This window comes from Streptococcus sp. 1559 (assembly GCF_013276735.1).
GTDB classification, from domain to species: domain Bacteria; phylum Bacillota; class Bacilli; order Lactobacillales; family Streptococcaceae; genus Streptococcus; species Streptococcus pseudopneumoniae.
Window position 1 is genome coordinate 111,302 of sequence record NZ_VMLO01000003.1, and the last position, 57,671, is coordinate 168,972.

Sequence of the window (57,671 nt, forward strand, 5' to 3'; positions counted from 1 at the left end):
CGCTCGCAAGTGCTTCAACTCTTGATAAAGAAGTTTCAAAAGGAACTAAAACTGAACAAGCTGTTGCTGTCGGTAAACTCGTTGCAGAACGTGCAAACGCTAAAGGTATTTCAGAAGTGGTGTTCGACCGCGGTGGATATCTATATCACGGACGTGTGAAAGCTTTGGCTGATGCAGCTCGTGAAAACGGATTGAAATTCTAATAGGAGGACACTAGAAAATGGCATTTAAAGACAATGCAGTTGAATTAGAAGAACGCGTAGTTGCTGTCAATCGTGTTACAAAAGTTGTTAAAGGTGGACGTCGTCTTCGTTTCGCAGCTCTTGTTGTTGTTGGTGACCACAACGGTCGCGTAGGATTTGGTACTGGTAAAGCTCAAGAAGTTCCAGAAGCAATCCGTAAAGCAGTAGATGATGCTAAGAAAAACTTGATCGAAGTTCCTATGGTTGGAACAACAATCCCACACGAAGTTCTTTCAGAATTCGGTGGAGCTAAAGTATTGTTGAAACCTGCTGTAGAAGGTTCTGGAGTTGCCGCTGGTGGTGCAGTTCGTGCCGTTGTGGAATTGGCAGGTGTGGCAGATATTACATCTAAATCACTTGGTTCTAACACTCCAATCAACATTGTTCGTGCAACTGTTGAAGGTTTGAAACAATTGAAACGCGCTGAAGAAGTTGCTGCCCTTCGTGGTATTTCAGTTTCTGATTTGGCATAAGAAAGGGGATAAAATGGCTCAAATTAAAATTACTTTGACTAAGTCTCCAATCGGACGCATTCCATCACAACGTAAAACTGTTGTAGCACTTGGACTTGGCAAATTGAACAGCTCTGTTATTAAAGAAGATAACGCTGCTATCCGTGGTATGATCACTGCAGTATCTCACTTGGTAACAGTTGAAGAAGTAAACTAATGAATTTTTAGGGGATGTGCACTATACCATCCCCTAAAACTAGATATAGTCATCTATGATGACGTCGTATAGGCGAGTTGATGGGGGAGACAACCTTTTCTCCCTTATCGGCGCTAGCATTTTACAAAAGAGGAGAAAATAAAAATGAAACTTCATGAATTGAAACCTGCAGAAGGTTCTCGTAAAGTACGTAACCGCGTTGGTCGTGGTACTTCATCAGGTAACGGTAAAACATCTGGTCGTGGTCAAAAAGGTCAAAAAGCTCGTAGCGGTGGCGGAGTTCGCCTTGGTTTTGAAGGTGGACAAACTCCATTGTTCCGTCGTCTTCCAAAACGTGGATTCACTAACATCAACGCTAAAGAATACGCAATTGTGAACCTTGACCAATTGAACGTCTTTGAAGATGGTGCTGAAGTAACTCCAGTTGTTCTTATCGAAGCAGGAATTGTTAAAGCTGAAAAGTCAGGTATTAAAATTCTTGGTAACGGTGAGTTGATTAAGAAATTGACTGTGAAAGCAGCTAAATTCTCTAAATCAGCTGAAGAAGCTATCACTGCTAAAGGTGGTTCAGTAGAAGTCATCTAAGAGAGGTGACCTATGTTTTTTAAATTATTAAGAGAAGCTCTTAAAGTCAAGCAGGTTCGATCAAAAATTTTATTTACAATTTTTATCGTTTTGGTCTTTCGTATCGGAACTAGCATTACAGTTCCTGGTGTGAATGCCAATAGCTTGAATGCTTTAAGTGGATTATCCTTCTTAAACATGTTGAGCTTGGTGTCGGGGAATGCCCTAAAAAACTTTTCGATTTTTGCCCTAGGAGTTAGTCCCTATATTACTGCTTCTATCGTTGTCCAACTCTTACAAATGGATATTTTACCGAAATTTGTAGAGTGGGGAAAACAAGGGGAAGTAGGTCGAAGAAAATTGAACCAAGCTACTCGTTATATTGCCCTTGGTCTAGCCTTTGTGCAATCTATCGGGATTACAGCTGGTTTTAATACCTTGGCTGGAGCTCAATTGATTAAAACTGCTTTAACTCCCCAAGTTTTTCTGACGATTGGTATCATCTTAACAGCTGGTAGTATGATTGTCACTTGGTTGGGAGAGCAAATTACAGATAAGGGATACGGAAATGGTGTTTCTATGATTATCTTTGCCGGGATTGTTGCCTCAATTCCAGAGATGATTCAGGGCATCTATGTGGACTACTTTGTGAACGTCCCAAGTAGCCGTATCACTTCATCTATCATTTTCGTAATCATTTTGATTATTACTGTATTGTTGATCATTTACTTTACAACTTATGTTCAACAAGCAGAATACAAAATTCCAATCCAATATACTAAGGTTGCACAAGGTGCTCCATCTAGCTCTTACCTTCCATTGAAGGTAAACCCTGCTGGAGTTATCCCTGTTATCTTTGCCAGTTCCATTACTGCAGCGCCTGCGGCGATTCTTCAGTTTTTGAGCGCTACAGGTCATGATTGGGCTTGGGTAAGGGTAGCACAAGAGATGTTGGCAACCACTTCTCCAACTGGTATTGCCATGTATGCTTTATTGATTATTCTCTTTACATTCTTCTATACGTTTGTACAGATTAATCCTGAGAAAGCGGCAGAGAACCTACAAAAGAGTGGTGCCTATATCCATGGAGTTCGTCCTGGTAAAGGTACAGAAGAATATATGTCTAAACTTCTTCGTCGTCTTGCAACGGTTGGTTCCCTCTTCCTTGGTGTGATTTCCATTTTGCCGATTGCAGCTAAAGATGTATTTGGTCTTTCTGATGTTGTTGCCTTTGGGGGAACAAGTCTCTTGATCATTATCTCTACAGGTATCGAAGGAATCAAGCAATTGGAAGGTTACCTATTGAAACGTAAGTATGTTGGTTTCATGGATAGAACAGAATAAAAGTATTTACTGATACTCTTCGAAAATCTCTTCAAACCACGTCAGCTTTATCNNGATTTTCATTGAGTATGAAGCAGTAAATGCTGAGGGAGTGGAGGTTTAACTCTAACATTAGTGAGAGTTTGGTCTCCCCTCTTCTATTTTGTTTTTAAATAGGGGTGAAAAGACTTTTTGCTTCTATTTAAAAATAAAATAAGGAGATCAGATCATGAATCTTTTGATTATGGGCTTACCTGGTGCAGGTAAGGGAACTCAAGCAGCAAAAATCGTAGAACAATTCCATGTTGCACATATCTCAACAGGTGATATGTTCCGCGCTGCAATAGCAAATCAAACTGAAATGGGTGTTCTTGCTAAGTCATACATTGACAAGGGTGAATTGGTTCCTGATGAAGTTACAAATGGAATCGTAAAAGAACGTCTTTCACAAGATGATATTAAAGAAACAGGATTCTTATTGGATGGTTACCCACGTACAATCGAACAAGCTCATGCCTTGGACAAAACATTGGCTGAACTTGGCATTGAACTAGAAGGTGTCATCAACATTGAAGTAAATCCAGATAGCCTCTTAGAACGTTTGAGTGGTCGTATCATCCACCGCGTAACTGGGGAAACTTTCCACAAGGTCTTTAACCCACCAGTTGACTATAAAGAAGAAGATTACTACCAACGTGAAGATGATAAGCCTGAGACAGTCAAACGTCGTTTGGATGTGAATATTGCACAAGGAGAACCAATCATTGCTCACTACCGTGCCAAAGGTTTGGTTCATGACATCGAAGGTAATCAAGATATTAACGATGTCTTCTCAGATATCGAAAAAGTATTGACAAATTTGAAATAAAGCGTTTTTCACACTTGCAAAAATCCGCTACAAATGTTATACTGAGATAGTCTGACTTATAATTGTTGTCTCTGTGTCTAGAGGCATCGAATCGAAATTTATGGAGGTGCTTTTGCGTGGCAAAAGACGATGTGATTGAAGTTGAAGGCAAAGTAGTTGATACAATGCCGAATGCAATGTTTACGGTTGAACTTGAAAATGGACATCAGATTTTAGCAACAGTTTCTGGTAAAATTCGTAAAAACTATATTCGTATTTTAGCGGGAGATCGTGTTACTGTCGAAATGAGTCCATATGACTTGACACGTGGACGTATCACTTACCGCTTTAAATAATCGAAAAACTTGGAGGGATAAGAAATGAAAGTAAGACCATCGGTCAAACCAATTTGCGAATACTGTAAAGTTATTCGTCGTAATGGTCGTGTTATGGTAATTTGCCCAGCAAATCCAAAACACAAACAACGTCAAGGATAAGATAGAAAGGAGAAAACATGGCTCGTATTGCTGGAGTTGACATTCCAAATGACAAACGTGTAGTAATCTCATTGACTTATGTTTATGGTATCGGACTTGCAACATCTAAGAAAATTTTGGCTGCTGCTGGAATCTCAGAAGATGTTCGTGTACGTGATCTTACATCAGATCAAGAAGATGCTATCCGTCGTGAAGTGGATGCAATCAAAGTTGAAGGTGACCTTCGTCGTGAAGTAAACTTGAACATCAAACGTTTGATGGAAATCGGTTCATACCGTGGTATCCGTCACCGTCGTGGACTTCCTGTCCGTGGACAAAACACTAAAAACAACGCTCGCACTCGTAAAGGTAAAGCTGTTGCGATTGCTGGTAAGAAAAAATAATATAGGAGGTAAAAGTCTTGGCTAAACCAACACGTAAACGTCGTGTGAAAAAGAATATCGAATCTGGTATTGCTCATATTCACGCTACATTTAATAACACTATTGTTATGATTACTGATGTGCATGGTAATGCAATTGCTTGGTCATCAGCTGGTGCTCTTGGTTTCAAAGGTTCTCGTAAATCTACACCATTCGCTGCCCAAATGGCTTCTGAAGCTGCTGCTAAATCTGCACAAGAACACGGTCTTAAATCAGTTGAAGTTACTGTAAAAGGTCCAGGTTCTGGTCGTGAGTCAGCTATTCGTGCGCTTGCTGCCGCTGGTCTTGAAGTAACAGCAATTCGTGATGTGACTCCAGTGCCACACAATGGTGCTCGTCCTCCAAAACGTCGCCGTGTATAATCATCGCATTACACTGCTTTTCGTTTAAGAGGGAGTAACTAAATGATCGAGTTTGAAAAACCAAATATAACAAAAATTGATGAAAATAAAGATTATGGCAAGTTTGTAATCGAACCACTTGAACGTGGCTACGGTACAACTCTTGGTAACTCTCTTCGTCGTGTACTTCTAGCTTCTCTACCAGGAGCAGCTGTGACATCTATCAATATTGATGGTGTGTTACATGAGTTTGACACAGTTCCAGGTGTTCGTGAAGACGTGATGCAAATCATTCTGAACATTAAAGGAATTGCAGTGAAATCGTACGTTGAAGACGAAAAAATCATCGAACTAGATGTTGAAGGTCCTGCTGAAGTAACAGCTGGTGACATTTTGACAGATAGCGATATTGAAATTGTAAATCCAGATCATTATCTCTTTACAATCGGTGAAGGTTCTTCCCTAAAAGCGACTATGACTGTTAACAGTGGTCGTGGATATGTACCTGCTGATGAAAATAAAAAGGATAATGCACCAGTTGGAACACTTGCTGTAGATTCTATTTATACACCAGTTACAAAAGTCAACTATCAAGTGGAACCTGCTCGTGTAGGTAGCAATGATGGATTTGACAAACTAACCCTTGAAATCTTGACAAATGGAACAATTATTCCAGAAGATGCTTTAGGGCTTTCAGCACGTATTTTGACAGAACATCTTGATTTGTTTACAAATCTTACTGAGATTGCTAAGTCAACTGAAGTGATGAAAGAAGCTGATACTGAATCTGACGATCGTATTTTGGATCGTACGATTGAGGAACTGGACTTGTCTGTGCGTTCATACAACTGTTTGAAACGTGCCGGTATCAATACTGTGCATGATTTGACAGAAAAATCTGAAGCAGAGATGATGAAAGTACGAAATCTTGGACGCAAGAGTTTGGAAGAAGTGAAACTCAAACTCATTGATTTGGGTCTTGGATTAAAAGATAAATAAAGGAGGAATACATGGCTTACCGTAAACTAGGACGCACTAGCTCACAACGTAAAGCAATGCTTCGCGATTTGACAACTGACCTTTTGATCAACGAATCAATCGTGACAACTGAAGCTCGTGCTAAAGAAATCCGTAAAACTGTTGAAAAAATGATTACTCTAGGTAAACGTGGTGATTTGCATGCACGTCGTCAAGCAGCTGCTTTCGTACGTAATGAAATCGCATCTGAAAACTATGATGAAGCAACTGATAAGTACACTTCTACTACAGCACTTCAAAAATTGTTCTCAGAAATCGCACCTCGTTATGCTGAACGTAACGGTGGATACACTCGTATCCTTAAAACTGAACCACGTCGTGGTGATGCAGCGCCAATGGCGATCATCGAATTAGTATAAAATCATCAATTTTGTTGAGTGTTATGATGATGGAGTCTTGTGCTCTTAGTCTAGCTCTGGTCTACCGCTAGGATTTCGGTCCTAGCGGGAACACTCATCATAAGTTGGGATAGTAGACGCTTGTTTACGAAATTGTTTTTTGCTTAAGAACAACTTCGTAAGCAGGCGTTTTTGAGTATTTTCGTTAGAATTATGCTATACTATTTGAAAAGAATCCTGTTTAATGTTCAGGTTTCTTATTTTAAGAAGAATTGGAGTTTGCTTATGAAAGCGATTATAACTGTTGTCGGTAAAGATAAATCTGGAATTGTTGCAGGTGTTTCTGGTAAAATTGCAGAATTGGGTTTGAATATTGATGATATCTCTCAAACTGTTTTGGATGAATATTTCACGATGATGGCTGTTGTATCTAGTGATGAAAAGCAGGATTTTACTTATCTGCGAAATGAGTTTGAAACTTTTGGGCAAATTTTGAATGTGAAAATCAATATTCAGAGTGCAGCGATTTTCGAAGCTATGTATAATATCTAGGAGGTGCATATGGATATTAGACAAGTTACTGAAACTATCTCCATGATTGAGGAGCAAAACTTCGATATCAGAACCATTACCATGGGGATTTCCCTTTTGGACTGTATCGATCCAGATATCAATCGTGCTGCAGAGAAAATTTATCGAAAGATTACGAGCAAGGCCGCTAATTTAGTGGCTGTTGGTGATGAAATTGCGGCTGAGTTGGGAATCCCTATCGTTAATAAGCGTGTATCGGTGACTCCTATTTCTCTGATTGGAGCAGCGACAGATGCGACGGACTACGTGGTTCTGGCAAAAGCGCTTGATAAGGCTGCGAAAGAGATTGGAGTGGACTTTATTGGTGGTTTCTCTGCCTTGGTACAAAAAGGTTATCAAAAGGGAGATGAGATTCTCATCAATTCTATTCCTCGTGCTTTGGCTGAAACGGACAAGGTATGCTCGTCAGTCAATATCGGCTCAACCAAGTCTGGTATCAATATGACGGCTGTCGCAGATATGGGACGTGTTATCAAGGAAACGGCAACTCTATCTGATATGGGGGCAGCTAAGTTGGTTGTATTCGCTAATGCTGTTGAGGACAATCCATTTATGGCGGGTGCCTTCCATGGTGTTGGGGAGGCAGATGTTATCATCAATGTCGGAGTTTCTGGTCCTGGTGTGGTGAAACGTGCCCTGGAAAAAGTTCGTGGAGAGAGCTTTGATGTAGTAGCAGAAACGGTCAAGAAGACTGCCTTTAAAATCACTCGGATCGGTCAATTGGTTGGTCAAATGGCCAGTGAGAGACTGGGTGTGGAGTTTGGTATTGTGGACTTGAGTTTGGCGCCAACTCCTGCGGTTGGAGATTCTGTTGCACGTGTCCTTGAAGAAATGGGGCTAGAAACAGTTGGTACGCATGGAACGACGGCTGCCTTGGCTCTCTTGAATGACCAAGTTAAAAAGGGTGGAGTGATGGCCTGCAACCAAGTCGGTGGTTTGTCTGGTGCCTTTATTCCTGTTTCCGAGGATGAGGGAATGATTGCTGCAGTGCAAAATGGCTCTCTTAATTTGGAAAAACTAGAAGCTATGACGGCTATCTGTTCTGTTGGTTTGGATATGATTGCCATCCCAGAAGATACACCTGTTGAAACCATTGCGGCTATGATTGCGGATGAGGCTGCAATTGGTGTCATTAACATGAAAACAACAGCTGTTCGTATCATTCCAAAAGGAAAAGAAGGCGATATGATTGAGTTTGGTGGCCTATTAGGAACTGCACCTGTTATGAAAGTCAATGGAGCTTCGTCTGTTGATTTCATCTCTCGTGGAGGACAAATCCCAGCACCAATTCATAGTTTTAAAAATTAAGAAAATAGGAGAAATTCATGAAAAAAGAAATGAAACATGCTTTAGTAGCTTTAGGACTGTCGACTTCACTAGTCCCAACTTTTGCTAGTCAAGTAGTTTATGCGCAAGAAAATGATATTGATTCTAGTAATGAGAGTTTTTACAAAACACGGGCAGATTTAAAGAGTGCAGTTAGAAATTATTCTGAACAAGTAAAGAAAAAAATATTAAAAGAAATTGATGATATTGATTGGTATACTGTACAATTTAAAGAGGTTGATGCTTTAAAACTCAAGAATGCCATAGTTAAAAAAATAGATGAGGTGATAGAGGAGAGAGAGGAAAATATAAATAGATTTTCAAAAAGAGATCATTACTATTCGTCTGACATAGAAGGAACTATTAATAGAATGAAAGGTGATATGCCTAACTCTTTAGAATATGTTTTTGATATTGCTAGAATAAAAAAATTTGACTTACTACTTCAGCAAGTAGAAAAAGATAGTAATTTATACTCATCTGTTGAGAAGGAAAAACTAATTAGCGATTTAAAAAGTTTTTACGGATCATTAACAGGCTGGTCGTTACCTCGGTCTCGTCATTTTGGCGATGATGAGCCATACAATGATAGTAACTTAACATTAAAAGAGTATGTTCAAAAATTATCAACTTTTTATAACAAAGTTGATAAATGGAGCCCTAGTTTAATTCCTACGGAAAAAAATATCAGAGAAATTAATGCTGTTGCTTTCATGGAGAAGACAGCCATTAGTAATGATGATACACTTTCAAAAGCAGATAAAGTTTCTATGTTTAGTAAGATTGATGATATAGTTGAAGAGGGGATACACAAAATCAGGAAAGAAGCAGGTCTTGTATATAAGGAAGAGACTGTAAGACACATGTTATCCCCTGAAGAGTTATCTGTCTTTACTAAGCGTATCGAAGATGTTTACCAAGGAAAAGCTAAGCCTAAGGTGACAAAAGAAGAGGCTATTCAAGCAGTTTCTACTGGAACTTCATCCTCAGTTTCAACTTGATCTCAAGCTATTATTACCTCTAATGGAGAGACTAAGAAAAATCATCAAGCAAGTAAGTGGTTTAAAGAGTCTGGCAAATGGTACTATAATGACCTTTCTGGCAATCTTGTAAGAAACCGTTGGGTAGGCCGTTATTATCTAAAATCAGATGCTTCAATGGCTGCAAGTGAATGGATTTATGATGAAGACTATAAGAGCTGGTTTTATGTAGATTCAACTGGTAGTTATGTGGAGAAAGCTTGGCAGGGAGAATACTACCTAAAACGTGGCGGTTACATGGCTAAGAGTGAGTGGGTATTTGATTCTCAGTATGATAGTTGGTATTATCTGAACCAAGATGGTAAGTACGCTCGTAATCAATGGATTAAAGACGGAGATAAGTGGTATTACTTGTTAGCTGATGGGAAATTGGCAAAAAATATGACCATTAACGGCTATAAAGTAAATGAAAAAGGTGAATGGGTATAATTTTTTAAGCTCTATTTAAGGTTAGCTGTGTATACTATAATCATTAAATAAAGACCTCCTAATATTATTTGAAACAGATAATACTGATTTAGTTTGAATTTGATTTTCATCTAATATCTTTATTTAATAGAACTCCTAAACTTTTTCATAATAATCTCCTGCAAAAGTCACCTGTCTGGGTGGCTTTTGTTTTATCATCCATGATATAATAGAAGCAAACGGAGGACGGAAAATGGTAAAAGTACGATTGTATTTGGTACGTCATGGCAAGACCATGTTTAACACGATTGGTCGCGCGCAAGGTTGGAGTGATACTCCCTTAACAGCTGAAGGTGAGCTAGGAATTCAAGAATTAGGAATCGGTTTGCGAGAATCTGGTCTACAGTTTGAGCGCGCTTATTCCAGTGATTCTGGTCGCACCATTCAGACTATGGGAATTATACTTGAGGAGCTTGGACTGCAAGGGAAAATCCCTTATCGCATGGACAAGCGTATCAGAGAATGGTGTTTTGGTAGCTTTGATGGAGCCTACGATGGCGATCTTTTCATGGGCATTATTCCTCGTATCTTTAATGTGGACCACGTTCACCAATTATCTTATGCGGAACTGGCTGAGGGCTTGGTAGAGGTTGATACAGCTGGTTGGGCTGAAGGATGGGAAAAACTCAGTGGTCGAATCAAGGAAGGTTTTGAAGCGATTGCCAAAGAAATGGAAGAACAAGGCGGGGGCAACGCCCTTGTCGTCAGCCATGGAATGACCATTGGAACCATTGTTTATCTGATCAATGGTATGCATCCGCATGGCCTCGATAATGGTAGCGTGACGATCCTTGAATATGAGAACGGCCAGTTTAGCGTAGAGGTTGTTGGTGACTGTAGTTACCGAGAGCTAGGATGGGAGAAGATGGAAGCGACCTCTATTTAATACTCTTCGAAAATCTCTTCAAACCGCGTCAACGTAGTCTTGTCGTAGATATGGTTACTGACTTCGTNNGATTTTCATTGAGTATAATCAGTCTAGACTTGCTTGCTATGAACTAGGGATTTGATAGGAATATCAAGATAAGAAAAAACAGCTGAGGGTAATCCTTTCGGCTGTTTTTGATGGGGGAAACTAAAGTGTAATGCTGTTGCTTTTAGAGATTTTCATAAACAAGAGCAAGGAACCTACTGTTAGAATAGTCAAGATAGTTGACAAGGCTGCGGCTACACCGTAATTCCCTCTGAGAACCTCTGTATAAATGGCTACAGTCATTGTTCTTGTTTTGACATTGTAGAGGAGGATAGAAGTAGAGAGTTCTGAAATCATTGTGACCCAAGATAAGATGGCTCCAGAAATAATACCAGATAGCATCATTGGAGTTGTAATCTTGGCAAAGGTATTGAGACGACTACTTCCTAAGCTTTCCGCGGCTTCTTCAATACTTGGTGCTATTTGTTGCAAACTAGCAACAGATGAGCGAATAGTATAAGGTAATCTTCTGACAGATAGGGACATAATCAAGATGAAAGCAGTTCCTGTAATCATAAGAAATCCACTTCCAAATAGGCCAGTATTGAAGGAAGAAATGAAGGCAATCCCTAGAACGGTTCCTGGTACAATATAAGGGACCATACTGAGGCTGTCAATTAAGTTTGTAAATAAATTCCGTTTTCTAACGGCTAGGTAGGAGATAAATGTTGCAAATAGGACAACTAGAACTAAGGCAATCAAAGGGATACGAATAGTATTGAAAATAGCAGATCCCATACGATTGAAAGCTACCTTGTAACTGTTTAGAGAATAGCCTTTGACAAATACCATACCTGATGTTTTTAGGAAAGAAGTATAAATCAAGTAGACTTGAGGTAGAACAGAGAACAAGATAATTCCGTAGACTGTTGCATAAATGGCAGCCATTTTTCCTTTTGTAGTTTTTTTAGGCTCAATTGGATGGAGCGAATTCATGCTGAAACTGTAGCGGTTTGCAATGTATTTTTGGATAAGGAAAATCGCCAAGGCAATGATAATCGCCATAATTGCTAAAGCAGATGCAAAAGCAGAATTTCCTCCAACCTCGCTAATAAATTGGGTATAAATCAGGACAGGGAAAGTCCGATATCCTTCGCCAATCAACATAGGCGTTCCAAAGTCTGAGAATGCTCTCATAAATACAAGCAGGGCAGCAGCTAGTAAGGTTGGAACGAGGAGAGGTAAAATAACCGTTACGATACGCTTAAATCCGAAGGATCCCATACTTTCAGCGGCTTCAAGTAGAGAATTATCAATACTCTTCATTGTCCCAGCAACGTATAGAAATACTAGTGGGAATAATTGTAGTGTAAAGACAAGTACAATTCCTTTGAATCCATAAATATCGATAGCTGGAAGATGAAGGGTATTTGTCAGGAATTTAGTAATGACCCCATTTCGTCCCAGCAAGAGAATCCAGGAGTAGGCTCCCACGAAAGGAGCTGACATGGAAGCAATGATAATCAATATTTGTAGAAATTTCTTCCCCTTGAAGTCATACATAGAGAAGAGATAAGCTAATAGGGTTCCTACAACTAAGGAAGTGACAGTAGCGGTAATGGAAACCTTGAAACTGTTGACAAGTGTCTCAGAGTAGTAGGCTTTACCAAAGAAAGTGACAAAATTAGCTAGTGAGAATTGCCCTTCATGTATGAGTGCTTGCTTGAGCACGGTAACGATAGGATAAACGAGAAAGACAAGATAGGTAAGAAAGATGAAGAAAGAGGAGGCTGTCCAAATATTTAGTTTTTTACGTTCCATGGTTGACTCCTTTTATCAGGTTTTGGGAACCATCTGCAGAAAAGACGTTTAATTTTTGAGTATTGATTCGTAGACGAATACGATCGCCTTTTTGTAGATCTTCTTCAAAAGTTGATTCTTCGCTAACTTGAATTTTTGAGGCAAAACCTGTCTCAATGAAATACTCCGTATTTAGTCCAAGATAGACGCTATCGCTAATAGTTCCTTCAATATCTCCAGATTCATCTTTGATAAACTCTTCAGGACGAATACTTACATGAATAGCTTGTTCCTCAGCCTGATCAAGAGCTGGCATTCGAAGAGCATAGCCATCTGAAAAGACGATATAAGCGCCGTCGCTCCGTTTTTCAAGAGTGGCAGGGATAATATTTGTGCGTCCGATAAAGGTTGCCACAAACTCATTAGCTGGTTTATGATAGAGTTCTTTTGGCCGACCGATTTGTTGGATGACTCCGTCTTTCATAACAGCAATTTGATCTGAAATAGCCATGGCTTCTTCTTGGTCGTGGGTTACATAGACGGTTGTAATTCCCACTTCGTGTTGGATTTCTCGAATAGCTTGACGCATATCCAAGCGAAGTTTGGCATCTAGGTTACTGAGCGGCTCGTCCATGAGGAGAACACTTGGATTAACAGCTAAGGCGCGTGCCAAGGCGACACGTTGTTGTTGTCCACCACTAAGTTTATCGGGCTTTCGATCCGCATATTGAGCAATTTGCATGAGTTCAAGATACTTGTTGGTCTGTTGGACCAATTCTTCTTTTGGAACTTTCTTCTGCTTGAGACCAAAAGCAACATTATCTCGAACAGTCAAATGTGGGAAAATAGCGTAGTTTTGGAAAACCATGCCGATATTGCGTTTGCTGGGTTCCATATTATTGATTTTTGTATCATCGAAGTAAAATTCTCCGCCTTCGATACTGTTGAAACCTGCAATCATACGAAGAAGAGTCGTTTTCCCACACCCTGAAGGCCCAAGAAGGGTAAAGAGACTTCCTTTTGGAATTGTAATATTCAAATTCTCAATAACAGGGACATCGTGGTAGATTTTTTTGGCGTTAATAATTTTGATCTCACTCATAGTGAACCTCTTTTACTGTTTAGATTGGATATCTGTAAAGACTTCGTTGTATTTCTTGACGATATCTGATTTATTCTTGATGACATAATCATAATCTTCAGTGAGTGTTTTGATTTTGTCAATTGGTTTCATATTTTCGCTTGTTTTAGCATTTTTACGAACAGGACGGTTAGTAGTGGTTGTACCAAGTGTATCTTGTACTTCTTGAGAGATAATAAAATCGATAAATTTCTTGGCATTTTCCATGTTTTTAGCTTTTTTAACGATAGCAGCACTAGCAGGTAGGAAGACGGTTCCTTCTTTTGGATAGACAACTTTGATGTTAGCTCCGTCATTTAAGAGTTTAACTGCTGGATCTTCATAAGAGAGACCAACAGCCATTTCTCCGTCAGCGACTGCTTTATAGACACCAGATGAGCTTGAACCGATTTTACCATCAATAAGTGTGAAGAGATCTTTTACATAAGACCAAGCTTTATCGTCTTTGTAACCACCTTGAGCTTGTAGCATATTTGTTAATTGAGCAAAGGCGCTAGAAGAGTTTGCTGGGTCAGCAGTTGCGATTTTTCCTTTTAGTTCAGGTTTGAGAAGGTCGCTATATCCTTCGATGTTCATGCCTTTCGTTAAATCAGGATTGACGATTAAAACACTACCATCTAGTGTATAAGGAGTAGAGTAACCAGTTGTGTTTTGATATTCTTTGATAACATTATCATTTTCTTTTGAAGTATAGTTTTCAAAGAGTTCTCCGTGGGTAGCATATTGTGTATAAGAACCACCAAAGATGACATCAGCTACAGGAGCTTCTTTTTCTGACTCCAGTTTTTTGAAAAGTTCTCCAGTACCAGCTTGAATCAGTTCTACTTTGATACCATATTTTTCTTCAAAGGCAGGAATAGTTGCTCCGATTAAGCCCTCTGAGTTTGGTGAATAAACGACTAGCGAACCGCCGTCTCCTTTATCAGATGAACCGCCATCGGCAGATTCATTAGAAGAACAAGCAGCAAGACCAAAAAGAGCTAGTCCGCAAGCAGCATAATACATCCATTTCTTTTTCATGATGGATACCTCCGTTGTGTTATTTAAGTTTATTTTAAAACAATGTAAGCGTTTTTAAAACCGATAATTCTATTCTATTAGAGTAAAATTCTCTACAAAAAGAAGAATAGCTTATTTTACTATTCTTCCGAGTGATTTCAATTCCTTTGGGGAAATATGGAGATACTTTTTAAATACTTTAGCAAAATATTTATAGTCTGAAAATCCAACTTGATCAGAGATGTCGCTTAGAGGGGAGTTGGGAGATTCAGCCATCTTCTCTATAGCTTGTTTCAGGCGATATTGTAAGATATATTCATTTAGAGTCATGGGGAAATCTTCTTTGATCACTTTATATAGATAGCTTTCGCTATAGTTTAAAGCTTCAGCAATAGTCGCAATCGTAAAATGCTCTGCATAATGCTTGTGGACAAAGGAAATAATTTGTTGAATGATTTGGTTTTGTGTATCAACCTGTTGGATAGAGGTGAGTAAAGTTTGATATTCTTCTAAAAAAGGAGTTTCTTGATAGGTGCTACCTTGTAATCGCAAAACAATGTTTTGAAGACATTCTGTCAATTCCTTGGTATCAATTGGCTTGGATAAGAAATCAACTGCTCCATATTGCATGGCTTTTTTGGCATTTTGAAAATCGTTATAACCTGATAAGATAACTTTTTCATAGGAAAGGGTACGAGTGGCTTCAAACATCATAAAAGCATCCATAATTGGCATTGTGATGTCTGTTAAGACAATATGAGGTTCTTTTTCTTGGATGAGTTTCATTCCCTCTTGACCGTGACTGGCAGTTCCTACGACTTGGATACCCAAGGCAGAGTAGTCTACGGCAATCTCTAGCCATTTTCGAATGAGGTGTTCGTCTTCTACGATAATGAGCTTAAACATGAGTTAGTCCTTTCGTTATAAATTTGACCCAAGTTTCTCCATGGCGATTGACTCCTAAATCTAGCTGGACATCAGAAAAGAAATTGCTCAATCGTTTGTAGCTGTTCACGATGCCATGCTGGGTATGAGGGCTTTCTAAAGAGTCTAAAATAGCGAGTCGCTCTTGTTTTGTGAGCCCTCCGGCATTATCCTTGACTAAAAAAGTCAGAGAATCTGCTTCCAAGGTAATTTGGATATCAATATGAAGATCAATACGGTATTGCATCCCATATTTTATAGCATTTTCTACTAGAGGAAGCAAGAAAAGTTTAGGAATAGGCTGATTATCAACAGTTTCTGGGCAGACAATATCATAGGAAAAGTGCTCGAAACGAATCTTATGAATCATCAGGTAATCCTCTATAATCTTTAAATCTTGACAAATGGTTGTTTCTTTTTCTAAATCCGTGATACTGTAGCGAAGAATGCGCGTGAGGTTTTGAATCAGGTCTTGTGTGAGAGCAGCATCCATTAAAGAAGTGATTTTAATCGTCTCAAGTGTATTGTAGAGAAAATGAGGATTGAACTGAGCTTCCAGCATTTTTCTTTCAAAAATCCACTTTTCTTTTTCTATGGTCAACATTTTTTGATGAAGTTGATCTAATTCGTACAACATATTGTTGATTTTTTCTGCCATAAACTCAAACTCATCACCTGTTTGTAGAGAAAGCCTTTTTTCTGCTTGTTTAGGAATTTCTTGAAGTTGATAAACCAAACTTTCAATAGGAACAGCATTGTGTGTAGCAATCTTATGAGCAATTCGTCTCGCTTGCCAGAAGTAGAGGAAGAATATACATAAGGTGAGGACGGAGGCTAGACCGAGTAAGCTAGGAATGGGAAAGAAGGATTGAAAAGTATAGATTGAAAAAATAGCACCGACTTTTTCTTTTTGAACAATAAGCGGTTCATTCGCATACCAGTGGGTGCGAGAGTGTAGGAGTTTTTCATCCAATTTTTCAAGAGTGGAACGAGTAAACTGATTTGTATTGTTAGAAAACATATTTCCAAAGCTATCGGTAATGATGTATTTGGAATTGATCATTGGGAAACTTGAAATGAAATCATTTTCATTTACGAAAGCAATAGTATAGGCCTTAACTCGTTGGTTTTGGACTAGTGGTTTGATAAAGAGTGTGTAATGTCGCTTGTCTGAAGAGAGTGCAATTTTTTCTGTCACTTTATCTTGAGAAGGATTTTGAGTGAGCAATTTTAGATAGTAGGGTGATAAAATACTTTCTTGATGATTTCGATTGGTACTAAATAGTAATTCACCTGTATCGTTTAGAATAATGAGGTCAGAACTAAGTTTTAATTTAGCTTTTGTCTCGTAAAATAAGCTAAAGACTTCTCGCTCTGTGTGTTTGCCATCCAAAAATCCAGGAATCATTTTATAGTTCATAGTGGTCAGGAGCTCATTATTTGCTTCTTTCATTTCTTGAACTTGTTTGACAATCTGTCTCGTGTCTTTGGAGAGTTGCTGCTTTTGTAAAAAATAGGAAAAACCAAAAAGTAAAATGAGTAGTAAAAGAGAGGTCACAAAGGCTGCGATAGAGCTTCTATGGAGAATTTCTTTTTGGAGCGATTTTTTAAAGGAATGAGACATCTGCTACCTCCTTGGAAGGGTTTTCTGTTATAAGTATAGCAGTTTAAAAATTTTAGAGCAAGGTAAAATAGAAAAGTATAGAATAGAACGAGACCAAATTCCCTCAAAAATGGTATAATAGTAACATCACAAAATTGGAGAGAGACCATGAGTTTTTACAATCATAAAGAAATTGAGCCTAAGTGGCAGGGCTACTGGGCAGAACATCATACATTTAAGACAGGAACAGATGCATCAAAACCTAAGTTTTATGCTCTTGATATGTTCCCTTATCCGTCTGGAGCTGGTCTGCACGTAGGACACCCAGAAGGTTATACTGCAACCGATATCCTCAGTCGTTACAAACGTGCGCAAGGCTACAATGTTCTTCACCCAATGGGTTGGGATGCTTTTGGTTTGCCTGCAGAGCAATACGCTATGGATACTGGTAATGACCCAGCAGAATTTACGGCAGAGAACATTGCCAACTTCAAACGCCAAATCAATGCGCTTGGATTTTCTTATGACTGGGATCGTGAAGTCAACACAACAGATCCAAACTACTACAAGTGGACGCAATGGATTTTCACCAAGCTTTACGAAAAAGGCTTGGCCTATGAAGCGGAAGTGCCAGTAAACTGGGTTGAGGAATTGGGAACAGCCATCGCCAACGAAGAGGTCCTTCCTGATGGAACGTCTGAGCGTGGAGGCTATCCAGTTGTCCGCAAGCCAATGCGCCAATGGATGCTCAAAATCACGGCTTACGCAGAGCGCTTGCTCAATGACTTAGATGAACTAGATTGGCCAGAGTCTATCAAGGACATGCAACGCAACTGGATCGGGAAATCAACTGGTGCTAATGTAACCTTCAAGGTTAAGGGAACTGATAAGGAATTCACAGTCTTTACCACTCGTCCTGATACTCTTTTCGGTGCGACTTTCACTGTTTTGGCTCCTGAGCATGAATTAGTAGACGCTATCGTAAGTTCAGAGCAAGCAGAAGCAGTTGCAGACTACAAACACCAAGCTAGCCTCAAATCTGACTTGGCTCGTACAGACCTTGCCAAGGAAAAAACTGGGGTCTGGACAGGTGCTTATGCCATCAACCCTGTCAATGGCAAGGAAATTCCAATCTGGATTGCGGACTATGTTCTTGCTAGTTATGGAACAGGTGCGGTTATGGCTGTGCCTGCCCACGACCAACGTGACTGGGAATTTGCCAAACAATTTGACCTTCCAATCGTCGAAGTACTTGAAGGTGGAAACGTTGAAGAAGCTGCCTACACAGAAGATGGCCTTCATGTTAATTCAGACTTCCTAGATGGATTGAACAAAGAAGACGCAATTGCCAAGATTGTGGCTTGGTTGGAAGAAAAAGGCTGTGGACAAGAGAAGGTTACCTACCGTCTCCGTGACTGGCTCTTTAGCCGTCAACGTTACTGGGGTGAACCAATTCCAATCATTCATTGGGAAGATGGAACTTCAACAGCTGTTCCTGAAAGTGAATTGCCACTTGTCTTGCCTGTAACCAAGGATATCCGTCCTTCAGGTACTGGTGAAAGTCCACTAGCTAACTTGACAGACTGGCTTGAAGTGACTCGTGAAGATGGTGTTAAAGGTCGTCGTGAAACCAACACCATGCCACAATGGGCAGGTTCAAGCTGGTACTACCTCCGCTATATCGATCCACACAACACTGAGAAATTGGCTGATGAGGGCCTTCTCAAACAATGGTTGCCAGTAGATATCTACGTGGGTGGTGCAGAGCATGCTGTACTTCACTTGCTTTATGCTCGTTTCTGGCACAAATTCCTCTATGACCTCGGTGTGGTTCCAACAAAAGAGCCATTCCAAAAACTCTTTAACCAAGGAATGATTTTGGGAACAAGCTACCGTGACCACCGTGGGGCTCTTGTGGCAACCGATAAGGTTGAAAAACGTGACGGTTCTTTCTTCCATGTGGAAACAGGAGAAGAGTTGGAGCAAGCACCAGCCAAGATGTCTAAATCTCTTAAGAACGTTGTCAACCCAGACGATGTGGTGGAACAATACGGTGCCGATACCCTTCGTGTTTATGAAATGTTCATGGGCCCACTTGATGCTTCAATCGCTTGGTCAGAAGAAGGTCTGGAAGGAAGTCGTAAATTCCTTGACCGTGTTTACCGTTTGATTACAAGTAAGGAAATTATTGCGGAAAACAATGGTGCTCTTGACAAGGTTTATAACGAAACCGTTAAAGCTGTCACAGAACAAATTGAGTCCCTCAAATTCAACACAGCCATTGCCCAACTTATGGTCTTTGTCAACGCGGCTAACAAGGAAGAAAAACTTTATGTAGACTACGCCAAAGGCTTTATCCAATTGATTGCACCGTTTGCTCCTCACTTGGCAGAAGAACTCTGGCAAACTGTTGCAGCAACAGGTGAGTCAATCTCTTACGTGGCTTGGCCAACATGGGACGAAAGCAAATTGGTTGAAGACGAAATCGAAATCGTCGTCCAAATCAAAGGAAAAGTCCGTGCCAAACTCATGGTCGCTAAAGACCTATCACGCGAAGAATTGCAAGAAATTGCTCTAGCGGATGAAAAAGTCAAAGCAGAAATTGACGGTAAGGAAATCGTGAAAGTAATTGCGGTACCGAATAAATTGGTTAACATTGTTGTGAAATAAAAAGAAGTAACTCTAGAGTATGAACTTTAGAATAGGTCAGAATGAATAGATTAGTGAACGATAGCAGGAAGTGTGAAATTTTATTATTTAAGATTTCTATTATTGTAGTGTCAGTTATAGTATTAGTAATGTCAATAGTGGGTGCATATTATTTTAAAAATTGTCTTTGGGACAAGGAAAGTTTAAATTTGACACTCACTTTAGACACTCTCTTTGCAGTTTTTATTACTTTCTTTAGTTTTTCAAATGATAAATCAAGCAATATTTTTGGAATATCTCCAAATGAAATTATAAGGACACAGTCTGAAGTGTATCAATTTTTATTTACAAAATCTTTTGCAACTCTATTAATAGTGACAAATTTGTTATCCATTATTCATTATTTTGGAGCCAAAAATTTAATAGTTTCTTTTAATGAAACTTATCCTCGTATTCAATCCAGTGTTGGTATCATGTGGCTACCACTGTTTGGTATTCTGATAATCTATTTTATTTGGCTCTTAATAGAGGGATTAAAATATATCAGAAAAATAAATTATATTATTCAAAATAGGGAAATAATCTATTTTTATTCGCAGGTAAAAGTTGTAGATAAACTTACTGATTCTGAATCGAAAAAATACGGTGAATATATTGATTTGTACGAATCGTGTCGTCAGAACAATTTAAGTGTTCTACTTAACTTTCTTCAAAATTCGGATGATAAACGAGGAGTTATTGCTAGTAACTCAGTGAGAATTATGTTTGAATCTTTGGATAAAGCAGACCAAATTGCGGCCCTGAATATTTGTAGAAACTATGTAGCACGAGAAAATGTTTTAAATAAAGAAGATGCAGAAAAATTGTTAAATGAAATTGATAAAAAACTTGAAATTAGCAGATAGGACAATTCAAATAGAGTTGAGTAAAAAGTTTGAAAAGTGAAACAAGGAGAAAGCTATGCCAGTAAATGAATATGGTCAGATGATTGGTGAGTCAATGGAAGGTTATACACCCGGTGCACTGCCTTCTATTGATTTCTTAGAAGGGCGTTATGCTAGGATAGAGGCTCTCTCGGTAGAAAAACATGCGGAGGATTTGTTAGCTGTTTATGGCCCGGATACTCCTCGGGAGATGTGGACCTATCTTTTTCAGGAGCCAGTAGCAGATATGGGGGAGCTGGTTAGCCTTTTAAATCAGATGTTGGCTCGTAAGGACCGTTTTTACTATGCAATCATAGACAAGGCGACTGGTAAGGCTTTGGGAACTTTTTCTCTCATGCGCATTGACCAGAATAACCGAGTAATAGAAGTCGGAGCAGTCACTTTTTCTCCAGAGCTAAGGGGTACACGGATAGGAACTGAGGCTCAGTATCTCCTAGCTCGCTATATTTTTGAGGAGCTAAACTATCGTCGCTATGAGTGGAAATGCGATGCTCTTAACCTGCCATCCAGACGAGTTGCGGAGCGTTTGGGATTTGTCTATGAAGGAACCTTCCGCCAGGCGGTGGTTTATAAGGGACGGACGAGGGATACGGATTGGTTGTCTATGATTGATAAGGACTGGCCTCAAGTCAAAGATCGTTTGGAAACATGGCTGCGTCCTGAAAATTTTGATAAAAATGGACAGCAGTACAAGAGCTTGAGAGAACTTTAAGAGGTGTTGAGATGATTACTATTAAAAAGCAAGAAATTGTCAAGCTAGAGGATGTTTTGCATCTCTATCAGGCTGTCGGTTGGACAAATTATACCCATCAACCAGAGATGCTGGAGCAGGCCTTATCGCATTCATTAGTAATTTATCTGGCACTTGATGGTGATGCTGTGGTGGGCTTGATTCGTTTGGTTGGAGATGGATTCTCATCAGTTTTTGTACAGGATTTGATTGTTTTACCAATCTATCAGCGTCAAGGGATTGGTAGTGCCCTAATGAAAGAGGCCTTAAAAGATTACAAAGATGCTTATCAAGTCCAGCTGGTGACAGAAGAGACAGAAAAAAACGTGGGATTTTATCGTTCTATGGGCTTTGAAATCTTATCCACCTATAATTGTATAGGGATGACTTGGGCGAATCGAGAAAAATAACAAAACTTGTTTTTTCTTAAGCAAAGTTTAAGGATGGTCTAGTATTATATAGTCATTAAATAAAGACCTCCTAACTTTATTTAATGAAATCCTAAAACTTTTTTTCATCATAATCTCCTAATGAAGTCACCTAATCAGGTGGCTTTTTGTGAGGTGATAGTGATAGTGATTTTCTGCAAAATGGTAGAATCTGAGAAAAGTTAAGCTAGTTTTAAGCTTCGTCTTGTATCATATAGTTATTAAATAAAGACCTCCTAACTTTATTTAATAAAATCCTAAACTTTTCTTTTTCATAATAATCTCCCTTAACTCCACCCGATTAGGTGGAGTTTTTTGGCTCTATTTCAGGCTTTTGGGGACTATTCTAAAAATCATTTTTCGATATTTTTCGGTATTTTTCGGATTTTGGTCGGGGAATTGGCGGGGGCTTTTTTAGCGAATATGATTAAGAAATAGGTCTGTTGTACCTTCAGCTACTTCAACCTCACTTTGAATGTAAGTGACTGTTAATTGAAGGACTAGAACTACTGTAATAATGATTTTGCTTGTCCAGTAGTGGCGTATTAAATGAGGAGTGACATATAAGATTGTCTCTTCGTTTACTAAATCAAAATTTCTATGAAATTGATAGAATCCCTAATTTTCTCTTAAACTTGAAAGTCTTGTTGTAAAGTGGTTAAAGCTTGAGAAGCTGAGGATGTAAAGTTTTGACAAATTTTGTGAACTGTGAGATAATGGAGAGGAATTAAGGATTAGTTCTATATCATGGACTAGAAAAGACCCCAAGCTAACTTCCACATTAAGCTTGGGGTCTTTTTTGACACTATCTATCTTTGTTTAGCCATTTATCGACTAAGCGAAGGATGACACCGACCACAATCGGTCCGATGATAGTTTTAAGGATTAGTTCCATTATGGGCTATCTCACCTCCTTTCGCAGGCGGTGTAGCAGTGCCGTAGAATATTATACCATAAAGTAATCTACTCTCTCATATTATACTAAAGTCAAAAAACATCTTATAATAGTAGTTATGAAACTCACAAACGAAGAAACACAAAAAATTGAAAAACTCCTAAGAGATTCATCGTACGCCGAATACCACAAACGTCTATAGATTATATTTTATTCAAAAGAGTTATAAGGAAATCATGGATCTGCTAGATTGCAATAAAACAACTGTTTGGAGGAATTTGAAAAATATAAGGAGTTTGTATGCTCTTCTTCAAGAGACTCGTGGTGGACGTCATAGAGAATATAGGACTTACGAAGAAGAACAAGCATTTCTAAAACGTCATATAGAAACTGCTCAAGCTGGGGAATTTGTAACTGTCAATCAGTTATTTGCATCCTATCAAAAAGAGATTAGTCGCACTTCCACACGTGATGGTTGCTATTATCTCCTGAAATGCCATGGTTGGCGAACGGTCACTCCTCGACCTGAGCATCCCAAGAAGGCAGACGCTCAGACAATTGAGTATGAACAAGAATCACCTCATTTGTCTTAGAGTGCTATATTTTAGAAAAATTGAAATGGCAAAGTTCTTTTGAGATAATTTTGTTAGTTGAAATTGTTTAGCTAGGCTCAGTGATTGAAACTTTTTAAATCGCATTTATTTAAAAAAATTAAAATTACCCTCAAAAATGCTTTTTTTTTTAGGAAATATAATATAATAGTTGAAAAAGATTAAAGGAAATTTCTTATGGCTAAGAAAATCAAAGATGAAAATGGGAATGTATATGTGAAAAAAACACCTTTTTATAAAAAATGGTGGTTCATATTGATTGTTATTATTGTTGTATTTGGTGTAGTTAAAGGTGGAAGTGGAAGTAACTCCACTAAGCAGGAAGTTGCATCTAGTTCAAGTACGCAAACAGCAGCATCAGAAGAAACTGCTCAAACAAAGGCAACAGAAAAAAATAAAAATAAGGAAGAGGAGACAAAAGCTAAGGCAGAGAATAAAATCGGAGAAGTTGTTAAAGTTGGAGATGTTGAATATATCGTGAATTCAAAATCTCTGTCTCAAAATGTTGGAGGAGAATTTGGCAAAAACGCAAATGGTATTTATTTAATTCTGAATGTGACGGTAAAAAATAATGGTAAAAAATCTATAACTGTTACGGATGATTTCTTTAAGCTTTTAAAAGATGATACAGAGTACTCAACTGATAGTACAGCTGGTATCTATGCAAATCAGGAAGCAAAATTCTTTTTGTCAGAATTAAACCCTGAAAATAGTATCACAGGAAATGTGGTATTTGATGTGAATACGGAGACTGCAGATGCTTCAGGCTTACAGTTACAAGTACAAACAGGTGTTTTTGGAACTCAAAGAGGAAAAATTAGTCTAGATTAGTCTGAATTAAAAATGCAAAATGTCTATTTTTTAGTAGATGTTATGCATTTTTTCTTATTCTTTACATTTGTTTTTATGTTATGGTTTTAAAAAATTAGTAATCTAGGAATTATGTTGAAGTGGAGAAAATGGTGCAAATTGGATTTTGAAGCCTTATCCACCTATAATTGTATAGGGATGACTTGGATCAACAGAGAAAAATAATAAAACTTGTTTTTGCTTAAGCAAAATTTAAGGCTAGTCTAGTATTATATAGTCATTAAATAAAGACCTCCTAACTTTATTTAATAAAATCCTAAACTTTTCTTTTTCATCATAATCTCCCTTAACTCCACCGGGACTGGTGGAGTTTTTTTGCTCTATTTCAGGCTTTTCGGAAGTTTTCTAAATATCATTTTTCAATAGCTTTCTCTAAATCTTATAAACTTTATTGGACAGATTCTAAAGTTGGAGAAGCTGAATGGATGAGGATATAAACCTTTGACAAAATTCGTGAACTATGGGATAATAAAAAGGAATTGAGTACTAGTTCTATATCATAGGCTAGAAAAGACCCCAAGCTCACGACCAAATAAGCTTGAGGTCTTTTTTGACACTATTTGTCCTTGTTTAGCCATTTATCGACTATACGAAGAACGACACCGACCACAATTGGTCCGATGATAGTTTTGAGTACTAATTCCATCATGGGCTATCTCACCTCCTTTCGTAGGCGGTGTAGAAGTTCCGAACAATATTATACCACATAAGTGCTAGACTCGGGAGTCACAATCCAGTGGCTTTTTTGTTTGTGGCTTGGTTTTTTGATATAATAGAGCCATGAGTAGAATTTTAGATAATGAGATAATGGGGGATGAGGAGTTAGTAGAACGCACGCTCCGTCCTCAGTATTTACGTGAATATATCGGACAGGATAAGGTCAAGAACCAGCTCCAAATCTTTATCGAAGCTGCCAAAATGCGGGATGAAGCGCTGGATCATGTGCTCTTATTTGGCCCTCCAGGCTTGGGAAAAACGACCATGGCTTTTGTTATTGCCAATGAACTAGGTGTCAATCTCAAGCAAACGTCTGGGCCTGTCATTGAAAAAGCCGGTGATCTGGTAGCGATTTTGAATGACTTGGAGCCTGGGGATGTCCTTTTTATTGATGAGATTCATCGCTTGCCCATGTCTGTGGAAGAGGTGCTTTATAGTGCCATGGAGGACTTCTACATTGATATCATGATTGGTGCTGGTGAAGGCAGTCGCAGCGTTCATTTGGAGTTGCCACCTTTTACCTTGATTGGGGCGACGACTCGGGCTGGTATGCTCTCAAATCCGCTACGGGCACGTTTTGGGATTACAGGTCATATGGAGTATTATGCCCATGCTGACTTGACGGAAATTGTTGAGCGGACGGCAGATATTTTTGAGATGGAAATCACCCATGAGGCAGCATCTGAGTTGGCCCTACGTAGTCGTGGGACCCCTCGTATTGCCAATCGTCTCCTCAAGCGCGTGCGCGATTTTGCCCAGATAATGGGGAATGGGGTGATCGATGATCTTATTACCGATAAGGCTTTGACTATGCTGGATGTTGACCATGAAGGTCTGGACTATGTGGACCAGAAAATCCTTCGTACCATGATTGAGATGTACGGAGGTGGTCCTGTTGGTCTAGGAACTCTTTCTGTTAACATAGCAGAAGAACGTGAGACGGTGGAAGACATGTATGAGCCTTACTTGATTCAAAAAGGTTTTATCATGCGGACACGGTCTGGACGGGTGGCGACTGCTAAGGCTTATGAGCATTTTGGGTATGAATATATTGAAAAATAAGGCTGAAATTTTAGACTCTTTCAGAGAAAATCCGGATATGATGGCTATTCTGACTATCATCCGAAACCTTGGTCTGAAAGATTCCTGGTTGGCAGCAGGTTCTGTCAGAAATTTTATCTGGAATCTCTTGTCAGACAAATCCCCTTTTGACTGTGAAACAGATGTAGATGTAATTTTCTTTGATCCAGATATTTCTTATGAGGAAACCTTGTCTCTAGAGAAAAAGTTGAGAGAGGATTTTCCTCAGTACTAGTGGGAATTGAAAAATCAGGTCTGTATGCATCAGCACAGTCCTCATACTGCTCCCTATAGCAGCTCTTGTGATGCCATGAGTAAGTATCCAGAACGATGTACGGCTGTTGGACTGCGCTTGAATGAAGATTCTACTTTAGAACTCTTTACTCCTTACGGACTCGAGGATATTTTGAATTTTCAAGTTCGTCCAACTCCTCATTTCTTAGAAAATGAAGACCGAATGGAGCTTTATCAAACACGTTTATCCAAGAAAAATTGTCAGGAGAAATGGAAAAATTTGATTTTTAAAACTTCTTAAGGAAACTTTAAGCTAGGGAGTGTATACTGAGTTCATAAGTTAAGAAGACCTTAACTTAAACTCCTAAAACTTTTTCATAATAATCTCCCTATAAAAAATAAAGTCGCCCAATCAGGCGGCTTATTTTTTTGAAAAATGGGCTTGGTGCCTGAGAATAATACTCAATGAAAATCAAAGTGTAAACTAGGAAGCTAACCGCAGGTTGCTCAAAACACTGTTTTGAGGTTGCAGATAGAGCTGACGTGGTTTGAAGAGATTTTCGAAGAGTATAAATAGCTTAGTGATAGAAGAAAATAGGGAAATATGGTATAATGAAACGATAGATTTTTGAATAGGAATAAGATCATGTTTGGATTTTTTAAGAAAGATAAGGCTGTGGAAGTAGAGGTTCCGACACAGGTCCCTGCTCATATTGGCATCATCATGGATGGCAATGGCCGTTGGGCTAAAAAACGTATGCAACCGCGAGTTTTTGGACATAAGGCGGGCATGGAAGCATTGCAAACTGTGACCAAGGCAGCTAACAAACTAGGCGTTAAGGTTATTACGGTCTATGCTTTTTCTACAGAAAACTGGACCCGTCCAGATCAGGAAGTCAAGTTTATCATGAACTTGCCAGTAGAGTTTTATGATAATTATGTCCCGGAACTGCATGCGAATAATGTTAAGATTCAAATGATCGGAGAAACGGACCGCCTGCCTAAGCAAACCTTTGAAGCTCTGACCAAGGCTGAGGAATTGACTAAGAACAACACAGGTTTGATTCTTAATTTTGCTCTTAACTATGGTGGACGTGCTGAGATTACACAGGCTCTTAAGTTGATTTCTCAGGATGTTTTAGATGCCAAAATCAACCCAGGTGACATCACAGAGGAGTTGATTGGTAATTATCTTTTTACCCAGCATTTACCTAAGGAGTTACGAGACCCAGACTTGATTATCCGTACCAGTGGAGAATTGCGTTTGAGTAATTTCCTACCATGGCAGGGGGCCTATAGTGAACTCTATTTTACAGATACCTTGTGGCCTGATTTTGACGAGGCGGCCTTGCAGGAAGCCATTCTTGCCTACAATCGTCGTCATCGCCGATTTGGAGGAGTTTAGGAGGAAATATGACACAGGATTTACAGAAAAGAACCTTGTTTGCAGGGATTGCACTGGCTATTTTCCTACCGATTTTGATGATTGGGGGACTCTTGCTTCAGATAGCAATCGGAATCATAGCCATGCTAGCCATGCATGAACTTTTGAGGATGAGAGGTCTAGAGACCATGACGATGGAGGGCCTCTTGACCCTCTTTGCAACCTTTGCATTGACCATTCCCTTGGAGAATTACCTGACTTTTTTGCCAGTTGATGGGAATGTGGTTGCCTATAGTGTTTTGATTTCAATCATGTTAGGAACGACCGTTTTTAGCAAGTCTTATACGATTGAGGATGCGGTTTTCCCTCTTGCTATGAGCTTCTACGTGGGCTTTGGATTTAATGCTTTACTAGATGCTCGTGTTGCAGGTTTAGATAAGGCGCTTTTGGCCTTGTGTATCGTCTGGGCGACAGACAGTGGTGCCTATCTTGTTGGGATGAACTATGGGAAACGAAAGTTAGCACCAAGGGTATCGCCTAATAAAACCCTTGAGGGTGCCTTGGGTGGTATTTTAGGAGCGATTTTAGTAACCATTATCTTTATGATAGTTGACAGTACAGTTGCTCTTCCATATGGAATTTACAAGATGTCAGTCTTTGCTATTTTCTTTAGTATTGCTGGACAATTTGGTGATTTACTAGAAAGTTCGATCAAACGTCATTTTGGTGTTAAGGATTCTGGGAAATTTATCCCTGGACATGGTGGTGTTTTGGATCGTTTCGATAGTATGTTGCTTGTATTTCCAATCATGCACTTATTTGGACTCTTTTAATCAAAAGACGGAGGAAACGCTATGCTCGGAATTTTAACCTTTATTCTGGTTTTCGGGATTATTGTAGTGGTGCACGAGTTCGGGCACTTCTACTTTGCCAAGAAATCAGGGATTTTAGTACGTGAATTTGCCATCGGTATGGGACCTAAAATTTTTGCTCACATTGGCAAGGATGGAACGGCCTATACCATTCGAATCTTGCCTCTGGGTGGCTATGTCCGCATGGCCGGTTGGGGTGATGATACAACTGAAATCAAGACAGGAACGCCTGTTAGTTTGACACTTGCTGATGATGGTAAGGTTAAACGCATCAATCTCTCAGGTAAAAAATTGGATCAAACAGCCCTCCCTATGCAGGTGACCCAGTTTGATTTTGAAGACAAGCTCTTTATCAAAGGATTGGTTCTGGAAGAAGAAAAAACATTTGCAGTGGATCACGATGCAACGGTTGTGGAAGCAGATGGTACTGAGGTTCGGATTGCACCTTTAGATGTTCAATATCAAAATGCGACTATCTGGGGCAAACTGATTACCAACTTTGCAGGCCCTATGAATAACTTTATCTTGGGTGTCGTTGTTTTTTGGATTTTAATCTTTATGCAGGGTGGCGTCAGAGATGTTGATACCAACCAGTTCCATGTCATGCCCCAAGGGGCCTTGGCTAAGGTGGGAGTGCCAGAAACGGCACAAATTACCAAGATTGGCTCACATGAGATTAACAACTGGGAAAGCTTGATTCAGGCTGTGGAAACAGAAACCAAAGATAAGACGGCCCCGACTTTGGATGTGACTATTTCTGAAAAGGGGAGTGACAAACAAGTCACTGTTACACCCGAAGAAAGTCAAGGCCGTTACCTTCTAGGTGTTCAACCGGGAATTAAGTCAGATTTTCTATCCATGTTTGTAGGTGGATTTACAACTGCAGCCGACTCGGCTATCCGAATCCTATCAGCTCTGAAAAATCTGATTTTCCAACCGGATTTGAACAAGCTAGGTGGACCTGTTGCCATCTTTAAGGCAAGTAGTGATGCTGCTAAAAATGGAATTGAGAATGTCTTGTACTTCTTGGCAATGATTTCTATCAATATCGGGATTTTTAATCTTATTCCGATTCCAGCTCTGGATGGTGGTAAGATTGTGCTCAATATCCTGGAAGCCATCCGCCGCAAACCATTAAAACAAGAAATTGAAACCTATGTTACCTTGGCCGGAGTGGTCATCATGGTTGTCTTGATGATTGCTGTGACCTGGAATGACATTATGCGACTCTTTTTTAGATAATCGAGGAATATTATGAAACAAAGTAAAATACCTATCCCAACGCTTCGCGAAATGCCAAGCGATGCTCAAGTTATCAGCCATGCTCTTATGTTGCGTGCTGGTTATGTTCGCCAAGTATCTGCAGGTGTTTATTCTTACCTACCACTTGCTAATCGTGTGATTGAAAAAGCTAAAAATATCATGCGCCAAGAATTCGACAAGATTGGTGCCGTTGAGATGTTGGCTCCTGCCCTTCTCAGTGCAGAATTGTGGCGCGAATCAGGTCGTTACGAAACTTACGGTGAAGACCTTTACAAACTAAAAAACCGTGAAAAATCAGACTTTATCCTAGGTCCAACACACGAAGAAACCTTTACAGCTATTGTCCGTGATTCTGTTAAGTCTTACAAGCAATTGCCACTCAACCTTTACCAAATCCAGCCTAAGTATCGTGATGAAAAACGCCCACGTAATGGACTTCTTCGTACACGTGAGTTTATCATGAAGGATGCTTATAGTTTCCACGCTAACTATGATAGTTTGGATAGTGTTTATGATGAGTACAAAGCAGCCTATGAGCGTATTTTCACTCGTAGTGGTTTAGACTTCAAGGCTATTATTGGTGACGGTGGAGCCATGGGTGGTAAGGATAGCCAAGAATTTATGGCCATTACATCTGCTCGTACAGACCTTGACCGCTGGGTTGTCTTGGACAAGTCAGTTGCCTCATTTGACGAAATTCCTGATCAAGCGCAAGAAGAAATCAAGGCAGAATTGCTCAAATGGATAGTCTCTGGTGAAGATACCATTGCTTACTCAAGTGAGTCTAGCTATGCAGCTAACTTAGAAATGGCAACAAACGAGTACAAACCAAGCAACCGTGTTGTCGCTGAAGAAGAAGTTACTCGTGTTGCAACGCCAGATGTTAAATCAATTGATGAAGTTGCAGCCTTCCTCAATGTTCCAGAAGAACAAACGATTAAAACCCTCTTTTACATGGCAGATGGTGAGCTTGTTGCAGCCCTTCTAGTTGGAAATGACCAACTCAACGAAGTCAAGTTGAAAAACTACTTGGGAGCAGATTTCTTTGACGTTGCTAGCGAAGAAGAAGTGGCGAATCTTGTTCAAGCAGGATTTGGTTCACTTGGACCAGTTGGTTTGCCAGAGAATATTAAAATCATTGCAGACCGTAAGGTACAAGATGTTCGCAATGCAGTTGTCGGTGCTAACGAAGATGGCTACCACTTGACTGGTGTGAATCCAGGTCGCGATTTTACTGCAGAATATGTGGATATCCGTGAAGTTCGTGAGGGTGAAATTTCCCCAGACGGACAAGGTGTTCTTAACTTTGCGCGTGGTATCGAAATTGGTCACATCTTTAAACTCGGCACTCGCTATTCAGCAAGCATGGGAGCAGATGTCTTGGATGAAAATGGCCGTGCTGTGCCAATTATCATGGGATGTTACGGTATCGGTGTCAGCCGTCTCCTTTCAGCAGTGATGGAGCAACACGCTCGCCTCTTTGTTAATAAAACGCCAAAAGGTGAATACCGTTACGCTTGGGGAATCAACTTCCCTAAAGAATTGGCACCATTTGATGTGCACTTGATCACTGTCAATGTCAAGGACGAAGAAGCACAAGCCTTGACAGAAAAGCTTGAAGCAAGCTTGATGGGAGCTGGTTACGAAGTCTTGACGGATGACCGTAACGAACGTGTTGGTGTTAAATTCAGCGATAGCGACTTGATTGGATTGCCAATCCGTATCACTGTTGGGAAGAAAGCAGCCGATGGCATCGTAGAAGTGAAGATTAAAGCGACTGGTGATACTATCGAAGTTCATGCAGATAACTTACTTGAAACGCTTGAAATCCTCAGCAAGAAATAAAAACTATAATCAGAAGAAAAACAAGGAAAAAATGTAACTAGTTTTTACCTTGTTTTTTCTGTATAATGGGAAAAATGACTAGATAAAGAGGTAAATGTATGCTAAGATTTCCAAAGGATTTTGTCTGGGGATCCTCTACTTCTGGACCACAAACAGAAGGACGTGTAGCTGGTGACGGTAAGGGAGATAATCTCTGGGATTATTGGTACCGAGTGGAGCCAAATCGATACTATAATGGGATTGGTCCAGATAAAACATCGACCTTTTATGAAAATTGGGAACAGGATATCGACCTCCTGTTAGAAACTGGTCACACGGCCTTTCGAACTTCTATTCAGTGGTCACGGATTTTTCCACAAGGACGTGGAAAAGTCAATTCTCAGGGTGTAGATTTTTACCGTAAGGTTTTTGAGGCTATTAAGGCCAAAGGGATTCGTCTGTTAGTCAATCTTTATCATTTTGATTTGCCTTTTGCCCTTCAAGAGGATGGGGATGGTTGGGAAAATAAGGCGACAGTCTCAGCCTATGAAGACTATGCTCGTTTTTGTTTTGAGACTTATGGAGATTTAGTGGATCAATGGATTACCTTTAACGAGCCAATCGTTCCAGTAGAATTTGGCTATTTTTACGATGCCCATTATCCACATAAGGTGGATGCAGAGGTAGCGGTTAAAGTAGCTTATTATACACAATTGGCCAGCAGTCGGGCGGTTAAGGCCTGTCATGAACTCTTGCCTGATTCCAAGATTGGGATTGTCTTAAACTTGACACCGGCTTATCCACGTAGCCAGCATCCTGCTGATGTCAAGGCGGCTCGTATTGCGGACCTTTTTCAGGCCCAATCTTTCTTAGATCCGTCTGTTTTGGGGACTTATCCACAGGAGTTGGTAGAAATCTTGCATGAATACGGGCTCTTGCCTGATGCTACAGAGGAGGAGTTGGAGCTCATTCGTGACAATACGGTGGACTTCCTTGGTGTCAACTACTATCAACCTTTGCGTGTTATGGCTCCTCGATTTGCGAAGCATCCAGAGAGTCCACTCTTACCAGAACATTTTTATGAGCCTTATGTGATGCCTGGACGTAAAATTAATCCTCACCGTGGCTGGGAGATTTATGAGCAAGGGATTTATGACATTGCCCAAAATATCAAGGAAAACTATGGCAATATTGAGTGGATGTTGACAGAGAATGGTATGGGTGTTGAAGGGGAAGAAAAATTCCGTGAGAATGGAATGATTCAAGATGATTACCGTATTGACTTTGTAAAAGGTCATCTTCGCGAACTTTACCGTGCTATTGAAGACGGAGCCAATTGTAAGGGCTACTTAATTTGGACCTTTATTGACTGTTGGTCATGGCTCAACAGCTATAAAAATCGCTATGGTTTGGTTGAATTGGACTTGAAAACGCAAGAACGCCGTCTGAAGAAATCAGGGCACTGGTTCAAGGAATTAAGCGATAATAATGGATTTTAAAAAGGACTCTGACTGATTATCCTAATTGGTCAGAGTTTTTTGTTTACAAGAAGTTAATGTGAACTATACCAATTTTTACTCTTGACAAGTGAAAAAAACAAGTATATACTGTTTTTGCTGATTCTATAAAAGAAGAATTAGACTATACCAATTTTAAGGAGAAAGCACAGCTTGTCTGTGTCGTATATACTATGTGTGGAATTGTTGGTGTTGTTGGAAACACAAATGCAACTGATATTTTGATTCAAGGGCTTGAAAAGCTTGAATACCGTGGCTATGATTCTGCGGGAATTTTTGTCCTAGGTGGTGCTGAAAATCATCTGGTCAAGGCGGTTGGCCGTATTGCAGAATTGTCTGCTAAGACAGCTGGTGTGGAGGGAACAACTGGTATTGGACATACTCGTTGGGCGACTCACGGAAAACCAACGGAAGACAATGCTCACCCACACCGCTCTGAGACTGAACGTTTTGTCTTGGTGCATAACGGGGTGATTGAGAACTATCTTGAAATCAAGGAAGAATACCTTGCGGGGCACAACTTCAAAGGGCAAACAGATACGGAAATCGCCGTTCACTTGATCGGAAAATTTGCGGAAGAAGATGGCTTGTCAGTTCTTGAAGCTTTCAAAAAAGCTCTTCACATCATCCGTGGTTCTTATGCTTTTGCCTTGGTTGACTCACAAGATCCTGAAGTTATCTACGTAGCTAAGAATAAATCACCACTTTTGATTGGTCTTGGAGAAGGCTATAACATGGTCTGTTCAGATGCTATGGCTATGATTCGTGAGACTAATCAATATATGGAAATTCATGACCAAGAGTTGGTAATCGTCAAGGCAGATAGCGTAGAAGTTCAAGACTATGATGGCAATCGTCGTGAACGTGCTAGCTATACTGCAGAACTTGACTTGTCAGATATCGGTAAGGGAACTTATCCTTACTACATGCTCAAGGAAATTGACGAGCAACCAACGGTTATGCGGAAACTTATCCAAGCCTACACAGATGAGGCTGGTCAAGTTGCCGTAGCCCCAGCTATTATCAAGGCTGTTCAAGACGCAGACCGTATCTACATCCTTGCAGCTGGAACATCTTACCACGCAGGATTTGCTTCTAAGAAAATGTTGGAAGAATTGACAGATACGCCAGTTGAACTTGGAATCTCATCTGAGTGGGGCTACGGTATGCCACTTCTCAGCAAGAAACCACTTTTCATCTTTATCAGCCAGTCTGGTGAAACAGCGGATAGCCGTCAGGTTTTGGTCAAGGCTAATGAAATGGGAATCCCAAGCTTGACAGTGACAAATGTCCCAGGTTCAACCCTTTCACGTGAAGCTAACCATACCATGCTCCTTCACGCAGGTCCTGAAATTGCCGTAGCCTCAACCAAGGCCTATACAGCGCAAATTGCAGCCCTTGCCTTCCTTGCAAAAGCAGTCGGAGAAGCAAATGGCAATGCCAAAGCGCAAGCCTTTGATTTAGTTCATGAGTTGTCAATCGTAGCTCAGTCTATCGAATCAACTCTTTCAGAGAAAGAAACCATTGAAGTCAAGGTTCGTGAGCTACTTGAAACAACTCGTAACGCCTTTTACATCGGACGTGGTCAAGATTACTACGTAGCCATGGAAGCAAGTCTCAAACTTAAAGAGATTTCTTACATCCAGTGTGAAGGCTTTGCGGCAGGAGAACTCAAGCACGGAACTATTGCCTTGATTGAAGAAGGAACACCTGTTTTGACTCTCTTGTCAGATCCAGTCCTTGCCAACCACACTCGTGGAAATATCCAAGAGGTGGCAGCCCGTGGTGCAAAAGTCCTCACTATCGCAGAAGAAAATGTTGCTAAAGAGACAGACGATATCGTCCTTACGACTGTACACCCTTACCTCTCACCAATTTCAATGGTCGTACCAACACAATTGGTCGCTTACTTTGCAACCCTCCACCGTGGTCTTGATGTGGACAAACCACGTAACCTTGCTAAATCAGTAACGGTAGAATAGAATCTATGAATATACGGGCGTAAAGCCATAGGTTTATCCTATAAGGTTTTACAGCCTATTTTTTATGTTACAAATGATGATAGGGGTTTACTTTTCAATAATTATAGCAGATTGAATTTAGAACAGTACACAGGAATACTAAAATATTTCTAGAAATTAATTTGAATTTTCCAATTGATTTGTTCGTATCTTATTTCAAACTACTATAAAAAGAGGAAGCTGGGCAAAAACTCAATTTGAAGAGAAAATTCAGTAAATCTTTCCATGATAAAACGCATCATATTAAGGTTTTGTACACCTGATATGATGCGTTTTATCATTTTTAAGCCTTTTTGCCCAGCCTCGTCAAAAGTAAAGTTTTGGCACAAAATCTGTGACAAAACTTTAGTTTTAAAGGTTTTTAACTTTGTATATACTAGTTTTAAGAAAAGGAGGATGATCCTAATGGAAGAAAAAGTATCATTGAAAGTCAGAGTTCAAAAACTAGGGACATCGCTTTCAAATATGGTTATGCCCAATATTGGAGCATTTATTGCTTGGGGAGTGTTGACTGCCCTCTTTATCGCTGATGGCTATCTGCCAAATGAACAGTTAGCTACTGTTGTTGGTTCTATGTTAACGTATTTATTGCCAATCCTGATTGGTTACACAGGTGGATATATGATCCATGGTCAACGTGGTGCCGTTGTAGGAGCTATTGCTACTGTTGGTGCAATCACAGGTTCTAGTGTTCCTATGTTTATCGGAGCTATGGTAATGGGCTCACTGGGAGGATGGACTATCAAGAAATTTGATGAAAAGTTCCAGGAAAAAATTCGTCCCGGATTTGAAATGTTAGTTAATAATTTCTCAGCTGGTCTCGTTGGTTTTGCATTATTGCTTTTGGCTTTCTACGCAATCGGTCCAGTCGTATCGACTCTTACTGGAGCTGTTGGGAATGGTGTTGAGGCTATTGTTAATGCTCGCCTCCTTCCTATAGCTAATATTATCATCGAACCGGCTAAAGTCCTTTTCCTCAATAATGCCCTCAATCATGGCATTTTTACTCCTCTGGGAGTAGAACAGGTAGCTCAAGCTGGTAAGTCAATTCTCTTCCTATTGGAAGCTAATCCTGGACCAGGCCTGGGAATTCTATTAGCTTATGCTGTATTCGGTAAAGGTTCTGCTAAATCTTCTTCTTGGGGGGCAATGCTTATTCATTTCTTCGGAGGGATTCATGAAATTTACTTTCCTTATGTTATGATGAAGCCTACTCTATTTTTAGCTGCTATGGCAGGAGGTATCTCTGGAACTTTTACTTTTCAACTCTTAGACGCTGGTCTTAAATCTCCAGCTTCACCAGGTTCTATTATTGCGATTATGGCTACGGCGCCAAAAGGCGTTTGGCCCCATCTAAATGTTCTTCTAGGTGTTTTAGTGGCAGCAGTTGTTTCTTTCCTTGTAGCAGCCCTTATTCTTCATGCAGACAAGTCAACTGAGGATTCGCTCGAAGCTGCTCAGGCGGCTACCCAAGCAGCTAAGGCTCAGTCTAAAGGTCAGTTAGTATCAACTTCTGTTGATGCAGTTGTTTCGACAGACTCAGTGGAAAAAATCATTTTCGCCTGCGATGCTGGTATGGGAAGCTCTGCTATGGGAGCTAGTATTCTTCGAGATAAGGTTAAAAAAGCAGGTCTAGAGATTCCAGTATCTAATCAGGCAATCTCAAATTTGCTTGATACACCAAAAACATTAATTGTTACTCAGGAAGAACTGACACCAAGAGCTAAAGACAAGAGTCCAAGTGCTATTCATGTTTCTGTTGATAATTTCTTAGCGTCCCCTCGTTATGATGAAATTGTAGCTTCATTAACAGGAGCTTCTCCAATAGCAGAAATTGAAGGAGATATATCAACTTCAGCATCAGTAGATAGTCAGGAAATTGACCTTAACCATATTGATGCTGTAGTAGTTGCTTATGGTAAAGCACAGGGATCTGCAACTATGGGCTGTGAAACGATTCGGGCTATCTTTAGAAACAAGAATATTCGTATTCCAGTTTCTACTGCCAAAATTTCAGAATTAGGTGAATTTAATTCTAAAAACATAATGATTGTAACAACTATTTCTTTACAGGCAGAAGTGCAGCAAACAGCACCGAATTCTCAATTTCTTATTGTGGATAGTTTAGTAACAACACCAGAATATGACAAAATGGCTGTTAGAATGTACAAATAGAACTAGAGGTTTCTAAATTACGAATGCTATTAACCAAACGAGAAGAACAATTATTGAAGGCTTTCCTACATGTAGGGAAGCTTTCAATGCAAGACATGACTGAAATCTTACAGGTTTCATCTAGAACAATTTATCGAACTTTATCAGATTTGACAGATAGCATGGAGCAATATGGAATCGAAATAACGAAGCATGGGAAATACTATATTTTGACTGGAGAGTTGGATGATTTGCCGACAGAACTTGAAGTGTTAGTTGAGTATAGTCCCCAAGAAAGACAAGAGTTGATTACCTATCGCCTTCTGACTGAGAGTGGTTTTGTCACCAATGAAGCATTGCAAGAGTGCATGAAAGTCAGTAATGTAACTATTATTCAGGATATTTCAGATATTGATAAGCGTCTTTTAGACTTTGATCTGAAAATTGAACGACAAAAAGGTTATCGTATTTCTGGTGATTCAGTTGGTAAGAGAAGATTTTTGGCTATTTTACTGACAAACTGTATCTCAGTAGCAGATTTTTCAACCGGTAATTTTGGGAGCTTTGATATTTTAGAAGCAGATAGAACTAGGCTGGCCAGTCAGATTGTTAATAAGCAACTGTCAGGTTTTCCAGATATGGATGCTAGGATGAAGATGTTTTTTGCGATCTTGTTATCTCTTATAGGTCAGGAGCAAAACATTGAAAATTCACCTAATACTAGTAAGCAGGCTTTGGAAATTTCTCAAAAAATTTTTCAAGCTTACTCTAAGCAGACTGCACAATTTTATAGTATTCAGGAAATTATCTATTTTGCGAGCATCTTGGATGAATTAATCATTAAACGTCAGGACAATCCGCTCTTTACGGAGAAATTTGATGGTGAATTTTTCTACAATATTTCAAATCTGATTGATACGGTTTCCATGTATACCAAGATTGACTTTTTTAAGGACAAGGTTTTATTCAATTTTCTTTTCCATCATATTCGGCTCAGTTTAGGCGTCCCTATCCTTTTTCAGGGTGAAAATTTGCCAGAATCTGTCCAGATTTTAGTTGAAAGGAATAAATTTCTTTATACAGTCATCAGTCTTTTAGTGAATGATATTTTTCCGAAATATCTTCATACAGAGTATGAGTATGGCATGATTGCCCTACATTTTATCTCTAGCTTAGGCCGTAGTCCAGAGATTTATCCAGTCCGTGTTTTGCTTTTAACGGATGAACGTCGGGTCACTAGAGATTTATTAGTCAGTAAAATTAAGAGTGTTGCTCCTTTTGTAGAGTTGATAGATATTCAGTCTCTAGTAGATTACCACAGTATTGATCTCAGTCAGTATGATTATATTTTATCTACCAAGCCGCTGACTAATCAGGAAATCGATGTAATTTCTAGTTTTCCAACCGTCAAAGAACTGCTTGAATTACAGGAACGACTTCAGTATGTACAGGCACATCGTACAATTGTCGCGCGTGATGCTATCGCTCCAGAGAAAAGTTATGACTTGCAAGATTATTTAATATCTAGTAGTCAGCTTTTGAGTCAATTCGAGTTGGTTCAATTGGAGAATAATCAATCATTTGAGCACACGGTAGAACAAATCATCCAATATCAGAAGAATGTGAGTGACAGAGATTACCTAACAAGAAAATTGTTATCTCACTTCCAGAATAGTCCTATGGCTATTCCTAATACTGGTCTGGTGCTTTTACATAGTCAGTCTAGCAAAGTAACAACAAATAGTTTTACTATGTTTGAACTCAAACTACCTATCTCCGCATTGTCAATGAAACGAGAGGAAGAAGAGGTCAAAAGGTGTCTGCTAATGCTAATGTCTAAAGAAGCTAGCGAGGAAGCTAGAGATTTAATGACAGCTATCAGTCAGTCGATTATTGAAAATCATCTTTATACAGAGATTTACAAGACGGGAAATCAATCCATTATTTATCAGATGCTAAATACTATTTTTAAAGAAAAAATTAAGAAATTGGAGAACTAATATGAAACTTGAAAAACATTTGATTAAGCTTAATAAACAATTTTCTAACAAGGAGGAAGCTATTTGTTATTGTGGGCAAGTTCTTTATGAGGGTGGATATGTTAATGAAGACTATATTGAAGCCATGATTGAGCGAGATAAAGAGCTATCTGTTTACATGGGTAACTTTATCGCCATACCGCATGGGACAGATGCAGCAAAAAATGATGTCCTCAAGTCTGGTATTACAGTCGTTCAAGTCCCTAGAGGGGTTGATTTTGGGAATGTATCTAACCCTCAAGTGGCAACGGTTCTTTTTGGTATTGCTGGTATTGGTAATGAACACTTAGAAATTATTCAGAAAATTTCTATCTTCTGTGCAGATGTAGATAATGTTCTTAAACTAGCAGATGCTCAGTCAAAAGAGGAAGTGTTGCGCTTATTTGATGCTGTTGAATAATTGAATTTCGTCATTTGTCATCTAGTATATATGTCCCTCAAATAGGAAAAGGAGAAATTGAATGAAACATTCTGTTCATTTTGGTGCCGGTAATATCGGTCGTGGTTTTATAGGTGAAATTCTATTTAAAAATGGTTTCCATATTGATTTTGTGGATGTCAATAATCAGATAATTCATGCTCTAAATGAAAAGGGCAAGTATGAAATTGAAATTGCACAGAAAGGACAGTCTCGTATAGAAGTAACTAATGTGGCTGGCATTAATAGCAAAGAAGACCCTGAGCAAGTCATTGAAGCGATTCAAAAGACGGATATTATTACTACTGCAATCGGACCTAATATACTCCCTTTTATCGCTGAACTTCTAGCCAAAGGAATCGAAGCTCGCCGAGTTGCAGGAAATACACAGGCATTGGATGTTATGGCCTGTGAAAATATGATTGGCGGGTCTCAATTTCTTTATCAAGAAGTCAAGAAATATTTAAGTCCGGAAGGTTTGACATTTGCTGATAACTACATAGGTTTTCCAAATGCTGCAGTAGACAGGATTGTTCCAGCACAAAGTCACGAAGATTCCCTTTTTGTTGTGGTCGAACCCTTTAATGAATGGGTCGTGGAAACCAAGCGTCTTAAAAATCCAGATTTACGTCTAAAAGATGTGCATTATGAAGAAGATTTAGAACCCTTTATTGAGCGAAAACTTTTTTCAGTCAATTCTGGACATGCAACTTCAGCTTACATTGGTGCGCATTATGGTGCCGAGACAATTTTGGAAGCTCTTCAAAATCCTAATATCAAATCTCGGATTGAATCTGTATTAGCTGAAATTCGGAGTCTCTTGATTGCCAAATGGAACTTTGATAAAAAAGAATTGGAGAATTATCACAAAGTCATTATAGAACGGTTTGAAAATCCTTTCATAGTGGACGAAGTTAGTCGCGTAGCTCGTACTCCAATCCGAAAATTAGGCTATAATGAACGATTCATCCGGCCGATACGTGAATTGAAAGAACTCAGTTTGTCATATAAAAACCTACTTAAAACAGTTGGCTATGCCTTTGACTATCGCGATGTAAATGATGAAGAAAGTATTCGATTAGGTGAATTGTTGGCTAAACAATCAGTCAAAGATGTTGTTATACAAGTTACAGGTTTAGACGACCCAGAATTGATTGAGCAAATTGTAGAGTATATTTAATCTTTTTCGAAAATCTCTTCAAATCAGGTTAGCATCCATCTGCAACCTCAAAACAGTATTTTGAGCTGACTTCATCAGTTCTATCTACCACCTCAAAGCAGTGCTTTGNNTTTTCATTGAGTATTAGAATAATTTTTCAAATTGAAGGACAGAGTAGATAGGGAGAGTCACAATGGTAGAATTGGGAATTTCAACATTTGGGGAAACAACGGAGCTTGAAGGGATTGGGCAAACTTACAGTCATGACGAACGCATTCGCCAGTTGCTAGCAGAGGTTGAACTGGCTGACAAGGTTGGTTTGGATGTGTATGGGATTGGTGAGCACCATCGAGAGGATTTTGCAGTATCAGCCCCAGAGATTGTCCTGGCAGCTGGGGCAGTCAATACCAAGAAAATCCGTTTGACCAGTGCAGTCAGCATTCTCTCGAGTATGGATCCGATTCGCTTATTCCAACAATATGCCACTATCGATGCTTTGTCAAATGGACGTGCGGAGATTATGGCTGGAAGGGGTTCTTTCACGGAATCATTTCCTCTGTTTGGCTATGATTTGAAAGACTACGAAGCCCTTTTTGATGAGAAATTAGACTTGCTCCAGTTAGTCAATGAAAAGACAAAGCTAGACTGGAAAGGTCGATTGACCCAAACGATTGCTGGTAAAGAAGTTTATCCTCGTCCAGTTCAGGACAAATTACCCTTGTGGATAGCGACAGGTGGTCATGTCGAATCAACAGTAAAGATTGCTCAGGCAGGCCTACCGATTGTCTATGCCATTATTGGTGGTAACCCTCGTTATTTTAAAAAGTTGATTCAGGCTTATCGTGAGATTGGGAGCGAAGCAGACCATGCCAGTCATGAACTAAAGGTTGGGGTCCATTCTTGGGGTTGGATTGCTGAAGATGGCGAGCAGGCTGTGAAAGATTATTTCCATCCGACCAAGCAAGTAGTGGATGCTATTTCCAAAGACCGTCCACACTGGCAAGAATTGCGTTATAAGCAATATTTGGAGCAGGTAGGATCAAATGGCGCCATGTTTGTGGGCAATCCAGATCAGGTGGCCGAAAAATTGATTCGCATGATAGAGGATTTAGATTTGGACCGCTTCATGTTGCACCTACCTCTTGGTTCTATGCCTCATGATCAGGTTCTGAGAGCTATTGAACTATTCGGAACACAAGTAGCACCCAAAGTCCGGGCTTACTTTGCCATGAAAGAGGCTTAATAAAAAATACTAATCAGGCTGATAAAAAATCTATATAACAACTATTTTAAAAAGCAATAAACAGAAAAAATCTCTGAAAAGCTAGTAAAATCAAGCTTTTCAGAGATTTTTTTCTCTATTGATATAAACAATCCCAATCAAGTCGATAGTCAATATATATTGGGAAAAGGTCAAAAGGAGTGGTAAGATGGTTTCAATCCAAATGGAAGGAGAGAAGTATGACAAGTAAAAGAGAGCTAGTTTTTAGAGCTATTCGAGGAGAAGAGGTGGAACGGGTTCCTGTTGGCTTTTGGTTTCATTTTGTAATACTGGAGGAAAAAGGACAAGGTTTAAATAATCCACGTATCTTTCAAAAAAGTGTAGAGGGACATCGGAAGTACGTTGAAAGAATCCATCCTGATTTTGTCAAAATGATGAGTGACGGATTTTTCATTTATCCAAGTAATGTCTACAGTCCTAAGGTTACAAGTCTTCAGGAGTTAGCTTCTATTGAGTCGATTGGTGAAAACCATCCTTGGATTCAGCAACAAGTAGAAGTGGTAGAGGCTATTCGAGCAACCTTCACTGAGGACATTGCATCATTTTACAATATTTTTTCTCCGATCTCCTATTTGAAAAGGTGGTTTCGTACAGAGACTTCTAGAGGTGATAAGGAGGTTTCAGATCTTTTTCTTGAAAATCCAGAGCTATTCAGGGATGTTTTAGACGTGATAGCTGAGGATATCGCTATCCTAACTAAAAAAATCATTCAGGATGGTGGAGCAGATGGAATCTATCTCAGTACACAAGAAATTCAGGATGAGCGCATCACAGCAGAATTGTATCAGACCTATATTGAGCCAAGTAACATAAAGGTTTTAGAAGCTGCCAATCAGGTAGGTGGGGTAAATATCCTGCATATCTGCGGTTTCCAAGGTGCCAGTAACAATGTGACTATTTTCAAAGATTATCCAGCCCAGGTTTTCAATTGGGCAACCCACCATGAAGCAGTCAGTTTACCTCAAGGTCAGGAGCTATTTCATGGCAAAGCGGTCTTGGGTGGTTTTGAAAATGGGAAGCAGAGCCTGCTTTATTGAGGTAGAAAGGCTGCACTACAAGAGGAAACCAAACGATTGTTGGCTGAAGCTGGGACTAGAGGAGTCCTTCTTGGAGCGGATTGCACGGTTCCAGATGACTTTGAATTAGAAAGATTGGACTGGATTCGTCAGGCTGCTATGTTAGAATAGGAGAGCCTTATGAAAAGAAAAAAGTGGCTATTGGTAGGGACGGCCCTCGGCTTTGTCATCTTACTTGCGATCAGTCTTACAAAGGGACTTGCTTGTAAGGAAGGCCCAAGATGTCATGGGATTCAGGATTTTCAGAAGAGAAGTCTTCCCTTTATTCAAACCAATGATATTGCCAGTATTTTATTAGTTGAAAAAGAAAGAAATGGAGAATAGAGATGTTAGAAAAAAGAGAATGGGTTTTAAAAGCATTTAGAGGAGAAGTGGTTGACCGTGTACCTGTAGGTTTTTGGCACCACTTTACATCAGAAGAGGAATGGTTAAAGGGATTTTCCAATCCTGTGATTATTGAAAAGAACATACAAGGTCACAAACGTTTTATCCGTGACCTACATCCAGACTTTATCAAGTTGATGAGTGATGGCTATTTTGCTTATCCAAATCCAGTTATTGCCAAAGGGAAGTCACTCCAAGAGCTGTCGGAGATTCAACCTCTGGGTAAAGATCATCCGTGGATTAGAGAGCAGGTAGAATTAGTGAAGAAGATTAAGCAGGAGTTTACGGAAGATATTGTTGCTATTTACAATATTTTTGCGCCTGTGACCTACCTCAAATGGTTACTTGGAGAAGTGTCTGGTGGAGATGATCTCATTGCAGATTTCTTAGTTCAAGATTCTCAGAAATTGAAAAAAGTCCTTGATGTGATTGCGCAAGATATCGCTAGCTTGAGTCAAGCTATTATTAAAGATGCAGGAGTAGATGGTATTTATCTCAGTGTGCAAAGTATTCAGGATGCGCGTGTTTCTGCTGAAGCCTATCAGGAGATTATTGAGCCGAGTGAACTGACTGTTTTAAATGCGGCTAAGTCGGTTGGTGGGGTAAATATCCTTCATATCTGTGGCTATGAAGGAGCTCGAAACGATATTCATATCTTTGCAGACTATCCAGCTCATGTTTTTAACTGGGCAGTTGGTCCAGAAGGGATTAGTCTAAAAGAAGGTCGTGAGATTTTCAAGGGTCGTGCTGTTCTGGGAGGATTTGAAAACGGTAAAGATGGCCTTCTCTATCGAGGCAGTAAGGAAGAAATTCAGGCTGAAACCAAACGATTGGTAGAAGAAACAGGGAAAGATGGCCTCATACTTGGAGCAGATTGTACCATTCCAAACGATATTGCAGTGGAGCGTATCCAGTGGGTGAGAGAAGCAGTAGCTAAATAAAGGAGAAGAATATGAGTAAGAAAACATGGATTGTTGGTGGAGTTGCGGTTGTGGCAGTGCTTGGAGCAACGATTATTGGTAGGACTTTGTCGGGAGCATCTGCTAAAGGTGCAGATGCAGCTTCGTCTGGACAAGTAACAACTTTAAAAGTTGCCCATACTCAAAACTATGTCCCTTATGATTTTATTGACGAAAAAGGGGAATCAGATGGTTATGAAGTCGCTGTTTTAAAGGCGGTGGATGAGAAATTAGCAGATTATAAATTTGAGTATACTGGAACTAGTGATGATGATCTCTTGATTGGACTTGAGTCTGGCAAGTACGATATTGGAACTAAAGGTGCTTGGTATACAGATGAACGGGCTAAGAAATTCATTATTCCATCTGAGCCAGTAGGAGCCAGCATTATTGGTTTTACTGTCAGAAAAGGAGATGAAGCTAAATATAAGAATATTGATGATTTCGCCAAAAATAAAGGGAAATTAGTACCCATCTCTCCTCAAAATGCCCAGTGGAATGTGATTAATAGCTATAATGACAAGCACAAGGATACACCAATTGAGTTGACAGCTGCTGAATCTTTCAAGGTGGCAGATGCTTATGCTTGGGTTTTAGAAGGACGTTATGATGCTTTCTTTGACATCAAGTTGTCTTTTGAAAAAGCAGTGACAGCAGAGGATGGTTCTTACCACCAATATGCGGACAAACTTAGCTGGTTCCCTTATAAAGGAATTCCAACCTATCCCTTGATTCACCGTGATGAAAAGGGTGAGAAGTTTGCTAAAGAGTATGAAAAAGCGATTAAAGAATTAAAAGAAGATGGAACTCTAGCTAAACTTTCTCAAAAATACTTCAAAGAAGATGTTTTTAGCTACGTTGATAGAGATTAGATGAGCAGTCAGGCGTGTTATACTCTTCGAAAATCTCTTCAAACCACGTCAACGTCGCCTTGCCGTAGGTATGGTTACTGACTTTGTCAGTTCTATCCACAACCTCAAAACACTGTTTTGAGCAATCTGCGGCTAGTTTCCTAGTTTGCTTTTTGATTTTCATTGAGTATTAGAAAGAGGTTTACATGGTTTCATATGACTTTTCAAGAGTGTTCCAATTTTTACCCACCTTATGGCAGGCTCTTCCGATGACCTTGTCCATTCTCTTTTTTACTACAATCCTTGGTTCCCTTTTCGGTGGCTTACTGGCTTGGGCTCAAGTGGGAGAAGACAAGACTTTTGCAGGTCTTTCTAAGGGCTATATTTTCACTCTTCGCTGTACTCCCCCCATTGTCTTACTGTTTTTAGTTTTTTATGGTTTACCTGAATTTTTAAAATGGTGGCTGAATTTAGATATCAACAACTGGTCTAAGACGGTCTTCGTCTTATTCACCATGGTCTTGCTATTTGCGGCTATCATTGCAGAAGTATTTAAGGCGTCCTATCAGGCAATTCCCAAAGGTCAGATGGAAGCTGGAGTCAGTATTGGTCTGACCCCTAGTCAGACATTTTGGAGAATCATTTTTCCTCAGGCTTTTCAAGTGGCTCTTCCAAATATGACGACCGCTATTCTAAATTTGATGCGGGACGCTGCCCTAGCCTATACGATTGGTTTTGTGGATGTCATGGGAGCTGGGAATCTCTTAATCAGTCGCAATTTGGGGAATTACTCTCTTGAAACCTATACAGCGGTTGCCATTCTTTATTGGGGTGTAGCCTTGGCTGTTTCCTTCTTGAGTCGCTTGTTAGAAAAATCTTTGGAAACGAAAGGGAGATAGGATATGGATTTAGACTATATTGCGAAAACTTTTTTAGAGACCTTAAAAGGGGTGCCAACCACCTTAATCATTATGATTGTAGCCATGGTCTTAAGTTTTGGACCAGCCTTGTTTTTAGCTCTGGGACAAATATATAAAGTCAAAGGTGTTCGAACTTTCTCTCTCGTGTATCTAGCTTTTATAAGAGCAACACCTCCGATTTTGCTGATTCTTTTCTTTTATAGTTTGTTTCCGAGTTTGCTCAATCAATTTCTCAAAAGCATAGGGAGTGATGTTGATATCTTTAAACTCAATCCGATCTATTATGCTTTTATTATCTATAGTTTGATGACAACAGGTAGTTTATCAGAAATCTTACGTTCGGCTATTTTGACTGTGGATAAGGGACAATTAGAAGCTGCACAAGCGATTGGTTTAACCACTAGTCAGGCTTATGTGAGGATTGTTTTTCCACAGGCCTTGCAATCAGCCTTGCCCAATCTGGCTAATCTAGTCATAAATATTGTAAAAGGAACCTCTTTGGTCTTTGTGATGACCATTAAGGATATTACAGCAATTGCCCGTGTTGAAGCGTCTTATGGTTATCAGTATTTTGAATCCTATTTTGTGATCTTTTTACAGTACATTCTTATTTGCGGATTGATTCAATGGGGCTTTTCAATCTTAGAGAAACGCTATATTCAAAGAAGAAAGGGACAAGTAGTGCCCAGTACAGGTTTAGCATAGGAGGAGACAATGTTACAAGTAGAACATGTTGCAAAAAAATTTGGAGACAGACAAGTCCTGGGAGATGTTAATCTCAAGGTCAACCAAGGGGATGTGGTTGTAATATTGGGGCCATCTGGATCAGGTAAAACGACTTTTCTCAGATGTCTCAATCATTTAGAAAAAGCCGATAGTGGCTCTTTGAAGCTTGCTGATAAAGAATACGACCTTGGAAAATTGACTAAAAAAGATATTTTAGAAATTCGCAAGAAGACTGCTTTCGTTTTTCAACATTATAATTTATTTGCTAATAAAACGGCCTTGGAAAATATTTTGGAGGGCTTGATTATTGCTCGGAAAATTCCTAAGGAAGAAGCAACAAAACGTGCGGAAGCTGCCTTAGAAAAAGTTGGTTTACTAGCTTATAAAGCTTACTATCCCTCTCAGCTTTCTGGAGGCCAGCAACAACGAATCGGTATTGCGCGTGCCATTGCTGTGAAACCAGAGGTCATTTTATTAGATGAGCCAACATCGGCCTTGGATCCAGAGTTGGTAGGGGATGTTTTAGATGTTTTAAAACAGTTAGCTAAAGAAGGAGTTACTATGGTAGTAGTGACTCATGAGATGGGTTTTGCTAGAGATGTAGCCAATCATGTTATTTTTATGGACGGTGGGAAAATTGTTGAAGAAAATAATGCCCATGATTTCTTTAGTCGTCCAAAAGAAGAACGAACCAAGCAATTTTTGGCACGAATACTCTCGGATGCGACCTATAGTGTAGAATATATGATTTGATAGATAGGCTTATCAGGGCAAAAATCAATCCCCCGAGCGTTAAGGCTTGGGGGATAGTTCTATAGGAGGGCTAGTTTAGTTCTCTTTTTTATTTTTTAGTAAGAAACCGAGACCAAGGAGCGCAAGGAGGCTGATTCCTGCAAATAGGAGTTTGTTTTCGTTTTTGATTCCTGTATTTGGAAGTTCAGCTTGTTTATCTGGGGTTGCAGGTATATTTTCCTTGCTAGAGTTTTCTACCGATTCGTTTCGAACCGCTTCTTTTACAGATGATGCTTGTGCTTCTTGTGCTGGTTGTGAAGCTTGTGAACCAGTTGTAGCTTGGCTAGGTTTATTTTCTGCATCAGCTACTGTTGCAGATGGTTTAGTAGAATCAGGTTTAGCTTCTGGAGCTGGATCTTGATGTGCAGGGTGAGAAGCTTCATTTTGATGTTCAGGCTTGGAAGGGGTTGAGTCTGGTTTCTCTTCTGCAGTTGACTCATGGCTAGTTCCATTTTGAGAGACTCGAAGAACAGTGGCTGTAAGGGCATTCAATTTCAAGCCTTTTTCAGTCCATTCAAGTCCTTGAGGGTTGGCAATTCCGACTGGTCCTGCTTGGTTTTCATCTGCTAAAACTTCAGCATTTCTGAGGTGGGCAAAGGCAGTTCCCAAGTTAAATTCGCGAGCTTTTTCATCCGCATTGACAAAGACTGCGTAGATATCACCGTTTGGAGCAGTGATTTGGTAGCCAATCACTACATCCTCTTTTTCCACGCCATTTTGACCTGGGACAGTGATGAGGTGGACACGGTCTTTGATATCTTGGAGACTCTTAAGTCGGAAGGCATCTGTAGATTGACGAAGGGCAATCAACCCTTTCATATAGTCACGGCTCTTGACATTTTCAGGATATGCTTTTCCATCTGTAGCCTTAGTCCAGTCAAACTTGTTAATAGCATCACTCGAATCGTAAGAGTCATGGATGAAGTAAGGATAGTCAAATGGATTGCCATCCTTATCACGCAACAAGTGAGATTTGTTTGGTTGTTTATCCTCTGCTACTGGAGTCTTGTAGGCCGGGTCACGGAATTGTTTGGTACGCCCGTATTCCTGACCAGAGTGGATAAACGGAGTTCCTTGAGCTGTCAAGACCATGAGGTTTCCAAGTCGCAAACGACGGTGGATTTCAGCATGGTTCTCAGCCTTGCTTGGGTCTTTTTTGATAGACTGGGCAATGATGTCAAAGAGGGTCAAGTTATCATGGGCTGCGATGTATTGGATGACATCTCCAGGACTGTCTGCTTCAAAGTTGGTTGGTTGAGCAATGAGATTTTTGAAGATAGTGTTGATATCACGCTTGCCACCTGTGATAAAGGCAGGTTGACCTTCGTTTGGATAACCAGACTTGAGGTTGTTACGGATGTCATCTGAGAAGACAGCGACAGTATCGGTATGTTTCATCCAATCTTGGTCAGCAGCTTTAGTAGGCATATTTTCATCACCAGCATAGGTTCTCCAACCTTCACCAAGCATGATTAGGTTTGGATTGAGGGCGCGTGCAGCCTTGTAAGCTTCTTCGATAGAAGCGGCGTCATGGTCTCCCATCATATCGAAACGGAAGCCATCCACTTTGTAGGTATCAACTAGATATTTGATAGAGTCAACTAGGATCCGTTTGCTCATATGGTGGGTTGTCCCCAAGCGTCCACCACCAAAGCTAGTTCGAGGTGTCCCATCAGCATCCATAAAGTGGTAGTAGTTTGGTTCTAAATCTTCAAAGAGATCGACTTTGGCTGTATGGTTATAAACTACGTCTAGGATAGCTCCCATGCCACGTTTGTGGATTTCGTTGATGAGGTTTTTAAATTCTGCGATTCGTTTTTCTGGATTCTTAGGATCGCTTGAGTACATACCAGTCAATGAGAAGTAGTTTTGAGGGTCATATCCCCAGTTGTAGTTGCTGTTGCTTGAAGCATAGTCAGACAAGCGTTCATGGTTTTTCAATTCATTGACAAAGTAGTAAGACAAGACTGGAAGGAGCTGGATGTGGGTCACACCTAAGTCTTTGAGGTAGTCTAGTTTTTCAATAAAGGCTTCAAAGGTACCAAATGGTTTGGTCAAGTCTTTTGCAATGGCAGGATCTGAAGTGAAATCACGCACATGAGCTTCGTAGATAACGGCGTCTTCACGAGTCTTGAAATTGTGAATCTTACCATAAGTTAAGTCTTGAGGTCCGAGTTTAGCTGGATCTACAAAGGCGGCTTTAGCCACTTTATGGGCATCGTCAATCTTGGCATCGTCGCTATTCCAAGCAGCAAGAGATTTAGCGTAAGGATCGAGTGCAAGAACAGTTTTACCTTGACGCTCGATTTGGTATTGATAGTAGTATCCAGTGAAATCGGTGATTCCGAGTTTGTTTGTGCTGTCTAGAGTTTGTTTCCAAGTTCCTCTTTCCCCTTTTTCAAGAGCGACAGTTCCAACTACTTTGTCAGGGTCATTCTTGTCGTAGACAACGACAGAAACCTTATCAGCACTTGGTGACCAGAGGGTCAAATCAACTTGTTTTCCTTCTTCTTTAAGATCAGCTCCAAGTTTACCATCATAGCTGTAAGCCTCATCTTTCAGGCGCCAGCTTGTTTTGGTAGTGAATTGGCCGGAATTGTAGCTAACAGTATATGGGTGTTTTGTGTCAGAGAAATCTCCGCTGTAGGTCACTTTTTTACCAGCTTCATCTATTGCAACATCGGTGATAGCTACTTTATTTCCTAGGTGATTAGTGATGTTGGAGTGTTTGAGGATATCCTCTTTTTTAGCACCGACAAGTGTTGAAAAACTACTTTCAATGCTAGAAGTTCCTACGTGTTGGGCCCCTGTCATGCGGATATCATGGACATAGTATGGATTTGTGTAAATTGATTCGTCATCGTCTTTTAGGAAAATTTGGCTATGATTTTTCAAATCTGTAAACTTATAATCTTCTTTACGGATTTTCACGTCGTCTCCTTCTTTGCTCTCATCTAGTAATAAAAATCCAAATTCTCTTGCGGCTTCATTAAGAGGAATGTCGATATAGCGGCCATATTTGCCTGTAGCCGTAAAGTCTGTTCCGTCAGGCCATTGAGCGCTACTTGGATTTTTCACATCTCCCCAGTACCAGAGAGATTTCTTGTCATAGTTGCCATCTGTGCGGTAGTAGTTGACGCGAACAGTTCCTGCAGGCTGTGGCTCGTAAGAGAAAACCTTGTAATCTTGGTCTAACCAAGCCTCGTTCATTTTTGGAACTAGTTTTTCTATAGATTTATCGCCGGTTAGATTTTTTCCAGCTGTATTGTTGATGAGGAAGCTAATTTTCTTGGCTTCTTCTCCCTTTAATTTGACATCTAGGTAATAGCCGTAGTCATCTTTTTTGGCATCCTTGAAGGACAAGGCTCCGTTTGGCCAATTTTCAGATGGTTTTTCAACATCGTCCCAAGTCCATAGTCCTTGAGCATCCTTGTTTTTTTCAGGAAGTTTTTTGACATGGATACGGAAGTAGTTGTCTCACTTGAACGATCTTGTCCAGTTTGTGGTGCTGGATCGGCTGGGCTTGCAACAGGAGTGGTAGCCTCTGTTGCAGGTTTTTCTTCTTTCTCTAGGGAAGCGCTTGCATTATTAGGTGAAGAAAAATCGCTTTCTTTCTTACCAGTGCTAGTTGCTGTATCAGTAAGAGGCTGGGCAAGGGCAGTAGTAGTTTCACTATTATTTGCGTTAGTGGTTGGTGTACTTTCGTCTGCTGAGATAGTTGGTGTAGCCATGGCAAGCAAGACAAGGCTTGCTCCAATAAGGACAGAACCAGTTCCATTTTTGAGGGAACGGATGCTGTAGACCATTTTTTTCTCAGTGTGAGTTGGTGTTTTTCTCATAATGATTCTCCAATCAATAAATTTTTATACCAGTATAGCATGCAGTAGGAAATAGTGCAAGCGTTTTCTTTGATTTGTAAAAGAAATTCTTACTTTTGAGAAGTTTTCCGTACTATTTTATATATCAGTATAAATGATGGAGATAATACTCAATGAAAATCAAAGAGCAAACTAGGAAACTAGCCGCAGGCTGTACTTGAGTACGGCAAGGCGACGTTGACGTGGTTTGAAGAGATTTTCGAAGAGTATAAAAATGTCACATAAGACAAGCCGTGTTATTAGGAAGATGATGTATTCTCAGCTATTTTTATTCAGAAATTGATCTCTAATATTTCTTTAAAAAGTTCATCTAGCGAAACTATAAATAGGAAGAGAAAAAGCTAGCGCTTCTCAAGTTTTATCTAGTTTCCAAACTATAGTATTTACTGGAAATCTAAAGAAAATATCAGAAAAATTCAGCAAACGTTTTCTTCTTATTTTCTTGACTTTTTTGCTGGTTTGTGCTTGACTTTTGCTTGAAATTTGATAGACTATAGACAAATAGGAAAACGTATTCATTACAAAACGGAGGAATAAGGAATGAATCAAGAAAAACGTTTGCATCGGTTTGTCAAAAAGTGTGGACTCGGTGTGTGTAGTGCTGTTGTTGCGGCCTTTTTATTGAACGCTCAGGGAGTAGCTTTGGCTACAGAGCAAGGGAATCGTCCAGTTGAGATAGAAAACATCGCTCGTGGAAAACAAGCTAGTCAAAGTTCTACTGCTTATGGAGGAGCTGCTACACGAGCAGTGGATGGTAATGTTGATAGTGACTATGGGCACCATTCTGTAACGCACACAAACTTTGAAGACAATGCTTGGTGGCAAGTTGATCTTGGAAAAACAGAGAATGTTGGAAAAGTTAAACTTTACAATCGTGGAGATGGGAATGTAGCTAATCGTCTTTCCAATTTTGATGTTGTTTTGTTAAATGAAGCAAAAAAAGAAGTTGCTCGTCAACACTTTGATAGTTTGAATGGGAAGGCAGAACTTGAAGTTTTCTTCACAGCCAAAGACGCTCGTTATGTAAAAGTGGAGTTGAAAACTAAAAATACCCCATTGAGCTTGGCAGAAGTGGAAGTATTCCGTTCAGCAACAACTCAAGTTGGACAGGATAGAACTGCACCAGTAGTAGATCAAACATCAGCATTGAAAGACTACCTTTTTGGCTTAACTTATGATCCTTTGGATATTTTAACTCGCAAGGGAGAAACCTTAGAAAATCGCTACAACACAAGTGCTAAGGAACAAAATGGAGAGTTTGTCGTTGTAGAAAAAATCAAGAAAACCCTCTCTACAGGTACAGCAGATGTTTCCATCAATGGAAATCAAAATGTCTTCCTAGGTGGCTTGTATAAGGCAAACCAAAATCTGCTAGAAAATCAGCCAGAATTGATTAGTCTTGCCCGTGCAAAAGGGACAGTCAGCGTCGATTTACCTGGTATGATTCAGTCTGACAGCCGAATTGAAGCAGATCCTACAACTAGTGGTATGCAGTCTGCGATGAATACCTTGGTTGAAAGATGGACAAAGAATTACTCATCTAGCCATTCTGTTCCTGCCCGTGTTCAGTATGAATCGACTACAGCCTATAGCATGAATCAATTGAAAGCAAAATTTGGTGCAGACTTTGAAAAAGCAGGCGCACCGCTCAAGATTGACTTTGAGGCTGTGCAAAAGGGTGAAAAGCAAATTGAAGTTGTAAACTTTAAACAAATCTACTATACAGCGACATTTGATGCACCGACCAATCCAGCGGCTGTATTTGACAAGAGTGTGACACCTGAAGATTTAAAACAAAGAGGCGTTGATTCACAAACTCCACCTGTATATGTATCAAACGTTTCTTACGGACGTCAAATCTATGTTAAGTTTGAGTCAACAAGTAAGTCTACTGAATTAAAAGCAGCTATCAATGCGGTTATCAAAGGCGCAACAATTGCTCCAAATTCTGAATGGAGCCGTCTATTGAAGAATACTTCTGTAACAGCGGTAATTGTAGGAGGTAATGCTAGCGGTGCCGCCAAAGTTGTCACAGGAACAGTCGAAAACTTGAAGGAACTCATCAGAGAAGGAGCTAACTTTAGCGCTCAAAGTCCAGCTGTGCCAATCTCATATAAGACTGCCTTCCTAAAAGATAATGCCCAAGCAACTTTACAAAATAGTACAGACTATATCGAAACGAAGGTTACTTCTTACAAAAATGGCTTCTTGAAACTTCATCATAAGGGTGCTTATGTTGCGCGTTACTACATCTATTGGGATGAAATTACATATGATGAACAAGGAAATCCAGAAATCCGTTCACGTCAATGGGAAGATAACGGGAAAAACAGAACTTCAGGCTTCCAAACAGAGATTCAATTTAAAGGAAATGTCCGTAATCTTCGTATCAAGGTTCAAGAAAAGACGGGTCTTGTATGGGAACCATGGCGTACAGTTTACAACCGCACAGACTTACCACTAGTACAACAGCGTACAATTACACATTGGGGAACAACTCTAAACCCTAAAGTTGATGAAAAAATTGTGAATGAGTAACGATTTGATTTACTTGATTCGATAGTAAACAGTGAAGAGGAGGAACTTCGATTTCTCCTCTTTTATGATTGACTTTTGAGAGAATGAAAAGGGTAACTTCTATAGCAGATTGAAACTAGAATAGTACGTTGTTGCTATTAAAACATTTCTAGAAATTAAGTTGACTTTCCCAATAAATTTGTTCATGTCTTATTTCAATTCAATATAAAACTAACTTCCAGTTTTCCACAACCTAGCTTTTAGTATGAGAAAAACGCGTTGTTACAGACATAAGGAGCTTTTTGAGAAGAGGGCAATCCGTGCAATCAGATTTGACGGATGTTGGATGCATGATGCGATTGCGCTTAATTTCCTTTGAAATCGTTGACGGACCTTTTCCCATATTCTCAACGATGGAACGGAAAGTCTCACACTTAATTCCACCATAAAAATCCGTTTTAGACTAATTTCCACTTCGGTCAGGCAAGTGGAAGTTACTTTGAGAAGTTACGCAGAGCTAAAATTAACAATAAAAAAGAAAAATATCTTGACAAGCAAGGGAAAATTTTGTTACAATAATAGACGGTACTTTTTACTTTTGGTCTCTCAAGAGTGTACAGGGACGTGCTGACAAATGTTGCAAAAGTACACACAGATGATAGCTGTCACCAAGTGTATCATCACCAAAAATAAAAAAACACAGGAGAATGTAGATGCCTACAATTAACCAATTGGTTCGCAAACCGCGTAAATCAAAAGTAGAAAAATCTAAATCACCAGCTTTGAACGTTGGTTACAACAGTCATAAAAAAGTTCAAACAAACGTTTCTTCACCACAAAAACGTGGTGTTGCAACTCGTGTTGGAACAATGACACCTAAAAAACCTAACTCAGCCCTTCGTAAATTCGCTCGTGTACGTTTGAGCAACCTTATCGAAGTTACTGCCTACATCCCAGGTATCGGACACAACTTGCAAGAGCACAGCGTGGTTCTTCTTCGTGGTGGACGTGTAAAAGACCTTCCAGGGGTACGTTACCATATCGTCCGTGGTGCACTTGATACTGCAGGTGTTAACGATCGTAAACAAGGCCGTTCTAAATACGGTACTAAACGTCCAAAAGCATAAGGAAAGGGGATAAAGAGAAATGAGTCGTAAAAATAGAGCTCCAAAACGTGACGTATTGCCAGATCCGCTTTACAATTCACAACTAGTTACTCGTCTTATCAACCGCGTTATGCTTGATGGTAAACGTGGTACAGCTGCTTCAATCGTTTACGGTGCTTTTGAACAAATCAAAGAAGCTACTGGCAACGATGCACTTGAAGTATTTGAAACAGCTATGGAAAACATCATGCCTGTACTTGAAGTACGTGCACGTCGTGTTGGTGGTTCTAACTACCAAGTCCCAGTTGAAGTTCGTCCAGAACGTCGTACAACACTTGGACTTCGTTGGTTGGTAACAATCGCTCGTCTTCGTGGTGAACACACAATGCAAGATCGTCTTGCAAAAGAAATCTTGGATGCTGCTAACAACACTGGTGCAGCAGTTAAGAAACGTGAAGACACTCACCGTATGGCTGAAGCTAACCGTGCATTCGCACACTTCCGTTGGTAAAATCATGATGCTAGGAACGGTAAGGATGCAAGGTGAAAATAGGAAACTGACGCAGTATTCGACGAATACAAGGAAGTTTATCTTTTTCACACAGCATCCCGTTCCGGCTCAAATCGGCTAATTAACTTTAGCCCGAGTTCAATTCAACTTGTAAATCTACAAGTTGAAACCAACAATAGCATGAAAACATTGAGAACGGGTAGGTCCTGCCTATCCGTTTTTATTAAAATCGTGTTATAATAGAATAGAAATCAAAAATAAATAGGAGAAACAAACCTCATGGCACGCGAATTTTCACTTGAAAAAACTCGTAATATCGGTATCATGGCTCACGTCGATGCTGGTAAAACAACTACAACTGAGCGTATCCTTTACTACACTGGTAAAATCCACAAAATCGGTGAAACTCACGAAGGTGCGTCACAAATGGACTGGATGGAGCAAGAGCAAGAGCGTGGTATCACTATCACATCTGCTGCGACAACAGCTCAATGGAACAACCACCGCGTAAACATCATCGACACACCAGGACACGTGGACTTCACTATCGAAGTACAACGTTCTCTTCGTGTATTGGACGGTGCGGTTACAGTTCTTGACTCACAATCAGGTGTTGAGCCTCAAACTGAAACAGTTTGGCGTCAAGCAACTGAGTATGGAGTTCCACGTATCGTATTTGCTAACAAAATGGACAAAATCGGTGCTGACTTCCTTTACTCTGTAAGCACACTTCACGATCGTCTTCAAGCAAATGCACACCCAATCCAATTGCCAATCGGTTCTGAAGATGACTTCCGTGGTATCATCGACTTGATCAAGATGAAAGCTGAAATCTATACGAACGACCTTGGTACGGATATCCTTGAAGAAGACATCCCAGCTGAATACCTTGACCAAGCTCAAGAATACCGTGAAAAATTGATTGAAGCAGTTGCTGAAACTGACGAAGAATTGATGATGAAATACCTCGAAGGTGAAGAAATCACTAACGAAGAATTGAAAGCTGGTATCCGTAAAGCGACTATCAACGTTGAATTCTTCCCAGTATTGTGTGGTTCTGCCTTCAAGAATAAAGGTGTTCAATTGATGCTTGATGCGGTTATTGACTACCTTCCAAGCCCACTTGACATCCCAGCTATCAAAGGTATTAACCCAGATACAGATGCTGAAGAAACTCGTCCAGCATCTGATGAAGAGCCATTTGCAGCTCTTGCCTTCAAGATCATGACTGACCCATTCGTAGGTCGTTTGACATTCTTCCGTGTTTACTCAGGTGTTCTTCAATCAGGTTCATACGTATTGAACACTTCTAAAGGTAAACGTGAACGTATCGGACGTATCCTTCAAATGCACGCTAACAGCCGTCAAGAAATTGACACTGTTTACTCAGGTGATATCGCTGCTGCCGTTGGTTTGAAAGATACTACAACTGGTGACTCATTGACAGATGAAAAAGCTAAAATCATCCTTGAGTCAATCAACGTTCCAGAACCAGTTATCCAATTGATGGTTGAGCCAAAATCTAAAGCTGACCAAGACAAGATGGGTATTGCCCTTCAAAAATTGGCTGAAGAAGATCCAACATTCCGCGTTGAAACAAACGTTGAAACTGGAGAAACAGTTATCTCAGGTATGGGTGAGCTTCACCTTGACGTCCTTGTTGACCGTATGCGTCGTGAGTTCAAAGTTGAAGCGAACGTAGGTGCTCCTCAAGTATCTTACCGTGAAACATTCCGCGCTTCTACTCAAGCACGTGGATTCTTCAAACGTCAGT

At 39.9% G+C, this 57,671-nt stretch carries 50 protein-coding genes and 6 pseudogenes (2 of these 56 running past the window's edge); 46 read left to right on the forward strand and 10 right to left on the reverse strand.

From position 1 onward, the window contains the following. The 16 genes and pseudogenes from rplR to HT688_RS00960 all read left to right on the forward strand — a co-directional run. On the forward strand, positions 1-203 hold the 3' portion of the coding sequence (gene rplR, locus HT688_RS00885) for a 50S ribosomal protein L18 (protein WP_000624044.1). The gene continues 154 nt to the left of window position 1, outside the view; only the last 203 of its 357 coding nucleotides appear in the window; its start codon lies off the left edge, out of view; it ends in the stop codon at positions 201-203. 17 nt (positions 204-220) lie between these two features. Then, positions 221-715, forward strand: a complete 495-nt coding sequence (rpsE, locus tag HT688_RS00890; RefSeq protein ID WP_000874202.1) for a 30S ribosomal protein S5 — start codon at positions 221-223, stop codon at positions 713-715. Positions 716-728: 13 nt separating this feature from the next. Then, a complete protein-coding gene (rpmD, locus tag HT688_RS00895; RefSeq protein ID WP_000057241.1) occupies positions 729-911 on the forward strand; it encodes a 50S ribosomal protein L30 in 183 nt (60 codons plus the stop codon). Positions 912-1,055: 144 nt separating this feature from the next. Next, complete coding sequence (rplO, locus tag HT688_RS00900) at positions 1,056-1,496, forward strand: 50S ribosomal protein L15 (RefSeq protein WP_000766086.1); 441 nt, start codon at positions 1,056-1,058, stop codon at positions 1,494-1,496. 12 nt (positions 1,497-1,508) lie between these two features. Next, positions 1,509-2,819 carry a preprotein translocase subunit SecY gene (gene secY / locus HT688_RS00905; RefSeq protein ID WP_000465393.1) on the forward strand — a complete coding sequence of 437 codons (1,311 nt, stop codon included), beginning with the start codon at positions 1,509-1,511 and terminating at the stop codon, positions 2,817-2,819. Positions 2,820-3,027: 208 nt separating this feature from the next. Continuing rightward, complete coding sequence (locus HT688_RS00910; protein ID WP_023932501.1) at positions 3,028-3,666, forward strand: adenylate kinase; 639 nt, start codon at positions 3,028-3,030, stop codon at positions 3,664-3,666. A gap of 116 nt (positions 3,667-3,782) precedes the next feature. Beyond that, a complete protein-coding gene (infA, locus tag HT688_RS00915) occupies positions 3,783-4,001 on the forward strand; it encodes a translation initiation factor IF-1 (protein ID WP_001029883.1) in 219 nt (72 codons plus the stop codon). Between the two features lie 24 nt (positions 4,002-4,025). After that, positions 4,026-4,142: a 50S ribosomal protein L36 gene (rpmJ, locus tag HT688_RS00920; protein WP_001808836.1), complete on the forward strand. Its 117-nt coding sequence runs from the start codon at positions 4,026-4,028 to the stop codon at positions 4,140-4,142. A gap of 17 nt (positions 4,143-4,159) precedes the next feature. Further along, positions 4,160-4,525: a 30S ribosomal protein S13 gene (gene rpsM, locus HT688_RS00925; protein WP_000090781.1), complete on the forward strand. Its 366-nt coding sequence runs from the start codon at positions 4,160-4,162 to the stop codon at positions 4,523-4,525. A 17-nt stretch (positions 4,526-4,542) separates the two neighbouring features. Beyond that, positions 4,543-4,926, forward strand: a complete 384-nt coding sequence (rpsK, locus tag HT688_RS00930) for a 30S ribosomal protein S11 (protein WP_001118385.1) — start codon at positions 4,543-4,545, stop codon at positions 4,924-4,926. 42 nt (positions 4,927-4,968) lie between these two features. Next, on the forward strand, positions 4,969-5,904 hold the full coding sequence (locus HT688_RS00935; RefSeq protein ID WP_000568988.1) for a DNA-directed RNA polymerase subunit alpha: 936 nt from the start codon (positions 4,969-4,971) through the stop codon (positions 5,902-5,904). Positions 5,905-5,915: 11 nt separating this feature from the next. Beyond that, on the forward strand, positions 5,916-6,302 hold the full coding sequence (gene rplQ, locus HT688_RS00940) for a 50S ribosomal protein L17 (RefSeq protein ID WP_000331493.1): 387 nt from the start codon (positions 5,916-5,918) through the stop codon (positions 6,300-6,302). A 264-nt stretch (positions 6,303-6,566) separates the two neighbouring features. Next, complete coding sequence (locus HT688_RS00945; protein WP_050207599.1) at positions 6,567-6,833, forward strand: ACT domain-containing protein; 267 nt, start codon at positions 6,567-6,569, stop codon at positions 6,831-6,833. Positions 6,834-6,842: 9 nt separating this feature from the next. Then, positions 6,843-8,180, forward strand: a complete 1,338-nt coding sequence (locus HT688_RS00950) for a PFL family protein (protein ID WP_050207598.1) — start codon at positions 6,843-6,845, stop codon at positions 8,178-8,180. Between the two features lie 17 nt (positions 8,181-8,197). Next, a pseudogene (locus tag HT688_RS00955) lies at positions 8,198-9,667 on the forward strand (N-acetylmuramoyl-L-alanine amidase family protein). A gap of 232 nt (positions 9,668-9,899) precedes the next feature. Then, positions 9,900-10,592, forward strand: a complete 693-nt coding sequence (locus tag HT688_RS00960) for a histidine phosphatase family protein (RefSeq protein WP_000241534.1) — start codon at positions 9,900-9,902, stop codon at positions 10,590-10,592. A gap of 189 nt (positions 10,593-10,781) precedes the next feature. Here HT688_RS00960 and HT688_RS00965 read toward each other — a convergent pair whose 3' ends face one another. The 5 genes from HT688_RS00965 to HT688_RS00985 all read right to left on the reverse strand — a co-directional run bounded on the left by HT688_RS00965 (position 10,782) and on the right by HT688_RS00985 (position 17,107). After that, entirely contained in the window at positions 10,782-12,440 is a 1,659-nt protein-coding gene (locus HT688_RS00965) for an ABC transporter permease (protein ID WP_172923458.1), read from the reverse strand. Further along, entirely contained in the window at positions 12,430-13,521 is a 1,092-nt protein-coding gene (locus HT688_RS00970) for an ABC transporter ATP-binding protein (protein ID WP_084928770.1), read from the reverse strand. Before HT688_RS00970 ends, HT688_RS00965 begins: the two co-directional genes overlap by 11 nt. 12 nt (positions 13,522-13,533) lie before the next feature. Further along, on the reverse strand, positions 13,534-14,580 hold the full coding sequence (locus tag HT688_RS00975; protein WP_000731166.1) for an ABC transporter substrate-binding protein: 1,047 nt from the start codon (positions 14,578-14,580) through the stop codon (positions 13,534-13,536). Positions 14,581-14,691: 111 nt separating this feature from the next. Then, a complete protein-coding gene (locus HT688_RS00980; RefSeq protein WP_172923459.1) occupies positions 14,692-15,465 on the reverse strand; it encodes a response regulator transcription factor in 774 nt (257 codons plus the stop codon). Then, a complete protein-coding gene (locus HT688_RS00985; RefSeq protein ID WP_172923461.1) occupies positions 15,458-17,107 on the reverse strand; it encodes a sensor histidine kinase in 1,650 nt (549 codons plus the stop codon). The genes HT688_RS00980 and HT688_RS00985 overlap by 8 nt, the downstream gene beginning before the upstream one ends. Before the next feature lie 147 nt (positions 17,108-17,254). Here HT688_RS00985 and leuS point away from each other — a divergent pair, with 147 nt between their 5' ends. From leuS to HT688_RS01005, 4 genes are read left to right on the forward strand one after another with little or no spacing between them, the layout of a single operon-like run. Then, the gene (gene leuS / locus HT688_RS00990; protein ID WP_000011746.1) at positions 17,255-19,756 is read left to right on the forward strand and encodes a leucine--tRNA ligase; all 2,502 of its coding nucleotides are present in this window, start codon (positions 17,255-17,257) and stop codon (positions 19,754-19,756) included. Positions 19,757-19,797: 41 nt separating this feature from the next. Further along, entirely contained in the window at positions 19,798-20,640 is an 843-nt protein-coding gene (locus HT688_RS00995) for a hypothetical protein (protein ID WP_001081167.1), read from the forward strand. A 55-nt stretch (positions 20,641-20,695) separates the two neighbouring features. Next, on the forward strand, positions 20,696-21,391 hold the full coding sequence (locus HT688_RS01000) for a GNAT family N-acetyltransferase (protein WP_001144903.1): 696 nt from the start codon (positions 20,696-20,698) through the stop codon (positions 21,389-21,391). Positions 21,392-21,402: 11 nt separating this feature from the next. Next, positions 21,403-21,819, forward strand: coding sequence for a GNAT family N-acetyltransferase (locus HT688_RS01005; RefSeq protein ID WP_000628388.1), 417 nt, complete (start codon positions 21,403-21,405; stop codon positions 21,817-21,819). 823 nt (positions 21,820-22,642) lie between these two features. Here HT688_RS01005 and HT688_RS01010 read toward each other — a convergent pair. After that, a complete protein-coding gene (locus tag HT688_RS01010; RefSeq protein ID WP_000970294.1) occupies positions 22,643-22,735 on the reverse strand; it encodes a type I toxin-antitoxin system Fst family toxin in 93 nt (30 codons plus the stop codon). A 115-nt stretch (positions 22,736-22,850) separates the two neighbouring features. On the opposite strand from HT688_RS01010, the pseudogene HT688_RS01015 reads away from it, so the two are divergent. Both HT688_RS01015 and HT688_RS01020 read left to right on the forward strand, forming a co-directional pair. Next, positions 22,851-23,292: pseudogene (locus HT688_RS01015) on the forward strand (transposase); the annotation flags it as partial. Positions 23,293-23,520: 228 nt separating this feature from the next. Next, positions 23,521-24,174 (forward strand): DUF4352 domain-containing protein, encoded by a 654-nt coding sequence (locus HT688_RS01020; protein WP_050207592.1) that lies wholly within the window; start codon positions 23,521-23,523, stop codon positions 24,172-24,174. A gap of 595 nt (positions 24,175-24,769) precedes the next feature. Here HT688_RS01020 and HT688_RS01025 read toward each other — a convergent pair. Then, a complete protein-coding gene (locus HT688_RS01025) occupies positions 24,770-24,862 on the reverse strand; it encodes a type I toxin-antitoxin system Fst family toxin (RefSeq protein ID WP_000970381.1) in 93 nt (30 codons plus the stop codon). Between the two features lie 131 nt (positions 24,863-24,993). Here HT688_RS01025 and ruvB point away from each other — a divergent pair, with 131 nt between their 5' ends. From ruvB to HT688_RS01110, 17 genes and pseudogenes are all read left to right on the forward strand, one after another. Continuing rightward, positions 24,994-25,992: a Holliday junction branch migration DNA helicase RuvB gene (ruvB, locus tag HT688_RS01030; protein ID WP_081005517.1), complete on the forward strand. Its 999-nt coding sequence runs from the start codon at positions 24,994-24,996 to the stop codon at positions 25,990-25,992. Further along, a pseudogene (locus HT688_RS01035) lies at positions 25,973-26,545 on the forward strand (nucleotidyltransferase family protein). Before ruvB ends, HT688_RS01035 begins: the two are co-directional and overlap by 20 nt. 345 nt (positions 26,546-26,890) lie before the next feature. Next, complete coding sequence (uppS, locus tag HT688_RS01040) at positions 26,891-27,649, forward strand: undecaprenyl pyrophosphate synthase (RefSeq protein ID WP_000466722.1); 759 nt, start codon at positions 26,891-26,893, stop codon at positions 27,647-27,649. An 8-nt stretch (positions 27,650-27,657) separates the two neighbouring features. Continuing rightward, complete coding sequence (locus HT688_RS01045) at positions 27,658-28,461, forward strand: phosphatidate cytidylyltransferase (RefSeq protein WP_000189868.1); 804 nt, start codon at positions 27,658-27,660, stop codon at positions 28,459-28,461. Positions 28,462-28,482: 21 nt separating this feature from the next. Then, positions 28,483-29,742: an RIP metalloprotease RseP gene (rseP, locus tag HT688_RS01050; protein WP_000900657.1), complete on the forward strand. Its 1,260-nt coding sequence runs from the start codon at positions 28,483-28,485 to the stop codon at positions 29,740-29,742. Between the two features lie 12 nt (positions 29,743-29,754). Next, the gene (locus HT688_RS01055) at positions 29,755-31,608 is read left to right on the forward strand and encodes a proline--tRNA ligase (RefSeq protein WP_054392882.1); all 1,854 of its coding nucleotides are present in this window, start codon (positions 29,755-29,757) and stop codon (positions 31,606-31,608) included. Between the two features lie 98 nt (positions 31,609-31,706). Next, positions 31,707-33,086 carry a 6-phospho-beta-glucosidase gene (gene bglA / locus HT688_RS01060; protein WP_101514829.1) on the forward strand — a complete coding sequence of 460 codons (1,380 nt, stop codon included), beginning with the start codon at positions 31,707-31,709 and terminating at the stop codon, positions 33,084-33,086. A gap of 191 nt (positions 33,087-33,277) precedes the next feature. Then, a complete protein-coding gene (gene glmS / locus HT688_RS01065; RefSeq protein ID WP_172923463.1) occupies positions 33,278-35,086 on the forward strand; it encodes a glutamine--fructose-6-phosphate transaminase (isomerizing) in 1,809 nt (602 codons plus the stop codon). A gap of 444 nt (positions 35,087-35,530) precedes the next feature. Then, entirely contained in the window at positions 35,531-37,300 is a 1,770-nt protein-coding gene (locus HT688_RS01070) for a PTS mannitol transporter subunit IIBC (protein WP_172923465.1), read from the forward strand. Positions 37,301-37,323: 23 nt separating this feature from the next. Further along, positions 37,324-39,279, forward strand: a complete 1,956-nt coding sequence (locus tag HT688_RS01075) for a BglG family transcription antiterminator (protein WP_014017193.1) — start codon at positions 37,324-37,326, stop codon at positions 39,277-39,279. A 1-nt stretch (position 39,280) separates the two neighbouring features. After that, entirely contained in the window at positions 39,281-39,718 is a 438-nt protein-coding gene (locus tag HT688_RS01080) for a PTS mannitol transporter subunit IIA (RefSeq protein ID WP_000764149.1), read from the forward strand. 61 nt (positions 39,719-39,779) lie between these two features. After that, positions 39,780-40,916, forward strand: a complete 1,137-nt coding sequence (locus HT688_RS01085) for a mannitol-1-phosphate 5-dehydrogenase (protein ID WP_172923467.1) — start codon at positions 39,780-39,782, stop codon at positions 40,914-40,916. Between the two features lie 172 nt (positions 40,917-41,088). Next, entirely contained in the window at positions 41,089-42,138 is a 1,050-nt protein-coding gene (locus HT688_RS01090; protein ID WP_000229791.1) for an LLM class flavin-dependent oxidoreductase, read from the forward strand. 218 nt (positions 42,139-42,356) lie between these two features. Continuing rightward, positions 42,357-43,364: pseudogene (locus HT688_RS01095) on the forward strand (uroporphyrinogen decarboxylase family protein). Between the two features lie 9 nt (positions 43,365-43,373). Beyond that, positions 43,374-43,577 carry a hypothetical protein gene (locus HT688_RS01100; protein WP_172923469.1) on the forward strand — a complete coding sequence of 68 codons (204 nt, stop codon included), beginning with the start codon at positions 43,374-43,376 and terminating at the stop codon, positions 43,575-43,577. Positions 43,578-43,579: 2 nt separating this feature from the next. Beyond that, complete coding sequence (locus HT688_RS01105; protein WP_000890777.1) at positions 43,580-44,578, forward strand: uroporphyrinogen decarboxylase family protein; 999 nt, start codon at positions 43,580-43,582, stop codon at positions 44,576-44,578. 11 nt (positions 44,579-44,589) lie between these two features. Further along, positions 44,590-45,468, forward strand: coding sequence for a transporter substrate-binding domain-containing protein (locus tag HT688_RS01110; protein ID WP_000039542.1), 879 nt, complete (start codon positions 44,590-44,592; stop codon positions 45,466-45,468). Here the strand turns inward: HT688_RS01110 and HT688_RS11605 are convergent. After that, complete coding sequence (locus HT688_RS11605) at positions 45,446-45,631, reverse strand: chlorohydrolase (RefSeq protein ID WP_078929755.1); 186 nt, start codon at positions 45,629-45,631, stop codon at positions 45,446-45,448. The two genes, HT688_RS01110 and HT688_RS11605, sit on opposite strands and share 23 nt — an antisense overlap. 22 nt (positions 45,632-45,653) lie before the next feature. Here HT688_RS11605 and HT688_RS01120 point away from each other — a divergent pair, with 22 nt between their 5' ends. Genes HT688_RS01120 through HT688_RS01130 form a run of 3 tightly spaced genes read left to right on the forward strand, consistent with a single transcriptional unit; the run spans position 45,654 to position 47,846 of the window. Beyond that, positions 45,654-46,346: an amino acid ABC transporter permease gene (locus tag HT688_RS01120; RefSeq protein ID WP_004256697.1), complete on the forward strand. Its 693-nt coding sequence runs from the start codon at positions 45,654-45,656 to the stop codon at positions 46,344-46,346. A gap of 3 nt (positions 46,347-46,349) precedes the next feature. After that, on the forward strand, positions 46,350-47,072 hold the full coding sequence (locus HT688_RS01125) for an amino acid ABC transporter permease (protein ID WP_000362517.1): 723 nt from the start codon (positions 46,350-46,352) through the stop codon (positions 47,070-47,072). A 9-nt stretch (positions 47,073-47,081) separates the two neighbouring features. Beyond that, positions 47,082-47,846, forward strand: a complete 765-nt coding sequence (locus HT688_RS01130; protein WP_000942261.1) for an amino acid ABC transporter ATP-binding protein — start codon at positions 47,082-47,084, stop codon at positions 47,844-47,846. A gap of 75 nt (positions 47,847-47,921) precedes the next feature. On the opposite strand, the pseudogene spuA reads toward HT688_RS01130, so the two are convergent. Then, positions 47,922-51,724 (reverse strand): annotated as a pseudogene (spuA, locus tag HT688_RS01135) (LPXTG-anchored pullulanase SpuA). Between the two features lie 579 nt (positions 51,725-52,303). On the opposite strand from spuA, the gene HT688_RS01140 reads away from it, so the two are divergent. Beyond that, complete coding sequence (locus HT688_RS01140; protein ID WP_001071074.1) at positions 52,304-54,301, forward strand: thiol-activated cytolysin family protein; 1,998 nt, start codon at positions 52,304-52,306, stop codon at positions 54,299-54,301. Between the two features lie 257 nt (positions 54,302-54,558). Here the strand turns inward: HT688_RS01140 and HT688_RS01145 are convergent. Next, a pseudogene (locus HT688_RS01145) lies at positions 54,559-54,710 on the reverse strand (IS30 family transposase); the annotation flags it as partial. A 283-nt stretch (positions 54,711-54,993) separates the two neighbouring features. Between HT688_RS01145 and rpsL the strand changes: the two are divergent. The 3 genes from rpsL to fusA form a co-directional block, all read left to right on the forward strand. Beyond that, positions 54,994-55,407, forward strand: a complete 414-nt coding sequence (gene rpsL, locus HT688_RS01150; RefSeq protein WP_001142332.1) for a 30S ribosomal protein S12 — start codon at positions 54,994-54,996, stop codon at positions 55,405-55,407. Positions 55,408-55,426: 19 nt separating this feature from the next. Then, positions 55,427-55,897 carry a 30S ribosomal protein S7 gene (gene rpsG / locus HT688_RS01155; protein ID WP_000087873.1) on the forward strand — a complete coding sequence of 157 codons (471 nt, stop codon included), beginning with the start codon at positions 55,427-55,429 and terminating at the stop codon, positions 55,895-55,897. A 279-nt stretch (positions 55,898-56,176) separates the two neighbouring features. Then, a protein-coding gene (gene fusA / locus HT688_RS01160) for an elongation factor G (RefSeq protein WP_000090345.1) crosses the window boundary here: on the forward strand, positions 56,177-57,671 show its 5' portion. Its footprint extends 587 nt past the window's final position; only the first 1,495 of its 2,082 coding nucleotides appear in the window; it begins with the start codon at positions 56,177-56,179; its stop codon lies beyond the right edge, outside the window.

Bases quoted from the DNA above. Each gene is read 5' to 3' on its own strand.
- HT688_RS00945 (WP_050207599.1), top strand. From the start codon at position 6,567: ATGAAAGCGATTATAACTGTTGTCGGTAAAGATAAATCTGGAATTGTT.
- rseP (WP_000900657.1), top strand. From the start codon at position 28,483: ATGCTCGGAATTTTAACCTTTATTCTGGTTTTCGGGATTATTGTAGTG.
- HT688_RS00970 (WP_084928770.1), bottom strand. From the start codon at position 13,521: ATGAGTGAGATCAAAATTATTAACGCCAAAAAAATCTACCACGATGTC.
- HT688_RS01055 (WP_054392882.1), top strand. From the start codon at position 29,755: ATGAAACAAAGTAAAATACCTATCCCAACGCTTCGCGAAATGCCAAGC.
- rplQ (WP_000331493.1), top strand. From the start codon at position 5,916: ATGGCTTACCGTAAACTAGGACGCACTAGCTCACAACGTAAAGCAATG.
- HT688_RS01110 (WP_000039542.1), top strand. From the start codon at position 44,590: ATGAGTAAGAAAACATGGATTGTTGGTGGAGTTGCGGTTGTGGCAGTG.
- HT688_RS00985 (WP_172923461.1), bottom strand. From the start codon at position 17,107: ATGTCTCATTCCTTTAAAAAATCGCTCCAAAAAGAAATTCTCCATAGA.
- HT688_RS01070 (WP_172923465.1), top strand. From the start codon at position 35,531: ATGGAAGAAAAAGTATCATTGAAAGTCAGAGTTCAAAAACTAGGGACA.
- glmS (WP_172923463.1), top strand. From the start codon at position 33,278: ATGTGTGGAATTGTTGGTGTTGTTGGAAACACAAATGCAACTGATATT.
- HT688_RS01100 (WP_172923469.1), top strand. From the start codon at position 43,374: ATGAAAAGAAAAAAGTGGCTATTGGTAGGGACGGCCCTCGGCTTTGTC.
- HT688_RS00935 (WP_000568988.1), top strand. From the start codon at position 4,969: ATGATCGAGTTTGAAAAACCAAATATAACAAAAATTGATGAAAATAAA.
- HT688_RS01005 (WP_000628388.1), top strand. From the start codon at position 21,403: ATGATTACTATTAAAAAGCAAGAAATTGTCAAGCTAGAGGATGTTTTG.
- HT688_RS00950 (WP_050207598.1), top strand. From the start codon at position 6,843: ATGGATATTAGACAAGTTACTGAAACTATCTCCATGATTGAGGAGCAA.
- HT688_RS01000 (WP_001144903.1), top strand. From the start codon at position 20,696: ATGCCAGTAAATGAATATGGTCAGATGATTGGTGAGTCAATGGAAGGT.
- HT688_RS01090 (WP_000229791.1), top strand. From the start codon at position 41,089: ATGGTAGAATTGGGAATTTCAACATTTGGGGAAACAACGGAGCTTGAA.
- rpsM (WP_000090781.1), top strand. From the start codon at position 4,160: ATGGCTCGTATTGCTGGAGTTGACATTCCAAATGACAAACGTGTAGTA.
- uppS (WP_000466722.1), top strand. From the start codon at position 26,891: ATGTTTGGATTTTTTAAGAAAGATAAGGCTGTGGAAGTAGAGGTTCCG.
- HT688_RS00960 (WP_000241534.1), top strand. From the start codon at position 9,900: ATGGTAAAAGTACGATTGTATTTGGTACGTCATGGCAAGACCATGTTT.
- HT688_RS01075 (WP_014017193.1), top strand. From the start codon at position 37,324: ATGCTATTAACCAAACGAGAAGAACAATTATTGAAGGCTTTCCTACAT.
- HT688_RS00975 (WP_000731166.1), bottom strand. From the start codon at position 14,580: ATGAAAAAGAAATGGATGTATTATGCTGCTTGCGGACTAGCTCTTTTT.
- HT688_RS01125 (WP_000362517.1), top strand. From the start codon at position 46,350: ATGGATTTAGACTATATTGCGAAAACTTTTTTAGAGACCTTAAAAGGG.
- bglA (WP_101514829.1), top strand. From the start codon at position 31,707: ATGCTAAGATTTCCAAAGGATTTTGTCTGGGGATCCTCTACTTCTGGA.
- HT688_RS01140 (WP_001071074.1), top strand. From the start codon at position 52,304: ATGAATCAAGAAAAACGTTTGCATCGGTTTGTCAAAAAGTGTGGACTC.
- ruvB (WP_081005517.1), top strand. From the start codon at position 24,994: ATGAGTAGAATTTTAGATAATGAGATAATGGGGGATGAGGAGTTAGTA.
- rpmJ (WP_001808836.1), top strand. From the start codon at position 4,026: ATGAAAGTAAGACCATCGGTCAAACCAATTTGCGAATACTGTAAAGTT.
- rplO (WP_000766086.1), top strand. From the start codon at position 1,056: ATGAAACTTCATGAATTGAAACCTGCAGAAGGTTCTCGTAAAGTACGT.
- HT688_RS00995 (WP_001081167.1), top strand. From the start codon at position 19,798: ATGAATAGATTAGTGAACGATAGCAGGAAGTGTGAAATTTTATTATTT.
- HT688_RS00910 (WP_023932501.1), top strand. From the start codon at position 3,028: ATGAATCTTTTGATTATGGGCTTACCTGGTGCAGGTAAGGGAACTCAA.
- HT688_RS01130 (WP_000942261.1), top strand. From the start codon at position 47,082: ATGTTACAAGTAGAACATGTTGCAAAAAAATTTGGAGACAGACAAGTC.
- HT688_RS01080 (WP_000764149.1), top strand. From the start codon at position 39,281: ATGAAACTTGAAAAACATTTGATTAAGCTTAATAAACAATTTTCTAAC.
- leuS (WP_000011746.1), top strand. From the start codon at position 17,255: ATGAGTTTTTACAATCATAAAGAAATTGAGCCTAAGTGGCAGGGCTAC.
- secY (WP_000465393.1), top strand. From the start codon at position 1,509: ATGTTTTTTAAATTATTAAGAGAAGCTCTTAAAGTCAAGCAGGTTCGA.
- HT688_RS11605 (WP_078929755.1), bottom strand. From the start codon at position 45,631: ATGAAAATCAAAAAGCAAACTAGGAAACTAGCCGCAGATTGCTCAAAA.
- HT688_RS01020 (WP_050207592.1), top strand. From the start codon at position 23,521: ATGGCTAAGAAAATCAAAGATGAAAATGGGAATGTATATGTGAAAAAA.
- HT688_RS00965 (WP_172923458.1), bottom strand. From the start codon at position 12,440: ATGGAACGTAAAAAACTAAATATTTGGACAGCCTCCTCTTTCTTCATC.
- rpsG (WP_000087873.1), top strand. From the start codon at position 55,427: ATGAGTCGTAAAAATAGAGCTCCAAAACGTGACGTATTGCCAGATCCG.
- HT688_RS01025 (WP_000970381.1), bottom strand. From the start codon at position 24,862: ATGATGGAATTAGTACTCAAAACTATCATCGGACCAATTGTGGTCGGT.
- rpmD (WP_000057241.1), top strand. From the start codon at position 729: ATGGCTCAAATTAAAATTACTTTGACTAAGTCTCCAATCGGACGCATT.
- HT688_RS01085 (WP_172923467.1), top strand. From the start codon at position 39,780: ATGAAACATTCTGTTCATTTTGGTGCCGGTAATATCGGTCGTGGTTTT.
- HT688_RS01120 (WP_004256697.1), top strand. From the start codon at position 45,654: ATGGTTTCATATGACTTTTCAAGAGTGTTCCAATTTTTACCCACCTTA.
- rpsL (WP_001142332.1), top strand. From the start codon at position 54,994: ATGCCTACAATTAACCAATTGGTTCGCAAACCGCGTAAATCAAAAGTA.
- HT688_RS01045 (WP_000189868.1), top strand. From the start codon at position 27,658: ATGACACAGGATTTACAGAAAAGAACCTTGTTTGCAGGGATTGCACTG.
- HT688_RS01105 (WP_000890777.1), top strand. From the start codon at position 43,580: ATGTTAGAAAAAAGAGAATGGGTTTTAAAAGCATTTAGAGGAGAAGTG.
- HT688_RS00980 (WP_172923459.1), bottom strand. From the start codon at position 15,465: ATGTTTAAGCTCATTATCGTAGAAGACGAACACCTCATTCGAAAATGG.
- rpsE (WP_000874202.1), top strand. From the start codon at position 221: ATGGCATTTAAAGACAATGCAGTTGAATTAGAAGAACGCGTAGTTGCT.